The following is a 53,749-nucleotide window of genomic DNA, read 5'->3' on the forward strand; positions in this document are numbered from 1 at the left end:
GGCGGGAGGGGCTTGCGGCTGAGCATCCACGCGTAGCCGATCAGCAGCAGGGCCAGCAACACCAGGACGGTGGCGATGATCTTGGAAAATCGGATCATGGTGACGGGCTCCGGAACAGGGGTCGGTGGTCTCGGGCGGTTCAGCCGCCCGGGCGCCAGACCATCCAGGCGATGGTCGCGACGCCGAGGTAGGCCGCCAGGGGGATCGGACGAGGGCACGCGCCGCCGCCGCCGGGGCGGCCTGACAGCGCCAGGGCCAGGCGCGGCGCCAGCGGCCAGCGCTGCAGAGCGAGCCAGAGCAGGCCGTGCAGGCCGGCCAGCAGGCTGGCAGCGACCCAGATCGGCAGCAGGGGCGGCAGGCCCAGCCACAGGCCCAGGGCGCCCGCGAACTTCACGTCGCCCGCGCCCATGAGCCCGAAGGCATAGAAGCAGAGCAGGCCGCCGAAGGCCGCGGCACCGCCGACCAGGGCCTGCGGCCAGGTCAGGCCGAAGGGCTGCAGGTCCAGGGCCAGGGCCGCCAGGGCCAGCACCATGCCCGCCAGCACCAGCCAGTTGCGCACACGGCGCTGCACACCATCCTGGACGATGGCGGTCAGCAGCCAGAGCAACAGGACCAGTTTCATGGCGGGCGGCCTGGGTGGAGCGGTGGGCCGATCAGGGCGTCGTGGCGCCGGTGGTGGCCACCGTCTTCACGTGCGCAAAGATCGCGTTCAGGGTGCCCTTGACGCCGGTGTCGCTGTTGAACACGGCGAGCAGGATGACGGCCATGAGGCCGGCGATGATCCCGTACTCGATGGCGGTGGCGCCTTCTTCGTCGCGCAGGAATCGGGTGATGTGTGCTTTCATGATGAACTCCTGTAGTGAAAACTGGATTGAGAACTTTGGATCGACTGTCAATTGATCGGCATCGCCGTTCGGTTGGAAATGAGGCCCTTGGTTTTCATCGCCGGTCGTTTGTTCGGCGAAGGGCAGATGGGTCGTTTCGATAATTCAACCTCCTTGCACGAAAGCCAATCGATTGGCACGCCTGAAAAAATCCAACATTCCCTACACGATTCCAGGCGATAACCCGGAGGCGCGCGGTGGTACTGCGTTTCCACCGGGGGTCCGTCTCGGCGGGCCGAACTCCAGACGGATTCACTTCGATCTGGGAATGCTATCGGCGTGGTGATTTGATAATGAAGCGAAGTTAGGGGTTTGCACCGCCTATTAATTGGGTTTGATGCAATCGCCGTGAGTTTTTTCGCGGCTATTGATCGGGCGTTGAGAACTAATTCTGACCGAATGGTTTTATTCGATGCAATGACGATCAGGGCCGTGCCGGTCGCGATGCAAGAATTTGCATTGAAAGCTGCTTGGCATTGCACCGATGGGGCTGGGGAGGCGGCGCGGCGCCGGCACCGTCTGCGGGTAAGCCCGGGTGTCGGCCTGCAGATTGCCTGCCTTAGAATTACGCGTAATTACAGATAATTTTGAGAGAACGCGGTGCTCAACTCCCTGCATGACGAAGTGGCCACGAAGCTGCGCGAGCGCATCTTCGCGGGGGTGCTCGCCCCGGGCAGCTTCGTCGACGAACCCGCGCTTTGCACGGAGCTGGCCATCTCGCGCACCCCCTTGCGCGAAGCCTTGAAGGTCTTGACCGCCGAAGGCCTGGTGCGGCACGAGCCCCGGCGCGGCTGTTTCGTGCGCGAGGTCACCGAGCGCGACCTGGACGAGATCTTTCCCGTCATCGCGCTGCTCGAAGGGCGCTGCGCCTTCGAGGCCGCGAACAACGCGAGCGATGCCGACCTGGCCGCCCTGGAGGTGTTGCACGAGCGGCTCAACCGCAGCGCCCGCGCGTGCCTCATCAACGAGTACTACGAGATCAACTTCGCGATCCACGAGGCCATCATCACCCTGGCCAACAACCGCTGGCTGGCCCAGGTGATCGGCGACCTGCGCAAGATCGTCAAGCTCGCGCGCCTGCAGCAGTTGCACGCGCCGGGGCGGCTGAACCAGAGCCTGTCCGAGCACATGGCCGTGTTCGCGGCGCTCAAGGCGCGCGACGCCGAAGGCGCCGAAGCCGCCATGCGCACCCACCTCACGCGCCAGCGCGTGGCCCTGCGGGAACTGGCCCGCAATCAGACATCGAGGCTTTCGGCATGACCCCACCCGACTGGTTGACGCAAGGCGTCTCCCTGCTGCGCCCGGCCGCCAAGGCCACCGGCCCGCGTTCGACGCAGGAGCGGCTCGATGCCACCTTGCGGCACGACGAAGAGGCCATGTCGCCGCGCATGCTGCGCCAGTCGCTCAAGGCCCTGCAGGCCATCGTCGATCCGATGGTCAGCGAGGTGGAGGGCGGGCGCCGTGCGCAGGCCATGATGGACTGGTACGCCAGCGCCTCGCCGCCGCACCGGCGCGACCTGTGGCTGCTCATGAGCGAGCGCTTCGTGGCCGACCCCCAGCGCGTCAAGAAGGCGCAGGCCCAGTTCGCGGCGGCGGTGGGCACGCCCGACGAGGCCGCGGCCGAGGTGCTGTACCGCCGCGCCACCGTCTCGCCCCGGCGCCGCCTGCTGCAGCGCTTCAGCGCCAACCCCGACGGCGTGCGTTTCCTGGTGGACATCCGCGCCGAGCTGCAGCCGCTGCTGCGCAGCGACAAGCGCCTGTTCGCGCTGGACGTGGAGATGGAGTACATGTTCTCCACCTGGTTCGACGTCGGCTTTCTCGACCTGCGCCGCATCACCTGGGATTCGCCGGCTTCGCTGGTGGAAAAGCTCATCAAGTACGAGGCGGTGCACGACATCCGCAGCTGGGACGACGTGAAGAACCGGCTGGACAGTGACCGCCGCTGCTACGGCTTCTTCCACCCGCGCCTGCCCGAGGAGCCGCTGATCTTCGTGGAAGTGGCGCTGATGAACGAGATCGCCGCCAGCATCACGCCGTTGCTGGACGAGTCGGCCGCGCCGGCTGACCTGGGCAAGGCGACCACCGCCATCTTCTATTCGATCAGCAACACGCAGACCGGCCTCAAGGGCGTGAGCTTCGGCGACTCGCTCATCAAGCGCGTGGTGGAAACGCTCAAGCAGGAGTTCCCGCGCCTCAAGACCTTCGCCACGCTCTCGCCCATTCCGGGCCTGCGCGCCTGGCTCTCGAAGAACGCACCGGCCGATCTTCTGAAGGCCTGGGAGCGGGTGGACGAGCTGGCGGAGAACGCCCCCGAGCGCCGCGCGCTGCTGGGCTGGGCCGCGCGCTACCTCGGCGACGAGTTGAACGAAGGCCGGCCGCTGGACCCGGTGGCCCGCTTCCACCTGGGCAACGGTGCGCGGGTCGAGCGACTGAACTGGGCCGCCGACCCCTCGGCCAAGGGGCTCAAGCAGTCCCACGGCCTGATGGTGAACTACCTCTACGATCTCAAGCGACTGGACAAGCACCGCGCCTCGCTCGCGCAGGGAAAGATCCCGATAGCCGCGGCCATCAAGGACCTCTATCTTTGACGCCGCCATTTCAACCACAGGAGACAACAGCATGACCGAGAGCCTGAATCGACGAGACATCCTTCGCACGGCCGTGGCCGGCGCCGCCCTCTACGCCACGGCGGGCCATGCCCAGTCGACCTGGCCCACCAAGCCGGTGACCCTGATCGTGCCGTTCCCCGCCGGGGGCGGCACCGATGCGTTCGCCCGGCCCATGGCCGCGCAGTTCGCGCGGCTCTCGGGCAAGAGCCTGGTGATCGACAACCGGGGCGGTGCGGGCGGCACGCTGGGCGCCAGCATCGCGGCCAAGGCCGCGCCCGACGGCTACACCCTGTTCATGGGCGCGGTGCACCATGCGATCGCGCCCAGCATGTACCCCAAGCTCGACTACGACATCGACAAGGACCTGGTGCCGCTGATCCTGGTGGCCAGCGTGCCGCAGGTGGTGGTGGTCAACCCCAAGCGCGTGACCTCGGCCAACTTCAAGGAGTTCCTCGCCCTGGCCAAGGCCAACCCGGGCAAGCTCAACTACGCCTCCGCCGGCAGCGGCACCTCGCACCACCTGGCGGGCGAGCTGTTCAAGCAGCAGACCAAGACCTTCATCACCCACATTCCCTACCGCGGCGCCGGCCCGGCGCTCAACGACCTGATCGCCGGCCAGGTGGACGTGATGTTCGACGGCCTGGGTTCGTCGGCCGCGCACATCAAGGGCGGGCGCATCAAGGCACTGATGGTGTCGGGCAAGCAGCGCAGCCCGGCCTTGCCGGACGTGCCCTGCGCGGCCGAGATGGGCCTGCCGGACTACAACGTGACCACCTGGTACGGCGTGTGGGCGCCCAAGGGCACGCCGGCGGACGCGCAGAAAGGCGCGATCGATGAAATCCGCAAGGCCGTGAGCACGGACGAAGCGAAAGCGGTCTGGGCCAACCAGGGCGCGGAATTCGCCAACGTGAGTGGCCCGCAGTTCGATGCCTTCGTCAAGGGCGAAATCCAGAAGTGGGCGCAGGTGGTCAAGGCCTCGGGCGCGACGCTCGAATGACGGGGCGGGTACACCTGACGATGGATCACGCGCTGGCGCGCGTGACGCTGTCCCATCCGGGCAAGTTCAACGCCATGTCGCGCGCGATGTGGCGCGAGCTGAAGTCGGTCTTCACCGGCTTGCAGGCGCGCACCGACCTGCGCGGCGTGATCGTGGCGGGCGAAGGCGGTCACTTCTGCGCCGGGGGCGACATCGCCGAGTACCCGGGCTTTCGCTTCGAGGCCGACCAGCTGCGCGACTTCCACGAGAACGACGTGTGGGGCGGCCTGGGTGCCATGCTGGCCTGCGACCTGCCGCTGCTGGCGCAGATCGAGGGCAACTGCATGGGCGCGGGCGTGGAGATCGCGAGCTGCTGCGACATCCGCGTGGCCGGCAGCGGCGCGCGATTCGGCGCACCCATCGCCCGCCTGGGCTTTCCCATGGCCCCGCGCGAAGCCCAGCTGGTGGCGCGCGAGGCCGGCCTGGCGACCGCGCGAGAGATGCTGCTGGAAGCCGCCGTGCTCGGCGCCGACGAGATGAAGGCGCGCGGGTTCCTGCACGCCGTGTTGCCCGACGCCGAGGTGGCCGCCGATGTGCAGGCCCGCGCGCAACGCGTGGCGCGCCTGGCGCCGCAGGCCGCGCGCCTGAACAAGCAGACCCTGCGAGCGCTGGGTGAGGGCCGGCCGGTGGAGGCGGTCCTCGAGCGCGCCTACGATTACGCCGACCAGGCCGAACACCGCGAAGGCATCGCGGCCTTCCTGGCCAAGCGCCAACCCGTTTTCTGAATCCCTTTTCCTTCGTTGCGTTCCCACACCATGAACCACAACCTGTACGCCGCGCTGCGCGCGGCTTTTCCCGCCGACCTGGACAGCACCGCCGTGGAAACCGTGGGCGGCGCGCACGCCGACCTGCGCTACTCCTGGCGGGACTTGGACCGCGCCAGCGCCATGATGGCCAACCTGCTGGATGCGATGAAGCTGCCCGAAGGCTCGCGCATCGCGGTGCAGGTGGAGAAGTCGGTCGAGGCGCTGATCCTGTACCTGGCGACGCTGCGCGCGGGCCATGTGTTCCTGCCGCTCAACACGGCCTACCAGGCCGGCGAGATCGAGTACTTCATCGGCAACGCCGAGCCCGCCGTGGTGGTGTGCAGCCCGGCCAACTTCGGTTGGGTGTCCAAGATCGCCTTCAAGGCCGGCACGCGCCACGTGTTCACGCTGGGCGACGATCGCAGCGGCAGCCTGCTGGAGCGGGCCGCGCACCACAGCGCCGAGCACACCCCGGCGCACAGCCGCGCCGAAGACCTGGGTGTGATCATCTACACCAGCGGCACCACCGGCCGCAGCAAGGGGGCGATGCTGTCGCACGGCAACATGCTGAGCAACGCGCGCGTGCTGCGCGAGTACTGGGGCTGGAAGCCGGGCGACGTGCTGATCCACACGCTGCCGATCTTCCACGTGCATGGGCTGTTCGTGGCCATCCACGGCGCGCTGATCAACGGCAGTCCCATGTTGTGGCTCAACAAGTTCGAGCCGCGCGCGGTGCTGGAGCTGTTCCCGCGCGCGACGGTGTTCATGGGGGTGCCCACGCTGTATGTGCGCCTGCTGGCCGAGCCGGGCCTGACGAAGCAGCAGGTGGCGCACATGCGCCTGTTCATCTCGGGTTCGGCGCCGTTGCTGATCGAGACCTTCGAGGATTGGAAGTCCCGCACCGGCCACACCATCCTGGAGCGTTACGGCATGAGCGAGACGGTGATGATCACCTCCAACCCGTACGCGGCGGATGCGCGTTTCGGCGGCGCGAGCGAGCGGCGCGGCGGCACGGTGGGTTTTCCCCTGCCGGGCAACGAGTTGCGGGTGGTGGACGAGGACACGAAGTCGGTGCCGGTGGGCGAAATCGGTGCGATCCAGGTGCGCGGGCCCAATGTGTTCAAGGGCTACTGGCGCATGCCGGAGAAGACGGCCGAGGAGTTCACCGCCGACGGCTTCTTCAAGACAGGGGATGTGGGGCGCATCGACGAGCGGGGCTATGTGAGCATCGTGGGGCGCAGCAAGGACCTGATCATTTCCGGGGGCTACAACGTCTACCCGGCCGAGATCGAGGGTTACATCAACGAGATGCCGGGTGTGGCCGAGAGCGCGGTGGTGGGGGTGCCGCACCCGGACTTCGGCGAGGTGGGGGTGGCGGTGGTGATCACCAAGCCGGGGGCTTCGGTGAAGCCCGAGGAGGTGCTCTCTTCCCTCAAGGCGCGGCTGGCCAACTTCAAGATCCCCAAGCGCTGTGTGGTGGTGGCTGAACTGCCGCGCAACACCATGGGGAAGGTGCAGAAAAACCTCTTGCGGGATCAGTACAAGGGCCTGTTCGCCTGACGGTTTTCTCCGGCCACAGCGGTCCTCGGCGACCGGGGTGGCCGGCTCCGCTCATGTCCCCCGAACCGGCTTCGCCGGTTCTCCTCCTTTACTTCGCTGCGCCGGCCACCCCGATCACCGAGGCCCTATAGGCGTGCCCACATGAGTGGGCCTACGTGCTGGCAGGAGACAGGGTCACTGGGCTCTGCGCAGCGGGGTAAAGGAGGAGACCCGGCGAAGCCGGGTCGGGGGACACCCGCGGAGCAGAGCCCAGTGACCCTGTCTCCCGCGAGGTATCACCCCAAAAAACGTCAGCGCAGAACCAACACAGGAATGTGCGAATGCGTCAGCACCTGCTGCGTCTCACTGCCCAGCAGCAAGCGCTTGATACCCCGACGCCCATGCGAAGCCATCACGATCAGATCGCACTTGTTGCGCTTGGCCGCCGCGATGATCGCCTCGGCCACCAGATCGGACTTCACCGTCACCGGCTTGACCTTCACCTCGCGCAACTGCCCGGCCGACTTCACCGCATTCACCGCGACCAAAGCCTCGTCCAGCCATTGCTTCTCGATGCGGGCCACCTCGGCCGCCGCCAACGCCACACCGCCCTCGAAATAGGTTTGCGGGTAACGTGGAATCACCTTGAGCGCCACCACCTCGGCACCGGTCAGATCGGCCAGGTTCAGGCCATGCTCCACCGCTTTCTGCGACAGCTTCGAGCCGTCGGTCGCCACGAGAATTCGCTTGTACATTGTGGATCTCCTTGTGTGGTTGAACTCGGAAGCCCCAGCGTAACAAAGCATGGGCTTCAGGTGTTGACCTATGTCAATGGCCCGAAACACGGCGTGGAATACGCTCACGACATGACTCCGGCAGCCTCAGCACTTGTGGCAAGGCACGTGCCTGCCCCTTCGCCCTCGACGGGCGAGGAGGCACCGCCGCGCGCCGACTGGCTCGGCACGCACCGCGGCGCCCTCACGGTCACCGACGACTTCGCCATCCTCGACGACCCCGTCGAGCAGGAAACCTTCACCCGCAGCCTCGCGCCCGAAGGGGAGGCCGAATCCGTGCTGGTCGTGCAGGGCATGTACTGCGCCGCTTGCGCCGACACCGTCGAATCGGTGCTGCAGAACCTGCCCGGCGTGCAACGCGCCCAGGTCCACGCGGCCACCCGGCGCCTCACCCTGCGCTGGGACCCGGCGCTCACGCACCTCTCCAGCCTGGCCCGCGCGCTGGGCGAGACCGGCTACCGCCTGCTGCCCATGCAGCACGCCCTCTCCGTCAGCGAGCGCCTGCGCGAAACCCGGCAGGCGCTGTGGCGCCTCTTCGTGGCCGGCTTCTGCATGATGCAGGTGATGATGTACGCGTGGCCCGCCTACGTGACGGCGCCCGGCGAGATCCCGCCCGACATCACCCAGCTCCTGCGCTGGGCCAGCTGGGTGATCAGCCTGCCCGTCGTGTTCTTCGCCAGCGGCCCCTTCTTCGCCAGCGCCTGGCGCGATCTGAAGCACGGCCGCGTGGGCATGGACACCCCGGTCTCCATCGGCATCCTCGTGACCTTCATCGCCAGCTCGGCCGCCACTTTCGACCCCAGCGGGCCCTGGGGCGAAGAGGTCTGGTTCGACTCGCTGACCATGTTCGTGTTCTTCCTGCTGGGCGGGCGCTACCTCGAGCACAAGGCGCGCGACCGCACGGCCGGCGCGCTCGACGGCCTCATGAACCGCCTGCCCGAGGTCTGCGAGCGGCAGAAACCCGGCGGCGGCTACGAATCCGTCTCGCTGCGCCGCCTGCGGGTGGGCGACACCGTGCGCGTGCACGCCGGCCAGGCTTTCCCGGCCGACGGCGAATTGCTCGACGACCGCGCCACGGTGGACGAAGCCCTGCTGACCGGCGAGTCGCACCCGGTGTCGCTCCAGGCCGGGCAGGGCGTGGTGGCCGGCAGCTTCAACCTCGGCGGCCCGGTGCGCGTGCGCGTCGACCGCATCGGCCCGGACACGCGCTTCGCCCAGATCGTGAAGCTGATGGAGCGGGCGTCCACCGAGAAGCCCCGCCTGGCCGTGCTGGCCGACCGCATCGCCGCGCCGTTCCTCGTTTTCGTGCTGCTCGCGGCCGTGGGTGCCGGCTTCTACTGGTGGCAGATCGACCACACGCAGGCCCTCGCGGTGGCGGTGGCGGTGCTCATCGTCACCTGCCCGTGCGCGCTGTCGCTGGCCACGCCGGCGGCCATGCTCGCCTCGGCCGGTGCGCTGGCGCGGCGTGGCGTGCTGGTGCGCCGGCTGCAGGCCTTCGAGGCGCTGGCGGGCATCGACGCCGTGGTGTTCGACAAGACCGGCACGCTGACGCACGATCGCCTGGCGCTGCACGAGATCCGCACCCGGGCGGGCCTGGACCGCGCGCAGGCGCTGGCGCTCGCCGGTGCCCTGGCCGAAGGCTCGCTGCACCCGGTGTCGCGCGCGATCTCGCGCGAGACCAAGGAAGCCGGGGTTGATCTCGCGCCGCTGGCCGGCCACACCGAGCGGGCGGGCCAGGGCATGCAGGCCCTGCGCCCCGACGGCAGCTGGGTGCGCCTGGGGTCGGCGGCCTTTTGCGGCATCGATCCCCCGGCCGCCTTGAGCGCCGGGGCGCCGGCCGTTCACCTGGCCGACGCGCAGGGCTGGCTGGCCAGCTTCGAGCTGCAGGAAGGCCTGCGCGACGACGCGGCGGCCGCAGTGGCCGCGCTGCGTTCCCTGGGCGTGCAGACCTGGCTGCTGTCGGGCGACCGCGAGGCGCCCGCGCAGCAGGTGGCCGCGGTGGTGGGCGTGGACCACGTGATCGCGGGCGCCTCGCCCGAGCAGAAGCTGGCCGAGATCACGGCGCTGCAGGCGCGCGGCCTGAAGGTGGCGATGGTGGGCGACGGCCTGAACGACGGCCCGGTGCTCGCGCGCGCCGACACCTCCTTCGCGCTGGGCCATGCGGCGCCGCTGGCGCAGTCGCAGTCGGACTTCATCGTGCAGGGCGGCAAGGTCATGGACGTGGTCCGCACCCTGGGGCAGGCGCGCGCCACGCTGCGCACCGTGCGGCAGAATCTGCTCTGGGCCGGCGCCTACAACGTGGTGTGCGTGCCGCTGGCACTGATGGGCTATATGCCGCCCTGGCTGGCTGGCCTGGGCATGGCGGCCAGCTCGCTGCTGGTGATCGGCAACGCCCTGCGCCTGGCCCGGCAATGAAAGCTTTCGATGGACATCCTCTACCTTCTGATCCCCCTGTCCGTGCTGCTGGTGTTCGGCATCATCGGCGTGTTCTGGTGGGCGCTCCAGGCGGGGCAGTTCGACAACATCGAGCGCGAAGGCGAGCGCATCCTCAAGGGGGATTGAGGGCGCGCTTGACGTAGGTCAAGGCGGGACAGGAACTTCTTGCGCACACTGGCGGCAGTGACATTGGCAAGGAGTATGTGTATGTCCGTGACCAACAGGGCCAGCCAGTCGGCGGTCTACAACGACAAAGTCGTTCGGCAGTTCGCCATCATGACGGTGGTCTGGGGTGTGGTGGGGATGCTGGTGGGCGTGATCATCGCCGCCCAGCTGACCTGGCCGGCGCTCAACCTGGGGATCGAGTGGCTGTCCTACGGCCGCCTGCGGCCCCTGCACACCAACGCGGTGATCTTCGCCTTCGGCGGTTGCGGCCTGTTCGCGGCCAGCTACTACGTGGTGCAGCGCACCTGCCAGGTGAGGCTGTTCGGCGGGCAGCTCGCCGCCTTCTCCTTCTGGGGCTGGCAGGCGGTGATCCTGCTGGCGGTGGTCTCGCTGCCGCTGGGCATGACCTCCGGCAAGGAGTACGCCGAACTGGAGTGGCCGATCGACGTGCTCATCACCCTCGTCTGGGTGGCCTACGCGATCGTGTTCTTCGGCACCATCGGCGTGCGCAAGGTGCGCCACATCTACGTGGCCAACTGGTTCTTCGGCGCCTTCATCCTGGCCGTGGCGGTGCTGCACATCGTCAACAGCGCCGCGCTGCCGGTGGACCTCTTCAAGAGCTACTCGGCCTACGCCGGCGTGCAGGACGCGATGGTGCAGTGGTGGTACGGCCACAACGCCGTGGGCTTCTTCCTCACCGCCGGCTTCCTCGGGATGATGTACTACTTCATCCCCAAGCAGGCGGAGCGCCCGGTGTACTCGTACCGCCTGTCCATCGTGCACTTCTGGGCCCTGATCTTCACCTACATGTGGGCCGGCCCGCACCACCTGCACTACACCGCGCTGCCGGACTGGACGCAATCGGTGGGCATGGTGTTCTCGCTCATCCTGCTCGCGCCCAGCTGGGGCGGCATGATCAACGGCATCATGACGCTCTCGGGCGCCTGGCACAAACTGCGCGACGACCCCATCCTGCGCTTCCTGATCGTCTCGCTCTCGTTCTATGGCATGTCGACCTTCGAGGGTCCGATGATGTCCATCAAGACGGTCAACGCGCTCTCGCACTACACCGACTGGACCATCGGCCACGTGCACTCCGGCGCGCTCGGCTGGGTGGGCCTGGTGACCATGGGCTCCATGTACTACCTGATCCCGCGCCTGTACGGTCAGAAGAAGATGTACTCGGTGCCCGCCATCGAGCTGCACTTCTGGATCGCCACCCTGGGCATCGTGCTCTACATCGCCGCGATGTGGATCGCCGGTGTGATGCAGGGCCTGATGTGGCGCGCCGTCAACCCCGACGGCAGCCTGACCTACACCTTCGTCGAATCGGTCAAGGCCACCTTCCCGTTCTACGTCATCCGCCTGCTCGGTGGCGTGCTGTACCTGGCCGGCATGGGCGTGATGCTCTGGAACACGGTGATGACCGCGCGCAACGGCCGCGTGGAAGACGTCCGCATTCCCGCTCTCAACCCCGCCCACGCCTGAGGAGCCGAACATGGCCGACAACAACAAACCCCAGGGTTTCACCCACGAGCGGATCGAGACCAACAACTTCCTGATGATCGTGCTCATCGTGCTGGTGATCGCGGTTGGCGGGCTGGTCGAGATCGTCCCGCTGTTCTTCCAGAAGTCCACCACCCAGCCGGTGGAGGGCCTCAAGCCCTACAGCGCGCTGCAGATCGCCGGGCGCGACGTGTATGTGCGTGAGGGTTGCTACAACTGCCACTCGCAGATGATCCGCCCCTTCCAGGCCGAGACGCTGCGCTATGGCCACTACTCGGTGGCGGGCGAATTCGTCTACGACCGGCCCTTCCAGTGGGGCAGCAAGCGCACCGGCCCCGACCTGGCCCGCGTGGGCGGCCGCTACAGCGACGAATGGCACCGCATCCACCTGAACAACCCGCGCGACCTCGTGCCCGAGTCCAACATGCCGGCCTACCCCTGGCTGGAGAAGAAGACCGTGAACGAGGCCGGCCTGCCCAAGCGCATGGAAGTGCTGCGCACCCTGGGCGCGCCTTACACCGACGAGGAGATCGCCGCATCGCCCGCCGACGTGAAAGGCAAGACCGAAATGGAAGCCCTCATCGCCTACCTGCAGGTGCTGGGCACCGCGATCAAGTGAGCGCCAAGGAGAACCCGACATGGACATCAATGACCTGCGCAGCGCCGTCACCGTGATCAGCCTGATGACCTTCCTGGGCATCGTGGGCTGGGCCTGGGCCCGGCGCAACCAGTCCCGCTTCGACGAGGCAGCGATGCTGCCGTTCCAGGACGAGGCTCCCACCGACAGCACGAAAGAACCGTCATGAGCGACTTCACCAGCGAATTCTGGAACTGGTACGTGGCCGTGCTGACCGTGGTCAGCATCATCGCCTGCCTGATCCTGCTCTGGATCAGCGGCACCACCAAGGTCAAGGCCACGGCCGACAACACCACCGGCCACGTGTGGGACGGCGACCTGCGCGAGATGAACAACCCGCTGCCCAAGTGGTGGGTCTACCTCTTCATCATCACCTGCGTCTTCTCGATCGCCTACGGCCTGCTGTACCCGACCTTCGGCAAGTACCAGGGCCTGCTGGGCTGGTCGTCCGACGGCCAGCACAAGGCCGAAGTGGCCAAGGTCGAGAAAGCCATCGCACCGATCTACGCGCAGTTCAATGGCATGACGCCGCAACAGCTCGCGGGCGATGCCTCGGCCATGGCCATCGGGGAGCGCCTGTTCATGAACAACTGCGCCCAGTGCCACGGCTCGGACGCGCGCGGCGCGCGCAGCTTCCCCAACCTGACCGACCGCGACTGGCTCTGGGGCGGTGAACCCGATGCGATCAAGGCCACCATCACCAATGGCCGCAACGGCGTCATGCCACCCATGGCCGCCGCCGTGGGCTCGCCGGACGACGTGCGCAACGTCGCCCACTTCGTGCTCAGCCTCTCGGGCAGCCCGCACGACTCGGTGCGCGCCGCGCTGGGCCGCGCCGGCTTTGCCGCCTGTGCCGCCTGCCACGGTGCGGACGGCAAAGGCAACACCGCCATGGGCGCCCCCAACCTGAGCGACAACACCTGGCTGCACGGCTGGGGTGAAGAAGCCGTGGTGCGCGCCATCACCAAGGGCTTCACCAACCAGATGCCGGCGCAGGCCGGCAAGCTCAACGCGGACCAGATCCACGTGCTGAGCGCCTATGTCTGGGGCCTGTCCAACAAGGCCGGTGCCACGGCCACTGCCGGCAACTGATCGATCTGCACTTGTTTCCCAGCCAGCCCACGTGACCATTCCGTCCAGCAAGCCCAGAGCCAGCATTCCCATCGTCCCCGTCGATGACGAGACGATGGTGTCCCTCTACGCGTCGCGCGAGAAGATCCAGCCGCGATCGGTCCAGGGCCTGTTCGCCAACTGGCGCTGGGTCATGGTCTGGATCACGCAACTGGTGTTCTACGGGCTGCCGTGGCTGGAGTGGAACGCGCGCCAGGCCGTGCTGTTCGACCTGGAGGCGCGCCGCTTCTACATTTTCGGGCTGGTGCTCTACCCGCAGGACTTCATCTACCTCACCGGCCTGCTGGTCATCTGCGCCTTCGCGCTGTTCCTGTTCACCGCCGTGGCCGGCCGGCTGTGGTGCGGCTTCGCCTGCCCGCAGACGGTCTACACCGAGATCTTCCTGTGGATCGAGAAGAAGGTGGAGGGCGACCGCTCGGCCCGCCTGCGGCTGGACCAGTCGGCCATGTCAGCGGGCAAGATGGGCAAGCGTTCGCTCAAGCATGCGCTGTGGATCGCCTTCTCGCTCTGGACCGGCTTCACCTTCGTCGGTTACTTCACGCCCATCCGCGAGCTGGGCGCTTTGTCGGTGGCCGCCGCGCTCGGGCCCTGGCAACTGTTCTGGATCTTCTTCTACGGCTTCGCCACCTACGGCAACGCCGGCTTCCTGCGCGAGCAGGTCTGCAAGTACATGTGTCCCTACGCGCGTTTCCAGAGCGCGATGTTCGACCGGGACACCATGATCGTCACCTACGACACGCGGCGCGGCGAGCCGCGCGGCCCGCGCTCGAAGAAGGCGGACCCCAAGGCCCTCGGTCTGGGCTCGTGCGTGGACTGCACGCTGTGCGTGCAGGTGTGTCCCACCGGCATCGACATCCGCAACGGCCTGCAGTCCGACTGCATCGGCTGCGCGGCCTGCATCGACGTGTGCGACGACGTGATGGACAAGGTGGGCTACCCGCGCGGGCTGATCCGCTTCTCCACCGAGAACGGCCTGGACAACGGCTGGAGCACGCGGCAGATGCTGCGGCGCGCCTTGCGGCCCCGGGTGCTGATCTACACCGCGATCCTGGGCGCCATCACCCTGGCCGTGGGTCTGAGCCTGTTCCTGCGCACTCCCTTGAAGGTGGACGTGATCCGCGACCGCGGCGCCCTGGCCCGCATGGTGGAGCAGGGCCGCATCGAGAACGTGTTCCGCCTGCAGATCATGAACGCCACCGAGTCACCGCAGCGCTACGCCATCGGCGTCTCGGGTCTGCCGGGCATCGCGCTGGATTCGAGTGCCGAGGTCGAGGTGCTCTCCACCGAGGTGCGTGCGGTGGCGGTGCGGGTGCAGATCCCACCCGATGCCGCGAGCCCCGGCTCGCACCCGATCCATTTCGACATCCGTGCCATCGGCGACGAATCGATCCACGTCTCCGAAAAGGCGGCCTTCCTCGTGCCGCGCTGATCCGACCCACCTTCCCGAAGGAGCTCTCTCATGAACCCGTCCAGCTCTCCCGCCGTGGCAGCCCCTGTGCCGCCGGTGTCCTGGTGGCGCGTGCCGCACATGTGGCTGGTGGTGGGCGGCCCGCTCGTGGTGGTGGTGGCCAGCCTCATCACCGCCTTCATCGCCGTCAACAACGCCGACCCGGTGCTCGACAAGGCCGTGTTCGAGCGCGACCGCGAAGCCGCCCAGGCTCTGGAAGGGCAGGCCAAGGCGCAAGCCCTGATCAAGCTGCAGCCCGCGCACCAGGCGCGCAACCACGCGGCCTCGCCGGTGGTGCCGAAGGAAGAATGACATGAGTGCCCGCCACTGGATGGCCATTGCCTGGCCGGCTTTCCTGCTCGCGGCGGTGCTGGAGATGATCGTCTTCGCCGTGGTGGACCCCGGTGACCTGCACGGGCTCAGCGGCGAGCCCTTGGGCTGGACGCGCCTGGCGGTCTACACCGTGTCGTTCTTCGTGTTCTGGGCCGTGACGGCTGCGGCGAGCGCGCTCAGCCTGATGCTGGCTATCCGCAGGTCTGGGGATTGACGATCTGGCGCAGGCCGTCGGTGTTCTTGATGTGCACGTAGCGCTGCTTCACATCGATGATGCCGTCCTCCACGAACTTGGAGAAGGTGCGGCTCACCGTTTCGAGCTTCATGCCCAGGTAGCTGCCGATTTCCTCGCGCGTCATGCGCAGCACCAGTTCGGACTGCGAGAAGCCGCGCGCATGCAGGCGCTGCACCAGGTTGAGCAGGAAGGCCGCCAGGCGTTCTTCGGCGCGCATGCTGCCCAGCAGCAGCATCACACCGTGGTCGCGCACGATCTCGCGGCTCATGATCTTGTGCACGTGGTGCTGCAGGGTGGTGAACTCGCGCGAGAGCTCCTCGACCTGGTCGAACGGCATCACGCAGACCTCGGCATCTTCCAGCGCGACCGCATTGCACGAGTGGTGATCGCTCACGATGCCGTCCAAGCCGATGATCTCGCCCGTCATCTGGAAGCCCGTCACCTGGTCGCGGCCGTCGGCTGTGGTCACGCAGGTCTTGAAGAAACCCGAGCGCACCGCATACAGCGACGTGAACTTGTCACCCACATTGAACAGCGAAGTGCCGCGCTTGATGCGGCGGCGCTTCGAGATCACCTTGTCCAGCTTGTCCATCTCGTCGGGATTCAAGCCCATGGGCAGGCACAGTTCGCGCAGGTTGCAACTCGAGCACGCGACTTTGATGGTTTGAGCGTCCATTAGAGAAAAGTCCGGGTTCGCAAAAGGTTACAGCATACCCCCCAATGGTGTCGAACCCCCATAGGCGCAGCGGATCAGTTCACCACCTTTTGACCAGGATCAAGGGAAAACCGATCAGTCTGTCGCACAGTGAAGGCCTTGATGGAGATCCGATCTTGAGCCACGCCATTTCTGAGGAGCTTCTGCGGCGCTTTGACGTGCCGGGGCCGCGCTACACCTCTTACCCCACCGCCGACCGGTTCGTGGAGGCGTTCACCGAGAACGACTACGTGCAGGCCCTGGAGCAGCGCCGCGCGGGTTCCATGGCGCTGCCGCTGTCCCTGTACGTGCACATCCCGTTCTGCGAATCGGTCTGCTACTACTGCGCCTGCAACAAGGTCATCACCAAACACCATTCGCGCGCGGCCGAGTACCTGCACTACCTGGCGCGCGAGGTCGAGCTGCAGGTGGCGCACCTGGGGCCGGGCCACAGCGTCTCGCAACTGCACCTGGGCGGCGGCACGCCCACCTTCCTGTCCGACGCCGAGCTCGAAGCCCTCATGGCCATGCTGCGGCGCCATTTCAAGCTGGTGGCCGGCGGCGAGTACTCGGTGGAGGTGGACCCGCGCACCGTGACCGAAGAGCGCCTGAAGACCCTGGCCCGCCTGGGCTTCAACCGCCTGAGCTTCGGCGTGCAGGACTTCGACCCCGCCGTGCAGAAGGCCGTGCACCGCGTGCAGCCCGCCGAACAGGTGTTCGAGCTCGTCGCCGCGGCGCGGCGCATCGGGTTCGAGTCGGTCAACGTGGACCTGATCTACGGCCTGCCGCTGCAGACCCCCGCGTCCTTTGCGCGCACGCTGGCGCAGGTGAACGAGCTGCGGCCCGACCGCATCGCGCTCTACGCCTACGCGCATCTGCCCTCGCGCTTCAAGCCGCAGCGGCGCATCTCGGCGGGTGACCTGCCCAGCGCGGGCGACAAGCTGGGCATGCTGTCGATGTCGCTCGACGCGCTGATCGACGCCGGCTACGTCTACGTGGGCATGGACCATTTCGCGCTGCCCAACGACGCGCTGGCCGTGGCCAAGCGCCAGGGGCGCCTGCACCGCAACTTCCAGGGCTACAGCACGCAGCCCGACTGCGACCTGATCGCGCTTGGCGTGTCCGCCATCGGGCGCATCGGTGCCACCTACAGCCAGAACGCGAAGACGCTGGAGGAATACCGCGACCTGCTCGACCAGGGCCGGCTGCCCATCGTGCGCGGGCTGGCGCTCACGCGCGACGACCTGCTGCGCCGCGCCGTGATCATGGCGCTCATGTGCCAGGGCGAAGTGCAGTTCGAGTCGATCGAACTCGGGCACCTGATCGACTTCAAGACCTATTTCGCGCGCGAACTCGACGTGCTCGAAGGCCTGGCTGCCGAAGGCCTGGTGCGCCTGAGCCCGGGCGGCATCCAGGTCACCGAGGCTGGGTGGTTCCTGGTGCGCGCCATCGCCATGGTGTTCGACAAGAACCTGCAGGTCGACCTTGACCGCGCGCGCTTCTCGCGCATCATCTGAGGCCATGCAAACCTCCATGGCGATCACGGCGCTCTTCATGGGCCTCGTGGGCGGCCCGCACTGCGTGGCCATGTGCGGCGCGGCCTGCGCCGGCATCGGCCGCGCGGCCGGCGCGCGCAGCACCCAGGCCCTGCTCGGTTTTCAAGTGAGCCGCATGGTGGGCTACGCGCTGTTCGGCGCCTTCGCGGCCGGCTCGGTGCAAGGCCTGGCCTGGCTGGGCACCAACACCGCCGTGCTGCGGCCGGTGTGGACCATGTTCCATGTGGCCGCGCTGCTGCTCGGCGCGGTGCTGCTCTGGCGCGCCAGGCAACCCGCCTGGATCGAGAACCTCGGGCAGCAGGTGTGGCGCCGTGCCCGGCCCGCCATGGTGAAACTGGGGCCGCGCGCACCCATGGTGCTGGGCGTGGCCTGGGCGCTCATGCCCTGCGGCCTGCTGTATTCGGCATTGCTGGTGGCCTCGCTCTCAGCCAACGCGCTGGAAGGCGCGGCCATCATGGCCCTGTTCTCGATCGGCACTTCGGTCTCGCTCACGGCCGGGCCGTGGCTGCTGCTGCGCCTGCGCGGCGCGCGTTCGGGCGGCTGGGGCATCCGCCTGGCCGGGCTCGCCCTGGCGCTCACCTCGGGTTGGGCGCTGTGGATGGGCATCATCCAGCCCACCGGGCTGTGGTGCCTTTGACGGGCCTCTGAGCGCTCAGGCCTTGGGCGCCGCGCGGCCGGGCAGGGTGGCCAGCACCAGGCCGAGCAGGGCGATGCCAAACGCCACACCCTGCAGGAACGTCAACCGCTCGCCCATGAACAGCACACCGATCGCCGCCGCGCTGATCGGCAGCATCACCGTGAACACGCCGGCCTGGGAGGCGGGCACCTTCTTGAGCCCGGTCATCCACAGCCACACCGTCCACACGCTGGCGGCCAGCGCGTAGAACACCAGCAGGCCCCAGACGGGCAGGGCGACCGTGGAGAAATCGAACGTCCACGCCGCCCACAGGCCGAACGGCGTGACCAGCGCGAAACCCCAGAGGTTGATGACGGCCGAGATGCGCTTGGGGCCCAGGCCTTCGGTGAGGTGCTTGCCGATCACCACGTAAGAGGCCTCGCACACCACGGCGGCGAACACCAGCAGGTTGCCCAGCAGCGCCTTGCTGATACCGAACGGGCCGGTGGTGTCGGCCACCACCGCGCCGGCATCCACCTTCTGCAACGAGAACAGCCCGATGCCCAGCGCCGCGCAGGCGATGCCCGCCACGCTGCGCCAGCCGATGCGCTCGCGCAGGAACAGCCAGCTCAGCAGGGCCACCACGGCCGGGATCGACGACATCACCACGCCCGCGGCCACGGCGGTGGTCATGCTCACGCCGAACAGCATGCAGATGGAGAACAGGAAGTTGCCCAGGAACGATTCGAGGAACAGCAGGCCGCGCGTGCGAGGCGACATCGGCGGTTCGTCGGCCGGTTTCTTCAGCCAGTTCCACATCGCCAGGCCGCCGATGCCAAAGCGCAGCCAGGCCAGCAGGAACACGGGGAACACCAGCACCAGCGGCTTGGAGAGGGCCACGTAGCTGCCCACCAGCGACATGCTTAGGGCCAGGCACGCATAGGCCCACCAACGGTTCGGGGAATTCACGGTTTTTGACGTGTGTGCACGAAAGTGGGTCGCATCATGCCTGAAGCGCTGAAGGCCATTTCGGGATGGGAGATGTTTGTTTTGCAATATGAAAACACGAATTGTTGCGATGCAAGAAAATTTCTCAATGCAAGAAAATGATTTCTACATTGAGAAATTTGAATAAAAGAATGTTGAAAAATAACAAGAAATTTTTTCTCTTATATAAGACATAAGAGCTTTCAAAACTCTTCTATAAGACTTAAAGTCTTCTCAACGGCACCGCGTTTGCATGCAAGCCAGCCGCCCCGATCCATCAACCTCACGGAGTATTCAAATGCCGCAATCCCTGACCGAGCAACTGAGCCGCGCCCAACAGATCGAAGCCCTGGAAAAAGACTGGGCGACCAACCCGCGCTGGAAGGGTGTGAAGCGCGGCTACTCCGCCGCCGACGTCGTGCGCCTGCGCGGCAGCATGCAGATCGAGCACACGCTGGCCAAGCGCGGCGCCGAGAAACTGTGGGACAAGGTCAACGGCGGCGCCAAGAAGGGCTATGTCAACGCCTTCGGCGCCATCTCCGCCGGCCAGGCCATGCAGCAGGCCAAGGCTGGCCTGGAAGCCGTGTACCTCTCGGGCTGGCAAGTCGCCGCCGACGGCAACACCTCCGAAACCATGTACCCCGACCAGTCGCTCTACGCCTACGACTCGGTGCCCACCATGGTTCGCCGCATCAACAACACCTTCAAGCGCGCCGACGAAATCCAGTGGGGCCGTGGCATCGAGCCGGGAAGCCCTGAATTCATCGACTACTTCCTGCCCATCGTGGCCGACGCCGAAGCCGGTTTCGGCGGTGTGCTCAACGCCTTCGAGCTGATGAAGAACATGATCGCCGCCGGTGCCGCTGGCGTGCACTTCGAAGACCAGCTGGCCGCCGTGAAGAAGTGCGGCCACATGGGTGGCAAGGTGCTCGTGCCCACGCAAGAGGCTTGCGAGAAGCTGATCGCTGCGCGCTTCGCTGCCGACGTGATGGGTGTCTCCACCATCGTGCTGGCCCGCACCGACGCCGAAGCCGCCAACCTGATCACCAGCGACCACGACGCCAACGACAAGCCCTTCCTGACCGGCGAGCGCACGCAAGAAGGTTTCTACCGCGTCAAGAACGGCCTGGAGCAAGCCATCAGCCGCGGCGTGGCCTATGCCCCGTACGCCGACCTCGTGTGGTGCGAAACCGGCGTGCCCGACATCGGCTTCGCCCGCGAATTCGCGCAAGCCGTGCAAGCCGCTTGCCCCGGCAAGCTGCTGTCGTACAACTGCTCGCCCTCGTTCAACTGGAAGAAGAACCTCAACGACAAGCAGATCGCCTCGTTCCAGGAAGACCTGGCTGCGCTGGGCTACAAGTACCAGTTCATCACGCTGGCCGGCATCCACATCAACTGGTTCAACACCTTCCAGTTCGCCCACGCGTATGCCCGCGGCGAAGGCATGAAGCACTACACGGAAATGGTGCAGGAACCCGAATTCGCCGCACGCGACAAGGGCTACACCTTCGTGTCGCACCAGCAGGAAGTGGGCGCGGGTTACTTCGACGACGTGACCACGGTGATCCAGGGCGGTTCTTCGAGCGTGAAGGCGCTGACGGGATCTACCGAGGAAGAGCAGTTCCACTGAGTTGAATCCCTCGCGAAGAGGAGACAGAAAGAGAAAGCCGCCCTTCGGGGCGGCTTTTTTGTTTCTGGCGGACAGACGGCTTTGCGAGAAAGCGGTGAACTTCCGAGACATGAGCGTTGGGCTAGACTTCGGCTGTCGGCCAGAAGCGGGCTTTCAAGGGCGCGTCGACATGACGCGCCAGCTCCGACGTCGCCATTCCTGCAGCGTGCCTGTTCTGCGGTGTTGGGCGTCCTCAATGCAAGAGCAACTTGGCCGGAGGAGGCAGAACATGGCTAGCGCACTTCCCCAACTCGCTGGGGGCACCTTCTTGAGCGATGGTGGCCTTGAGACAACGCTCGTTTTTCTCGACAAGATTGAATTGCCGCACTTCGCTGCGTTCGTGCTACTGGACGACGAGCTTGGCCACGAGCGATTGAAGAGCTATTACGTTCCGTACCTCGAACTCTGTGGAGAGACGCCCGGGGCTGGCTTCATACTCGAAACACCTACGTGGCGCGCCAGTTCCGATTGGGCCACTCTGCTGGGCATTGATGCCGCGCGCCTGCGAGCACTCAACATCCAGGCGGCGCAGATGATGTGCTCTATGCGTTCGCGCTGGGTGCCACGCCTAAGTGGGCCAATCGTTGTCAGTGGTGTCATCGGTCCGCGGGGAGACGGCTACATTGCTGACGCACCCGACAGCGTGGATGACGCCGCCGACTATCACTACCTGCAGGCTGAGGCGCTTGCCGCTGGCGGGGTCGACATGCTCGCTGCCGTCACAATGACCACCTCGGCCGAGGCTCTGGGCATCTCCATGGCTGCGCAGCGTGTGGGATTGCCCGTCGCTATTTCATTCACGGTTGAGATAGACGGCCGACTACCCAGTGGCGAGGCGCTGGGTGATGCCATTGAAAGAGTGGACGCGTCCGCTCCGCCGGCCTACTTCGCCATCAACTGTGCGCATCCAACGCATTTCGAGAATGCATTGGCTACCAGCGGGCCGTGTATCAGCCGCATCCACGGTGTACGTGCCAACGCCTCGACGAAGAGCCACGCTGAACTTGATGAATCTACCGAACTGGACATCGGCGACCCGACGGACCTTGCTCAACGGTACCGGGGCCTAAAAGGTGTCTTGCCGCAGTTGAACGTTCTGGGCGGCTGCTGCGGGACCGACTGGCGCCACCTTCGCGCTGTGCGGGATGCCTGGGTCAGCTAGGTGTGAAGTCTCAAGAGGTTGTTCATCCATCTCGGATTTGGGAAGCTGTGGTTACCAGGCCAGGCAACTCAAGTCAGGAGAGACGGATGAACAGCCATAAGCATGCGCGATTGACGCCCGCAGGTCGAGCCCTGTTGGTCCAGAGGGTTCTCAACGGAGGGGGGAGCATGGCGGTGGCCACCCAGGCCATGGGCGTGAGCTGCCGCACCAGCTTCAAGTGGCTGGCTGTAGCGCATCGCCCGCGAGTGCGGTCGCAACTTGGCCGCCGTGGCCCGGCACATGGCCCGCCTGGGCTTGAGCCGCTTGAGCGCCTTGCAACCGCGCGTGCCAGTGTGCCGCTATGAACGGGTCAGCCCTAGCGAGTTGCCGCGCCCGAACGACCGCGCGCGAAGAACTGGCGCGATTTTCCTGACCAATTTCTCCCACTTAAGTTCTGCCTTTTGGGCAAGCTAGCGCTCGTGCCTGCGTATGCGCCAAGCGGCATGGTCCATCCAGAAGAAACATGAACATCAGTCAAACATCTGTCACAAACACCACTGCTACGGCAAGCAGCGCCACAAGCGCAACGACCCAACAGCAGGCAACCCAAGCCGCATCGGCCATTGACCCCACCACGGCGGCCTTGAAGAAGGCCGATGCGCGCGTGCAGAAGCTGCTCGACAGCACGACTGCGAGCATCTCGGGTCTTGGAAAATTCAAGGCTGCGGTCGCCAATACTCAGACAACAGCCAAAGCGCTGAGTGCGCTCAAGGACACCAGCGCCGTCGCAGACGTCAAAAAGGCGCTGGATGGCTTTGCCTCGAGCTTCAACACCGTCGTTGCGGAAACCAAATCTCTGACGGCGGACGCCAGTGGCACCGCGCGCATCAGCAGGGCCATGAATCGGGCCGTGAATGCGGACCTGTCCAAATTGGGGGACCTCCGCGCGATGGGCTTCACCAATGGCACTGATGGTTCATTGAAGATTGATTCTGCCAAGCTGGAGGCGGCATACAAAGCCGACCCGAAGGGTGTTCAGGAAACCTTGGCCAAGCTTGGGAAGCTGGCTGAGAAGACGGCGGAGAAAGAGCTTTCAGGAGATGGACGAATCGCGGGCGCCATGGACAAGCTCAAGGGCCAGGCCAACAACTTCATGTTGCAGCAGAGCGCCATCCTGAAGGTGTCGCAGACGTTTTCGCAACAGAACATTGGGGGCGGCTACTTCGCGTCCCTCATGTCTGCATACAACACCAACTATTGATCGGCTGCTGGCTTTCCGGCGCGAGACAGGTGCGTCGCTGCCGGGTGAGCCACGTCGGGTGAGCAGCTTTGCCCCCGGAGGTCAGTTCTACCTGATGAGGACAAACAATGCCCGCCGGAGCCCGAAAGTCTGTCGAGGGGCACGCGGGGAAACTAGATGGAGTGCAGGCGTATTCCGGCCTTGCTGAACAATTGGTCCGACGCGTTGAGCAGTTGATCCAGCGTTCATGGTCACAAGTATCTGAACTCGTGCTGTGCATTGGCGGCAAGGGAGTTCGGAGACTAGACTTTCGGTAATGGCCATGAGCGGAAGTTGCATGCCAGAATTTTCAAGAGTCTGGAGGACGAAAGTGGACATTGCCGTTCGACCGCTGAGTGAGAGCGACAAAATTCGTCTTGCCGTGGCTGCCTCCAACCCTTGGGTAAGTCGGCACCGAGGCACTTGCAGCGACTTCCTGCGTTGGCCACATTCACTGCACAGTGGGAAGGTCTGCGTTGCGCAAGACCATGACCATCTGATCGTCCAGGTCCCTCACCATCCAACCGTTGATGGAGGTCCGCAGTACCTTGTGCTGATGGATGGTGCTCTTGCGGGACTGCTGTGGCGACCAACGGCCTATGCCTTCACGTTCGTGGCCCCCCATCTTTGGCGGCGTCTTGATGAGATTCGTGCGTTCGCGTGGAAAGCACTGCAGATGCCGGACCTGCATTGGGGCGGTCTACCTCATGAAGCCATGCCGGTGTTCGAGCGTGTTCGCCCAGACCTCGTGACAGAACCCGAAGAAGACGACCAGTTCTTGCGGGGGCTTGACCCAAACTATCCTCCTCGCACGAAACTCTGACCCGCTTTGGGCCCGGTCCAGCCTGAGCCAGGATGACGTCCATTGGCCAGAGGCCGACATCCGAAAATGAACACGGGCACAGATCACGTTGCCCCGGTTTCCATAGCCCGCCCCGTTGGGAGGAGGGTGGGTGCGGTAGCTCCACGGACTCCCGGCCACACAGCGCTACAGGCCTATGTTCGAGATCCCCTATGACCAGCAGAATCAACACCTTCCAGTTCGCCCACGCGTATGCCCGCGGCGAAGGCATGAAGCACTACACGGAAATGGTGCCGGAACCCGAATTCGCCGCACGCGAGAAGGGCTACACCTTCGTGTCGCACCAGCAGGAAGTGGGCGCGGGTTACTTCGACGACGTGACCACGGTGATCCAGGGCGGTTCGTCCAGCGTGAAGGCGCTGACGGGTTCGACCGAGGAAGAGCAGTTCCACTGAGTTGAATCCCTCGCGAAGAGGAGACAGAAAGAGAAAGCCGCCCTTCGGGGCGGCTTTTTTTGTTTGACGATGACTCCAGCCCGGTACTTCGCTGGACTGCGCCGTAGCTCGATGAAGCAGGTTTATCAAGGACTTACGCGCGTCCATCATATGCCGGTGCTTTCTGAAACTTGACCCGGTTTTCCCTCGCGCCGCTCCTATCTGGCTCTTGGAATTCGGGTCGTTCCAAGGAGTCATCATGGCGAAGATCAAGCTCACCAAGACCGCCGTAGAGTCGGCGCAACCCCAGGCCAAGGACATCGAACTACGGGATACCGTGGTGCCGGGTTTCCTCTGCAAGATTACCCCGAAGGGCCGTCGGGTGTTCATGCTCCAGTACCGCACGAACTCCGGGCAGCCCCGCAAGCCCTCGCTGGGCCTGTTCGGGGAACTGACCGTGGAGCAGGCCCGCGTCATGGCGCAGGACTGGCTGGCCGAGGTTCGCCGAGGCGGCGACCCCGGCGGCGCCAAGGCCGAGGCGCGCAAGGCGCCCACGGTCGAAGCGCTGTGCAAGAAGTTCATGGAGGACTACTCCAAGAAGCGCAACAAGCCGAGCACGCAGCGCGGCTATCAGGCCGTCATCGACCGCTGCATCGTCCCGCTGATCGGCCGCAAGAAGGTGCAGGACGTGAAGCGGCCCGACATTGCCGGGCTGATGGAGAAACTGGCCTACAAGCCCGCCGAGGCGAACAACGCCTTCGGCGTGCTGCGCAAGATGTTCAACCTGGCCGAAGTGTGGGGCTACCGCCCGGACGGCACGAACCCGTGCCGCCACGTCCCGATGTACCCGCCCGGCGAGGAAACCCGGCTCATCGTGGACGACGAACTGGCGCTGATCTTCCGCCAGTTGGAGAAGCTGGAGGCGGAAGGACTGGAGAACTACGTCATCCCGCTGGCGATTCGCCTGCAATTCGAGTTCGCCGGCCGCCGCTCCGAAATCTGCATGCTTGAATGGGATTGGGTCGATCTGGAGAACCGGCGCGTGGTCTGGCCCGACAGCAAGACCGGCGGCCTCTCCAAGCCCATGAGCGCGGAAGCCTATCGACTGTTCTCGACGGCACCGCGCCGAGAAGGTTGCCCCTACGTCCTGCCTTCGCCCAACGACCCGACCAAGCACCTGACCTTTGGCGAGCACTATGGCGGATGGTGCCGGGTGCTCAAGGCAGCCGGCGTCCCACACGTCGGCACGCACGGCATCCGCCACCGCTCCACGACCGACATTGCCAATTCGGGAGTGCCGACCAAGGTAGGCATGAAGCTGACGGGCCACAAGACCGTGGCGATGTTCATGCACTACGTCCACACCGAGGACAAGCCGGTGCGGGATGCTGCCGAACTGGTGGCGAGTCGGCGGCAGGCCATCACGGGCGCGCGGCGCCCTGCGGAGGCCACGGCATGAGCAAGAGGACGCTTTCGGTGGCGCCCCCCGCTGCCTTGGCGGCCGACTATCCCCGTTCCGCAATTTCCGAGACAGTGTCTGGGAAATTCGGCCTCGCCGAGCTGGCCAAGGTCTTCACGCTGCCGTGGTCGGCCTATGCGCTGCTGATTTCGGTCAAGGATGCCCGCGGATCGGTGGCCGGCATCCCGTCCAGTCGGCTCCGATTGTCGTGCCGGCGTCACGACAATCGGGCGGGCCATCCCTTCTATCTAGGTGCTACACCGGAGACTGGAAAAGTATGCCCGTTTCGGGTATAGTTTGGAGGTCGAAATGACGGTCATCCTCAAGCGCAAGGACTTTGCACGCTGGCAGTCGGGCGAGAAGCTGTCCGATGCCGCGTTGTGCAAGGCGGTTCAGGAGATGGAAAGCGGTCTGATCGACGCGGACTTGGGCGGCTCCCTCTACAAGAAGCGGGTGGCCCGCCCCGGTGGTGGTAAAAGCGGCGGCTACCGCACACTGGTATCGGCCAGGATCGGCAGCCGCTACGTGTTCCTGCATGGGTTCCCGAAGAACGACAAGGCGAACATCACGCAGGACGAGAAGAAGGCGCTGCAATTCGCCGGCAAAGCGTTCTTGCAACTGTCCGGGGAAACGTTATCGAAGGCGTTGCAGTCGGGCGTGTTATTGGAGGTGCATTGTGAGCAAGATCATTGAATCCCTGCGTGACGACCTGGCCACGCTTCATGAAGTGGGTGCGATCAGCAAGGTGACGATGCGCGAGTTCGACGCGATCTGCCCGCCGCCAGTGCGGGAGTTTGGCGCCGAGGACATTAGGCGCCTACGGGAGACGCTGAAATTCAGCCAGCCGGTGTTCGCGCATCACCTGCACACCTCGGCCTCGACCGTGCGCAAGTGGGAGCAAGGTGAAACCCGACCCGCTGGCCCGGCGCTGAAGCTGCTCAACATCATCGCCGACAAGGGGCTCCGGGCGATCCTTTGATTGATCTGCGTTTTCTGCCATAACCACCTAATTTCAGTTACGATCTTTTACGCTATCAAAACGTCGATGGAGGTGACAGATGGCAGAGAAAAGGAACGTGTTTATCAGCCATGTCCATAAGGACGATCATGGGCTCCAAAAGCTCAAAGATCTGCTGGCTCCGAAAGGGATGGATGTAAGGGACTCCTCCATCCATACAGGAAAGTTCAACAACGCCACGGATGAGCATTACATCAAGACGCAGATTCTGGCCCCAGCGATAAACTGGGCGGGCGTATTTATTTGCTACGTCTCACCCCAGACGAAAGATAGCGACTGGGTGACCTGGGAAATCGAATATGCAGCCAAGCAAGGCAAACGTATTGTTGGCATCTGGGAGCATGGTGAGAAGGAATGCGACATTCCTGAGGCACTGAAAGAATACGCCGATGCCTTGGTCGGCTGGAATGGTGACTCAATCATTGATGCGATCAACGGAAAAGATACATGGGAAAAACCCGACGGTGGCGCCTGTGATCCGGTTCCTCTGAAAAGGCATCCCTGCTGATGGCACGTGTCCACTCCTACGTGGTGCGGTACGACAGTGGTTTCGCACCCAATCCCTTTTACGAATACTGCACGCTTGCAACCTGCAAGCCAAATATCCGCAAGGGCGCTGACATCGGTGATTGGGTGGTAGGCAGTGGCAGCAATGATCGAAGTGTTCGGCGAGGCGGGTATCTGGTTTATGCGATGCAAGTCACCGAAACGATGACATTTGATGAATATGGGGCAGATCCACGGTTTGAATCTAAAAAGCCCTATCGCAACGGTAGTCGGAAGCAAAGTTGCGGGGACAATATCTACTTCAGAGCCGCACCAGCGGCCGTCTGGCAGCAACGAGATTCCTTTCACTCTCGCCCCGATGGTTCACTTAATCCTGATCACGTCACTCGCGACACGGGTGTAAACAGGGTTCTCATCAGCAATGACTTCGTGTACTTCGGAGGAGAGGGGCCGGAGTTCCCGGAAGAGCTAAAAGACCAGCAAGGCCGGTCTCTATGCAAAACAGGAATAGGTCTAACTACTTTTGACGATCCAAAACTGATTGCGAACCTAGAGCAATGGGTTCGTAGCTTTGGGCTGAATGGATATCAGGGCGCTCCATTCGAATGGCTGACGCTTCGGAGGTAACCGATGCACAAGGAAGGTTCTCTGCTGCTTTCGGACTACGCTTCGGAAATTGCAGCTACGGATGTACTCAGTCCAACCGATTTCAATCCTGTCCTTCAAGGGCTTTATGGGGAAGTCGGTGGAATAATGTCTACTGTCAAAAAACATGTCCGGGAAAAATCTGCGTACCCTGGTTTCAGAAGGGCGGCGGAAGAAGAATTCGGTGATACGCTTTGGTATTTGGCTGCGATCTGCCGGCGCATGCAAGCTCCACTTGAAGATATCTTTGCCGAGGCGGCGAATCACGGGAACTTCAAGAACATAGGGGCAGCAAGCGACATAGCCGAAGGTGCATTCGCTTACATCGCCATGCCTGTGGCGGCCCCTGCGTCGTTGGACATTACCTTGGTACGCTTGGGGCAGGCGGCCGCAGCTCTGCTGGGAAGTGGGCCTGCGCGCAATGACGTGGTCACCTTCGCGCGAGCCTATCTCGATGCAATCCATGCCGCAGAGTTGGCGTTCTCGGACGTAGCGCGGGGGAACCTCCGGAAAGCTAGGGGTGCATTCTTGGAGCCACAGGCGGTTGACCTGATTGGCCTTGATTTCGATAGCGAGTTTGGAATAGAAGAGCAGCTCCCTAGAGAGTTCAAGATCCGAGTCAATCAACGCGGTAGCGGCAAAAGCTATCTCCAATGGAATGGCGTATTCATAGGTGATCCCCTGACCGACAACATCGCTGACCGAGATGGCTACCGATTTCATGATGTTTTCCATTTTGCATATGCAGCCATCTTGCATTGGTCACCTGTAATACGGGCATTGATCAAGCACAAGCGAAAGAGCCAGTCCAAATATGATGAAGAGCAAGACAGCGGCCGGGCAATCGTCGTTGAGGAAGGGCTTACGGCATGGATTTTCTCTAGAGCCAAGGAATTAAACTATTTTGAGAATCAAGAAAAGGTTTCCCTTGGGATTCTCAAAACCATTGAAGAGTTTGTGAGTGGCTATGAGGTTGAGAAGTGCCCGCTAAAGCTTTGGGAAAAAGCCATCATGGACGGATATTCCGTATTCCGTCAAATCAAGAAAAATCAAGGCGGCTGGATCATCGGCAACCGAAAAGAACGCACCCTACAATATATGCCGCTTGAGTCTTAAGAATGAAAATCCACCCCTTTGTTGAATCAGTTTCCTCGCTGCAATTTGAGGACTGCTTCAATCCTTATTCTGATCGCTGTGAAGTTCATGATCGTCGAGACGCGCCCCGCCGCCGCGCCGCCGCACTTTCCGCATTATTGCGTCGCGCTTCAGAGGAGCCTGTAGATGCGATTTGGATCGGTCGAGATTTGGGGTATCGCGGAGGCCGCCGAACTGGGTTGGCCCTGACTGACGATGTTCACATGAGCCAACATGCCAAACGTTGGAATGTCGATCTGGCTCCAGAACGGCCCACAGTCGGCAATGCCGTAGCCGAGCGAACCGCTGCGGTTATATGGGGAATGCTAGAGCACATTGATGCTCGCATCTTTCTCTGGAATGTTTTCCCACTTCACCCTCATGAATCAGGGGATCCGTTCACCAACCGGCAACACAACGCCCGTGAAAGGCGAGCCGGCGAAGAGCTACTACAACAGCTCATCGTTCTGCTTCGTCCCTCGCGCATCGTCGCCATCGGCAACGATGCTGCCGCAGCCGCTCATCGAATCACGGATAGCGTGCCTGTTATCTGCGTGAGGCATCCGAGCTATGGCGGACAGACGCAGTTTCAAGGGCAAATCTCTGAACTGTATGGACATCCAATGAAGACTGGATCGCTGTTCTGACGAATTGCTCCAGCATTTTAGCGAGCGGATACCGCCCCTTCTATCCAACTCGCCAGGTTTTCACTGATGCAGCGACTGAAAGAGGCTCTGACGCTGGTGGAGGTGCGCACACTGGATCACGTCGTTGTGGCCGGGCAGGAAACAACTTCATTTGCAGAGCGAGGGCTATTGTGAACCGAGGGGGCTGCACAGGCGGCCCCATTTTTTTATTCGCTCCATCAAGCTTACTGAACGCAGTTACTGCAAAATTTCCCGGCTAATCCACAGGCAGAAGCTTTCGACGAAATAAGCTGGAATAGGTTCGGTCGCGTGAAAAAATTGGATCATATTCTCCCTGTTGATAAATTATTTTGGCGGCGGCCCCTGTTGTTGAAAGCGGGAGCACTGTAGCTTTGGGATGGTGTTCGACGAACAATTTATGCTCCTCATAGATCCCCTCCATGCCGCCGACGAACACCGCTGCGCTGAAACGGCGGCTTTCGATCATTGCTTGCCTCATGGCCGTCAAACTGGCTTCTCTGTTGCCATCAACCGCTGGCACCATATGCACGTCGACGAACTCCGCTAGCTCAGGAGGCAATCGACCCTCAAAAAGCTTACTTTGGTAAATCGCCACCCTGTTGCGGTCAAGGTTTGCCTCGCGGGAAAAGAGAGCCAATAGCGGCGTTATCGCCGGATGGCCGCCGCACGTGATTCGTCCAATCGGCAACACTACTTCAACCAAAGCCTTGATTGCTTCCCGTATAGCAAGAACATCGGCGGTGTCGAAAAATACCCGATTGCGATCAGGCAAAGGCACGCTGGCAGATAGAAATATATCTATCATGCGGTGAGCTCCTTCAGAAGTTGTGGCGCCTTCGACATTTGCACGGCCCGGATCGGCAAATACGAGTCAAGCCAATCTAGGTGAGAGAGCCACGTTCTCAGTACACCTCTATTGTCGTAAATCACCCATATTTCTCTCGTCTCAACAGTGGGGTTGGTAATGGCTTCGAACACTTCGTTGATGCGATCAGCGGTTGGTATTCCCACTGCCGGTACGATCGCCAGCGTTCGATTGGACTCGGTTTTGAGAGAAATCCAGCCTTCAATCTGAACACTTGGATCAAGTCCCTCGTCGCGGGCGGCGTCGCAAAAGTTATCGACCAAATATCGGTGGCGGGCGGCAATTGCTGGTGCGCGTAGCCGTTCGACCTCGTCGCAAATTCTCGTCACCAATCCCTTCGTGGCCCAACGCCCCCGCATTGGAATAAATCCAAAGAAGTCCCGACGCCTAAGCTTCATGAAGTGGCTGAAGGACGATGCAGGGTCTTCCTTTTGCCCCGGCCATAGTAGGTGCAAGATTTGCACATTGGTCGCGTTTGCGCGCGCCAATTCTTCAGCCGTCCAACGACCTTCTCTGAAGCCAGGTGTGTCGATCAGCACCACGACATCGGAATCCGACATCCTGTGCCAGAGTTGTGATTGGAAATCTGCGGCTGGAGGCACTGACCTCACGTCGATGAAAACGTCAAAGCCACGAGCATCGAGCGCATCGTACAACCGATCGGCCAGCGGCTGAGACCCTGTTCGTTTGTAACTGATGAAAAGTCGTCGCTCACGTCGCAACAGCCTAAATGTCTCAAGGACTAGCGTAACGAGGCGGGTGATGCCTTCATCGTTGGTGCCCAATACAATAGCATTGACATGTCTGAGCTGCGGCGGAATTTCTGCATGAACCTGGGACAAATCCGAAACGACCGGAGCGATAACGATCGAGTCATCAATCAACTCCGTCACAAGTGCGGTATCGGCAGTGCTTTCCGACGAGCCGAAAAATACTGCCATCACCGGCGATTTTAAGCTGCGGTTAGAGGCGTTGGCATCGCTGAGAAACGTAATTGCGTTGCTCGGAATCCCGAGCCCCTGAAGCGCCAGATCAACGCTACGGCGGAGGCGAGTGTCATGCCCATGGACCGCACCCAGCAGGATAAGCTGGTAGGGTGATCTCATGCTTGAGTTCTCGCTCATCGGCCAGCCATTCCCGCAGCAGTTTCAATCCATCCGCCAATATTTTTCCTGCCATCCTGGCCTATGAAATCGTAACTCAGGCAGTGATTTGACAGTTGGACTACGCTATTCGTTTTTGGTGCTGTGAACCACAGATCACCCTCAGGAATCGCAAGCGTGTAATCTGCGTAGGCCACCCACTTTCCGTCCTTCCACTCGGCGAGATATATGCCGCGATCGGTTCTATAAAGTCCCATCTGCGCCAATGGATCAGCACCCTTTGTAGATGTCGCTTTGTCTTTATTCTGGACACCGTGAATGAAAACGGTTAGCAAGCCGTTTCCCTTGATAACACTGCGAGCAATTTCGTAGCGCACCCATCGCCGTGACCATGTATGGGTTCCAGCAAGGACACAAGTTACCGAAGTATTCTCCAACCCCTTGCGGAGAAAAGTCTTTAGTGCATCGTCACTCTCTTTTTTCGATGCCTCAAACACGCTGCTGTCAAAGAAGCCCCGGCTTTCCTCATCGGATTCCTTCACAACCCAACTGTTGCGGACATTCCAGGCGCGCCATACATCAGGCTCATAGTGAAAAGAAAAGAATGTTCTGCGTGGCATTTTGACTCCATCTATTACACTAAACCCAGGCAAATTTGGATGTAGGTGACCCGCATCCTCCACAGCAAACGACACCTCGCAGGATGCAATTCAGATATTGCCGGTTCATCGTGCCTTTATAGCGTCGCTGACCCAAGTTTCAATATTCGACTTGATGTAGTCATACACATTGGTGCTGGTGGTGTATGGCGGATCGTAGACTTTACCCGTGACAGCTTCTCCATCAACGGTGAGGCCTGTAAACGGATTAGATCCTTTCGACGACTGATTTCCGTCTGAGTCTTTCAGATTGTGGACATGGATGGCGAGTACACCCAGCCCGTCCTTCCAGGCTTTCTTTATCTCGTGTTTGACCCAGCGGCGGCTGGCAGTCTTCTCGCCCACAAGTACGACAAGGCATTCTTTGCCTTTCATGTTGTCGGCGATCCATTTTTTGATGGCATCATCGCCTGCTTTCTTGATTTCTTCCCATTTGTTCGAATCCAGTAGAGGCTGTTTTTCGATAGCTCCGATTTGCCGAACTTGCGACACGCGCCAACTATCCTGTTTATAGTGAAAGCTCAGAAAGCATTTATTCGCCATGACTTATCTCCATTTGTCGTTGGTGCTTCGATGAAGCAAATCTCGAATTGAGGATTGCGATAGTTATTTAACTGAAGTCGTAATTAATCGCTGGCTTGAAATACTTTCTTGTAAATTTCCTTACAAATGATAGCTGAAAGTGTGCGCCTGCGTCTCCGCTTCGCGGACCGCGCTGCTCCAGGTTCGCTATTCGCTCATCCCTGACGGGACTGGCATTCGCCAGCCTTCCACATCCCTGACGCCTCCGGCCCGGCTTCCAGCTTCGGGCCTGCGCGCTTCGCTTGCGTGCGGTCAGCACAAAGGGATGGCCGTTGCCTTGTCCAGCCGTCTCCCCTGACTTCATCACCTTACCCGCGACCGTAGCCCGCTCCCGTGTGCCGTCAAGGCGCGCAGGGCCGTGTCCTCGGCTGCGCCTGCGGGCCGCACCAACCCTGCGCTTGTCTCCTTGACGGCCCCCGTCCGCGCGCTCCTTTGGCCGCGGGCGATGAACTCAGGAAAGACGGTGGCAACAGGGCCAACCGGGTTCCTCGTGCCGACCGCACCGAACAGCCGAAAGGCTGGGCTCCGAATCTAGGAATCCGGTGTGCGGTTTGAACAGCAAACCCTTTTCGTCAGGAGAAATGCAATGCAACTCGCATCCCGATTCGCTTCCCGTTCCCCGTCGCTGCGCAGCGATTACCCGCTGTCCGATGACCAAATCCGCCGTGTGGCCCCGTCCATCTTCGCGGACGCGCCGCACGAAAGCCGTTCCGAACGGTACGCCTATATCCCCACCGCCGCCGTGCTGGCGGAACTACGCAAGGAAGGGTTTGAACCCTTCATGGCAGCGCAAACCCGCGTGCGCCACGACGACCGCCGCGACTACACCAAACACATGCTGCGCCTGCGCCACGCCAGCCAGATCAACGGCGCGGAGGCTAACGAAATCGTGCTGCTGAACTCGCATGACGGCACGAGCAGCTATCAGATGCTGGCCGGAATGTTCCGGTTCGTGTGCAGCAATGGCCTTGTCTGCGGCGACACGGTGGCGGACGTGCGCGTGCCCCACAAAGGCGACGTGGCCGGTTCCGTCATCGAAGGCGCTTACGAAGTCTTGCGCGGCTTCGACCGCGTGCAGGAATCCCGCGATTCCATGCGCGCCATCACCTTGAACGATGGCGAATCCGAAGTGTTCGCCCGCGCCGCGCTGGCCCTCAAGTACGACGACCCCGACAAGCCCGCGCCCATCACGGAATCGCAAATCCTGATGCCGCGCCGCTTTGATGACCGCCGCCCGGACTTGTGGAGCGTGTTCAACCGCACGCAAGAGAACCTGACCCAAGGCGGCCTGCGCGGGCGCAGCGCCAACGGACGCCGCCAGCAAACCCGCCCGGTACAGGGCATCGACCAGAACATCCGCCTCAACCGTGCGCTTTGGCTGCTGGCCGATGGCATGCGCCAGTTGAAAGCCTGAACCCCCACGCGGCAGGGGCAGGCAGCAGCCCTTGCCGCTTCTCTCGCTGCTGCATCCCTAACCGCAAGGAGTTATCACCATGAACGCCGTTACCCAAACCGAAACCCGCGCCATCGAAACTGCCGCGCCGCTGGAAGTGGCCGACCCGAGCAAGAACCTGATTTTGGTTCCACTCTCGCAGTTGCTGCCGCGCCGCTCCAAGCGCAACGCACGCAAGACCCCGCGCCTGTCCATTCCCGAACTGGCCGCGAGCATCGCCCGCATCGGCCTGCTGCAAAATCTCGTCGTCATCCTCGCCGCCGATGGCGAGCAGTACGAAGTGGTGGCCGGCGACCGCCGACTGACCGCGTTGAAGCTGCTGGCGAAGAAGAAGCGCATCCCTGCCGACTACGAAGTGGCGTGCCTGCTGGTGCCCGATGCTTCGGCCCGTACCGTCAGCCTCGCGGAAAACCTGCTGCGCGAGCAGATGCACCCGGCCGACCAGTTCGAGGCGTTCGCCGCACTGGTCAAGGAAGGCCGCCCCATCGAAGACATTGCCGCCGACTTCGGCGTGACCCCGCTGGTGGTGCAGCGCCGTCTCAAACTCGCCAACGTCTCGCCGCGCCTGCTGGCCGACTACCGCGCCGGAGCCGTCACCCTGGAACAGTTGATGGCCCTGACCATCACCGACGACCACGCCGCGCAGGAAAGCGCGTTCTACGGTGCGCCAGAATGGCAGCGTGGCGCGTCCGCGCTGCGCGAACGCCTGACCGAACGCGAAATCGACGCCACGCATCCGCTGGTGCGCTTCGCCGGGCTGGACGCCTACACGGCGGCGGGCGGCGGCATCCGCCGCGACCTGTTCGCGGAAGGCGATGCCGGAACCTACCTGACCGACGCCACGCTGCTGGAAACGCTGGTGCGCGGCAAGCTGGATGCGCTGGCTGGGGACGTGCGCGCCGAGGGTTGGGCGTGGGTCGAAGCCGTGCCGCACATGAGCTACGCCGAGCGGCAGGCGTTCCAGAACGCACCGCGCCAGCGCCGCGAACCGAGCGCCCGCGAAGCCCGCCGCATCGCCTCGCTGCAAACCCGCCTCGACAAGATCGACACCGAACTGGAAGAAGCCTACGACGCCGAGGACGAGGACAAGACCGAAGCGCTGGAACCGCGCCGCGAACAGGTTGCCGGGGAACTGCAAGCCGTGGAGGAAGCCTTGCAGGGCTACGCCCCGGATGTGCGCGCCGTGGCCGGCGCCATCGTCACCCTCGACCGCAGCGGCGAAGCCGTGATTCATCGCGGGCTGCTGCGCGAGGCAGAAGCCAAGGCGCTGCGCACGCTGGAACGCTTGCGGCAGGGTTTCGGCAGCGCGGAAGGCGAGGCCGGGAACGACGACGAAGGCGAGGACACCGAGCAGCCCAAGGCCGCGAGCCTGTCCGACCGGCTGGCGCAGCGGTTGAGCGCGCACCGCACCGCCGCGCTGCAAATCGAAGTCGCCCGGCATCCGCAAGTCGCGCTGGCCGCGCTGGTGCATGGCATGGTGCAGAGCGTCTTGCAGGACAACCACTACGGCCACGACTTGCCGCTGGGCGTGAGCCTGAAAGTGCAAGACCGGCTGGAAGGCATGGCCCCCGACTGGCCCGAGTCGCCCGCCGCCGTCGCCCAGCGCGAGTTGCAGCAGGTCGCGGGCGAAGCGCTGCCGCAGGACAGCGCCGAACTGTTCGTCGCGCTGCTGGCGATGGAGCAAGGCGAACTGGTGCGGCTGCTGGCGGTATGCGTAGCGGCGACCGTGGACGTGGTGACGCCTCGCGCCACTGCGCACCAGCCGGGCGCGGAACTGGCGCAGGCTGTGGGGCTGGACATGGCCGCATGGTGGCAGCCCACCGCAGACGGGTATTTCCAGCATGTGCCGAAGGCCGCGATTCTGGAAGCCGTGGGCGAGTTCGCACCGTCGCACGCTGCACGGCTGGCGAAGTTGAAGAAGGCCGACATTGCCAGCGAAGCGGAACGGCTGGCCGATGGTACGGGCTGGATGCCCGCCATCTTCCGCACCGAAAGCCCGCAACAGGACGCGCAGGCCGTGGCAGTGGATGCGGGCGCCGAAGCGCCGGAGGAAGTCGCCGCCGTGGCGGATGAGCTGCCGCAGGCCGAGGCACTGGCCGCGTGATCCTGCACCGCAGATAGCGCCCCGGTTCCGGCCGGGGCGCTTCACGCCAAGGATTCCTATCATGAGCCGCAACACCACGGACCGCCCGCGCATGGCGGCGATCTATGCCCCCGGTACGGTACGCGCCCGCCGCTGGCACGGCGATGGCGACGTGCGCGGCTACCGTCCGCCGCGTGGCTGGACGGCCCGCGCCGACCTGACCGACCTACATCCCATTACCGGCCACACCTTGCCGCGTGCCGCGTGGTGGATTGTCGAAACCAAGGAATAACGAGCAGCACCGGCCCCAAGCCGTTCCGCCTTGGGGCCGGTGGTCAAAAATCCGGGGCGTCGGTGGCCGCGCCCGGTTCCAACGTCGAAGTCAAAATCGCCCCGTTGCCGCCTTCGTCCAGGCGGCAAGGGGGCGGACGTGCAAGTGCCTTGCACGCGACACGTCCATCGGTGCCCGCTGGCGCGGGCAAGGTTTCGATGGCGCCCCGCCGCAATGGGCGGGGCTTGTAGGGCTACGCCCCGGCTTGCTGCGGCAGGTTGTGCGATAGCGTGCCGTCCCCGACGCTGGCGATTCGCGCCTGTACGTCACGAAGGGCGATTCACCGACACGCCACCCGGCCTCGCTATGGAGCATCCACACCACGCCTCAAGCATGTGGTCGCGCGCTGCGGCAGGGGCGCTCTGGCCTTGTCGTCGGGGCTTTGACCTGGTTCGCGTCAGGGCGCAAGCCGGTGCAGCCGTCACGCGGGGATGCCGAGTCGGCCATGTCTCCTTTCGGGGGCGGGCGGCCCGTGCGTCCTTGGCTTGTCGTGAATCCTGGCGAGGGAACGGCTACGCCTTGGGCTTCATGGCCGCAACCTTCCAGCGAAAACAATTTCCCCGCCGCTGCGCGGCTTCCTCGCGCGGCAAATTCTTTTCGCTTCCAGGTTCTCCACGGTGTTGCGACCGCTGCGCGGTGCGGCCAGCCCATCCCCCGCCGGCCGGATCACAACAAGGACGCACTGGCGCGACCTTGTTCAACCCGAAAGGAGAAACATCATGGCTAACATCGGCACCTTCACCGCAGAGAAAGACGGCTTCACCGGCCAGCTCCGCACCCTGACCCTGAACGTCAAGGTCAAGCTGGTTCCCAACGACAAGGGCGACAGCGAGAACGCCCCCGACTTCCACCTTCAGGCGGCCGGCCACGAGATCGGCGCGGCGTGGAAGAAGACCAGTGAGGCCGGGCGCGAGTACCTGTCCGTGAGCATCGACGACCCTTCGTTCCCGGCGACGGTCTATGCCCGCCTGATCGAGAACGAGGACGGCACGCACGACCTGATCTGGTCGCGCAGCAAGCCCAAGGCAGCCTGACGGCCGCCCACCGCGCCCCGTCCATTGCGGCGGGGCGCCGTGCTGCTGGCGCAGCACGTCACGCACGCGCCTACGGCGTGTCGCGTTCCTTCAACACCGCCTCCAGCTCCTGGCGCACCTGCGCCAGAAGCTGATCGGCCCTGCGCGTGCTGTCGCCGGCATAGGCCAGCGTCAGCAACGTGAGCGGATGCACGTCCATGACCTCGCACAGCTCGGTCAGCTTGTGCATGGTCGGGCTCTTCAGGTCGCGCTCCAGCAAACTCAGGTAGGTACGGCTGGACACGTCGGAGAACGCTTCCTGGCTCAAGCCGCGCGCTTTCCTGACCGTCCGTATTGCTGTCGCCAATGAGTCTTTCGCCGCCACCTATGGTTTTCCTTAGAAAACCAAGATGACAGCCGATTGCGCACTATAGGGCTACAAACTATAGTGCGCATTTGGTGTCGTTGATTTCCGTATTCGTGCCTTTGCAGAAATCCGCATGGGCGGATTCCGACAGAATCTGGGAACCGCATCTGTGTCTTTCCTGGCCTGCGCAATTCCGCTTCCGCGTTTCCGTGCATGTACGGATTCGATGGCTTGCGCCTTCGTGCTTTCCCGCCAAAGCACGCATCCGCTTCGGCGGTTCCGCGCTTCGGTGGAAAATCGTATCCGTGCATCCTCGGATGCGTGGGGATTCGGGCCATGACCCAGCCGCTCGTCACCGCTGAACAGCGGGCGCAACTGCTCGCCGTCGGCGCGGCACGCGCCGCTGGCCGAAGCATCGACCCAATGCCGGCGGTGCGACTGTTCACCCCCGACGCGCACGCCACCTGGCTGCTGGCCGCGCTCGACCCGGCCGATGGCGATACGGCATGGGGGCTGATCGACCTGGGAATAGGCATGCCCGGCCTGGGCCATGTGAAGCTGTCCGATCTGGCGTCCATCGTCGGGCCGCACAAGCAACCTGTGATGCGCGATCGCTACTTCCAGCCCGTGCGGCGGCTGTCGGAGTACCTGCGGCTGGCCGAGGAAAACGGTTCGATCACCGACTGAGCAGTCCCAGCCAACGACGGCGCATTCTGACTATTTCAGTCTTACCCAAGACCTGATTGGTCTGAATCCGCACTCTTGCACCGAAGCGGTGCGCTTCTGATGCAAACAGTCATGATCTATGGCGCGGGCTGCTGCACGGTGCTCCATGCTGCGCACCATTTTTGTGGCGCGCAACCGTCGCATTCAGACGATTTCCGCAATGCCCTGGAGCCAATCGGTCTTGACACCGCAGTTACAGAGTACCCCGATTTCGATGACGACTTGATGGCGACTCGATAGCTCCCGCACAGCGGAATCCGTGGCGACGTTCCTGCTGAATGACAGGAGGCTGCGTCATGGCTGACCCGAGCGCCGAACACTGGTATCCGACCGCCGCGTATCTCTACATGCTGCACCTCGACGGCCCCGCGCTGGCGTGGGAATACCTGCGTCGCCACCCCGACTACCGCCGCGACTGGCTGCGCCGCCGCCGCCGGCCAGAGGCCGCCGCGCGCTGGGGACTGCGCCTGCTGGAAGATCCCGCCCTGGATGCGCGCGACGCGCACCCGGCCTGGTTCCCCGATCACGATGCGGTAGTGCAGCTCTACCCGGACGCCGACCCGCCGCCCGACGCGGTGGCTTTCGCGTTCTGGTGCCTTCCCGGCCAGAAGCACCTGATCCACGACGGCAAGCGCCTGGTGCTGCTGACACGCTGGCTGGGCTGCTGCCTGCGGCTGGTGATCGCTCCCGGCCTGGCCGACGGCATGGCTTACGCCTATGCCATTCGCGCCTGCGCCGCATCCTGCGGACGCTATCAGGCGCTGGCGGCCGAACTGGACAAGCTGGCCGCCGCTGGCGATGCAGCGCCAGCGGGAACGGCACGGTCGCGGCCGGCACCCGCTGCGCTGCTGGAGTTGAACACGCTCCAGGCGCTCGACGGCACCCTCGCGGGCGCGTCCCTGCGCGACGTGGCCGAAGGGCTGTTCGGCGTCGATGCTGTCGCCGCCGACTGGTACGCCGATAGCGCCTTGCGCGCCCGCGTGCGGCGACTGGTGCACCGGGGCGATGCGCTGATGCGCGGCGGCTATCGCCGCCTGGCACAGCTTCCGCCCGTTGCACAGGGACGCGCTGCATCCCCTGCAAAACGTCCCTGAGCAGGAAGCCTTGCTTTCTTGAAAGTGCCTCTATCCGGCCGCGTGGTGTGGCCGGGCTTGATGGAGGTACATCCCATGCGACCCGCTCCCTTGCGGCCTGCCGCCGCTGCTGTCGCTGCGCCCGTGCAGCCCCAACGCTACCTGACCAACGACGAAGCCGCCGAATACCTGCGTCTGTCGCCGCGCACGCTGGAGAAACAGCGCGTGATCGGCGGCGGCCCGAAGTTCCGCAAGTTCGGCCGCCGCGTCATGTACGCGGTGGCCGACCTCGATGCCTGGGCCGACCAGCGCAGCTACGAGGCCACGTCCGACCCGGAATATGCCGAGCGTCACGCGGGCGACTACCGTGATGGCCGCTGATCGTCGGCTCGCCGGTGGCCATCGTCATGTCCAGCCCATCGCTGCCGTCGGGGCAGCGATCGCAGCAGCGGGAACAGCTCGACCTGTTCCGCGCGCTGCCGGGCGACGGCATGGCGCCGCGCGACAGCCAGGACTTGATGGCCTTTCCGTTCTTCTCGCTGGCGAAGTCGCGGCGCACGGCGCCGATCGACTTCCGCAGCGGGAACATCACCATCCGCGTGGAAGGCACGGCCGAGCACGGCATCGCCACGATATGGGATGCCGACGTGTTGATTTGGGCGGCCTCGCAGATCGTGGAGGCGCGCGACGCAGGCATTCGCCCGTCGCGCTGGATACACGCCACGCCCTACGAAATCCTGCGCTTCATCGGGCGCGGCACGTCCTTGAACGACTACCAGCGCCTGAAAGCCGCGCTCGACCGGCTGCAATCGACCAGCGTGGCGACTTCCATCCGCGAAACCACCGGGAGGCGCTTGCACCGCTTTTCGTGGGTGAACGAATGGCGCGAGCTGGCCGACGCCAGCGGCACGCCGCTGGGCATCGAGCTGATCCTGCCGGACTGGTTCTATGCCGGCGTGCTCGATGCCGCCCTGGTGTTGACCATCGACCCGGCCTATTTCCGCTTGAAAGGTGGCATCGAACGCTGGCTGTATCGCCTGGTGCGCAAGCACGGCGGGCGGCAGGAACACGGCTGGCAATTCGACTTCCGGCATCTGCACCGCAAGTCCGGCAGCGCGGCGCGCTTCTCGGACTTCGCCTACGACCTGCGCGTGCTGGTCGCGCGGCAGTCGCTGCCCGGCTACGTCCTGGGCATCGAGTCGATGCCGGACGAGAAGCTGGAACTGCTGACCTTCCGGCCCGTGCCGTTCACGGCACGGGGATAACTGCGGGAAAAGCTGTGGACGGCCTCGTGCTATCAGGAGTGCCGGGTATCGTGCTATCGGGAGTACGCCTATCGTGCTATCAGGAGTACGAAAACGCCGCAAAGCCAGTAACGGCGCGGGTTTGCGACCCCTCTAACTTACCTAACTATAAATCTCTAACTTTTAGTAGAAACGCGTCGTTTCGGTGGACAACCACGAAACGGCACGGCCAGGCCGGCTTTCCAGCAGGGAGGGCCGCGCCATGATCTTCGCGTTTCTCAACCAGAAAGGCGGCGTCGGCAAGACCACACTCGCTACCCACATCGCGGGCGAGCTGGCGATGCGCGGGCTGCACGTCATCCTGCTGGACGCCGACCCGCAGGGTTCTTCGCTGGACTGGACGCAGCGCAGAAGCCAGCAGGGCTTGCCACGGCTGTTCAGCGCCGTGGGCCTCGCCCGCGAAACGCTGCATCAGGAAGCGCCGGAGCTGGCCCGCCGCGCCGATCACATCATCATCGACGGCCCGCCGCGCATCGCCGCCCTGGCGCGTTCCGCGCTGCTGGCGGCCGAGCGCGTGCTGATTCCCGTGCAGCCCAGCCCGTATGACCTTTGGGCCAGCGCCGAGATGGTGGCGCTGATCCGCGAGGCGCAGGTCTTTCGGCCTGCGCTGCGCGCGGCCTTCGTCATCAATCGGCGCGTCAGCACCACCGTGATCGGGCGCGAAGCGCGCCAGGCGCTTGCTGACCAGCCGCTTCCTGCGCTGCGCGCGGAAGTGCATCAGCGCATCGTGTTCGCCGACAGCGTGGCCGCTGGCCGGCTTGCACGCGAGACGGCACCGGACAGCGCCGCCACCCGCGAAATCACCGCACTGGCGGACGAACTGCTGCGGTGGCCGACATGACAGCGAAGCCGCCACCGAACAGCAAACGCACGGCCAAGCGCGTCGGCATCGGCGCGCGTCCGCCCGCGAATCCGCACGCCGAGGCGTGGATTCGCCAGGGCGACGCCGATGCGCTGAACAAGGGCGACCTCTACACGGCACGCCTGACCCTCGACATCACGCCCGCCATGCGGGCGCGCATCAAGGTTTCCGCCTTCACGCAAGGCGTGACCGTAGCCGACCTGCTGCGCGGCCTGCTGGAGCGGGAGTTTCCAGAACACCGCAGGGAGAACACGCCATGACTGCATCCGCTTCGTCTGCTCCCGCGCCTGTTGCCTTCGCGGCTACGGCTGAGCTCGCAGTACCTTTCGACCAGCCTGCCGGCGCGCCGCTGACGCGCGTGGCGCTGGCCTACATCGAACCGCGCTTCAAGCTCTACCTGCGCTTCGGTGAACCTGCGCGCACGCACCAGCTCGACCGCTGGCGTCGCTGCGCGGTGTTCCTGCCAGGCGCCATGTTGTGCCTTATCCGCTGGCAGGCCAACGACTACGGCACCGTTCGCTGGCAGCTCATGGTGATGCAGGCTTGTACGCCGCTCGATGCGGCACAGCGCATCCCCGGCGTGCAGCCCGGCGCACGCCTGCTGCTGCACGCCGAGGGCGAGAACCAGGTGCGCGCCGTGCTGGAGCGCATCGACGCCATCGAGGCGCTGGACATCGCCCCCGCCGCTGTCTCGCCCGCGTACTGGCGCACGCTCGCCAACCGGCTCGCTGCCCGCCTGCCGCTGCCCGAATACACCGCCGAGCGGCACGCCGCCTGGCTGACCGCGAGGGCACTGCCATGACCGCCGTTTCCACTGCCGGCACCGCGCCGCGTCCTCGCTCGCGCCTGCGCGCTCGTATCGTGCTGACGGGTCTGTCCGCCTGCGGCCTCGCTGCGCTGGCCTGGGCGTCCTTCGTGCATCCGCTGCCGCGCCTGATCTACAACCCATCCGACAGCGTGGCGGTCGGCTGGTATCGCGTCGATCCGCTGGGCGACGGCACCGACTCGCTGCCGCGTTCTTTCTCCGTCGGCAGCATCGTCCTGACCACGCTGCCGCCAGACGCCGCCGCGCTGGCCGCGCAGCGCGGCTACCTGCCGGCGCGCGTGCCGCTGCTCAAGCGCGTGGGCGCAGTCGCGCCGCAGGAGGTGTGCATCACTGGCCGCATCGTCCGCATCGACGGCGTGCCTGCGGCCGCCGTGCTGCCTGCCGACCGCTGGGGCCGGCCGCTGCCATCCTGGCAGCAATGCCGTCGCCTTGAACCCGGCGAACTGTTCCTGCTCAGTGTGACCAACCCGGCGTCGTTCGATAGCAGGTACTTCGGGCCGATCAATGCGGGCGCCGTGATCGGCATCGCGCATCCGGTCTGGCTGGAATCTCGCCCATGATGGCCTTCGATTCGCTGCACGTCGCCGTGCATCTCATCGTGCCATCGGGCGTGTCGTTCTGCTGCTCGTCGCCGTGTCGTCGCGCATGCAGTGCGGGTGCATTCGCACCGCACTTCGCGCTGCCTTCGGCGCAGCCGTCCAACGTGCAGGCGTCTTGCCTCGAACGCGCCCGGCCTGTGGCCGTCGCCGCGTTCGCCGGCGCGCTGGCCGCTCGCGCAGCAGCGCCGCCGGGCCGCCGCTGCCCGGAGCGCCAGCGAGGGGCAAAGGCGGAAGGCAAGACAAAAGGACGCGGCACCGGGCCGCGTCGAAAGCCAGTCTGCACATGGGGGTGGCGCGGCACGCAGCGGCTTCGCCACCGTGCCGCTTGGGGCGCGAGGCCCGCGCCAATGCAGGCATGTCCGCGTGCTTCGCACGACCGGACACGCCAGAGCTTGCAGGGAGCGCAGCCATGACCGACCGCCGCGACGATGATTTCCGCATCCGCCCCAGCGCCCCAAAGAACCGGGGCCAGGGCTTCGTCTCCAAGGTGCTCAAGCAGGCAGGCAAGGCCAGCAGCGGCAAGTCCACTGTGCGCCGTCTTGGCACTGCGAGCGGCACCGGGAGGGGCACCGGCCAGCGGCCCGGCTCGCGCCTGGGGCGCGGCCACACGGCGGCGCGCTTCGCCGGAGCGAAGCTCACGCCCATGTCGCGGCGCGTGACCATCAAGACGCTGCTGGTCAACCAGCGCCAAGCCAGCCCGCAGTCGCTCGCCAAGCACCTGCGCTACATCGAGCGCGACGGTGTGGGCCGCGATGGCGAGCCGGGCCAAGCCTATGGGCCGCAGACCGATGCTGCCGACCTCGACGCCTTCAAGGAACACTGCGCCGACGACCGACACCATTTCCGCTTCATCCTCTCGCCCGAGGATGGCGCGGAACTGGAAGACCTGCGCACCTACACGCGGCACCTCATGGGCCGCATGGAGGCCGACCTGGGCACGGGCCTCGATTGGGTGGCCGTCACTCACTGGAACACCGACAACCCGCACACGCACATCGTCGTGCGCGGGCGCGATGACACCGGCAAAGACCTCATCATCGCGGGCGACTACATCGCCGATGGCTTCCGCCATCGCGCCGCCGAACTGGCGACCGAATGGCTGGGGCCGCGCACCGAACTGGAGATCCAGCAGACTTTGCAGCGCGAGGTCGAGCAAGAGCGATGGACGAGCCTCGACCGCACGCTGCAACGTGAGGCCGGCGATGATGGCCGAGTGCATGTCGAACGCCTCAACGAACCGCGGTTGCAACGTCAGCGCCTGCTGCTGATCGGCCGCCTGCAACGCTTGCAGCGCCTTGGCCTGGCCGACGAGCTGCGGCCGGGCACCTTGGCCTTCCATGCCGACGCCGAGAAGACCTTGCGTGCCCTGGGCGAGCGTGGCGACATCATCCGCACCATGCAGCGGGCCATGCGTGGCGAGCCGCGCGAGTTGGCGGTGTTCGAGCCGGGGGACGATGGCCGAACCATCGTCGGTCGCGTGGCCGCGAAGGGGCTGGCCGACGAGCTGCGCGACCGGGGCTATCTGGTCATCGACGGCGTGGACGGCAAAGCCCATTACGTCGCGCTCAATGCCCGCGACGAACTGGCGAACTATCCGACCGGCGCGGTGGTGGAGGTGAAGGGATCGGCTGACGTGCGCGCTGCCGACAAGAACATCACCGCACTGGCGAGCGGCGGCCTATACCGCACCGACCATCACCTGGCCGTTGCGCAGGGTCAAGCCGTGCCCGGCCGCGATCCGCAGGAAGTCGTCGCGGCCCACGTCCGCCGGCTGGAAGCCCTGCGCCGCGCAGGCATCGTGGAGCGCGTGGCCGAGGGGCTATGGAAGGTGCCGGACGACCTGGCCGAACAGGGCCGCCGCTATGACGCACAGCGCCTGGGCGGCGTGGCCGTGGAACTGAAATCGCACCTGCCCATCGAGCGGCAGGCCCGCGTGATCGGAGCCACCTGGCTCGACCAGCAACTGATCGCTGGTGGCTCGGGCTTGGGCGACCTGGGTTTTGGTGGCGAGGCCAGACAGGCGATGCAGCAACGCGCCGACTTTCTGGCCGAACAGGGGCTGGCCGAGCGGCACGGGCAGCGTGTGATCCTCGCGCGCAACCTGCTGGGCACGCTGCGCAACCAGGACCTGGCGCAGGTCGCCAAAGACATTGCGGCCGACACCGGCTTAGAGCATCGCCCGGTGGCCGACGGGCAGCGCGTGGCTGGCATCTACCGGCGCTCCGTCATGCTCGCCAGTGGGCGCTACGCGATGCTCGATGACGGCATGGGGTTCTCACTGGTGCCGTGGAAACCCGTGATCGAACAACGCTTGGGGCAGCAACTTGCCGCCACGGTGCGCGGCGGCGGGGTGTCGTGGGAGATTGGGCGGCAGCGTGGGCCGTCAATCAGCTAGTGCTAACCCATGTATTTCGCTTTGTTTGAAAGCCTCGGTCAATTCCGAGCGAGCGGACTGCCAATGTGACTTCAACTCACGTATCGCGTTGCATCCATGTTCAGTCAGAATAATCTCGACAACTCTGCGGTCATGCGTGCGATCCATGCGCTCTTGTGCTGCTCTTTGGAGCATGCCCTTGTTTTCAAGACGGTCCAATAGCCTTGTCACAGAGGCTGAGTCGACTGCCAGACTGCGGGCCAAAGTGCTAGGCGTACATGCTGGAGTGGCTGAAATATGGTGTAGCGCCATCACCTGCACAGCGGTCAAACCGAACGGAGCAGCCACGCGATTCAGCACTTGATTCCTTGCTGTGCAAAGCCGCGTGATGGCCGTAGAAAGCTCCATCACCCGAAGGGCGTCGTCTGATTTCTCCGTGCCGATTGACCCATTCGGCATCATGACCGGGAACGCTTATTGGGCGAGTCCTCGCCGCAACCATAGGCACGCATGAATGTCATTACGGCTGCATTCGCCCACTGGTCAATCTGCGCCGAGGAAGGCGCGGCATCCGGATGAGTCAGGCACTGAAGCTGGGGTTCACCCCGAACCAGGTTGATGAACAGACTGGCGGCCGTCTCGCGGCCAATCTCGCCAAGATCGACCTCGCCGGATGCTGCCGCATTGGCCAGTTGTTCGGCCACCATCGCCGTCATGACCTGCGGGCCGGCCAGATAGAACGTCCGTGCGAGCTGGGGAAAGCGTGGGCCTTCGGCGATCACGACGCGGAAGACAGCCAGCCCGCCCGGAGACAGCACGATGTTCAAGTAGGCCCGAGCCAACAGGGTCAACGTTTCTCGCAGCTTCCCCGGGCGGAACTCGATGCCCTGCACCGTGTTCGTGAACGCTGCACATTCGGCTTCGATTACCGCGGTGAAGAGTGCTTCCTTGTTCGCGTAGTGCGCGTAAACCGTGGACTTGGACACGCCAGCCTCGCGCTGGATCATGTCGGTTGTTGCCGCGCTGAACCCATGGGTCAGGAAGACGTTTCGCGCAGCGCGCAGAACGGTGAGAGCCTTGGCGTTCAGCTCGCCGCTGCTCGGCGGCGGGGCGGTCATGACTTGGTTGGTTCGTCGCATCTGCTTGGGTCGGAAGTTTTGACACGGTGGCCAGGATTCTATATAGTACCAAACCGCTCGGTACGCATCAACCTAACCATTCGTCTCACAGGCATCTGCACCTAAGCAGGTTTCTTGTGAGCCGTCGGCTTAACTTTTATCGTAAATCACACCGAGCGGTTCGGTACTATTCGCGCATTGGATAAACCTTCATGACGTCACAACCGCTGCTCTCACAACTGCTGCGACAAGCAGGCACGGCGCTCTGCACGATCTCACTGGTCGGCTGTGCGGTGGGTCCTGACTTCGTGAAACCCGACGACAGGCTTGCAGCCGTTCAACTGTCGCCCAGGGCGGATTACGCGCAGGCTCAGGAAACATCCGCTGCGAACTTCCCATCGTCATGGTGGACGCTGTTCAACGATGACGTGTTAGCGGATCTGCAAGCCCGTGCGCAGGCGGGCAACCTGAACCTGCAGATCGCTTCCGAGCGCATTGAGCAAAGCCGGGCGCAGTTGGGGATTGCTTCCTCGCTGCTGCTGCCCAGCGTGGGCGCATCGGCAGGCTATTCCCGCGAGGCCCTCAGCGAGCACGGCAAGTTTGCCGCGTTGGGTGCACCGACGAGCGCGAGCGATTTCTGGCAGTTGGGATTCGACGCCAGTTGGGAACTCGATCTGTGGGGCCGCGCGCGGCGATCGCGCGAAGGCGCCGCAGCCGCCTTCGAGGCCACTGTGTATGAGCGCGAGGCGGCACGGGTGGCCTTGTCCGCCGAAGTGGCCCGCACCTACCTCCAATTGCGAGGAACGCAGGCGCAACTGGACATCACCCGGCAGAACCTGGAGGTCGCCGATCGCACCCTGCGCCTTGCCGAAAGCCGTGAGCGCAACGGTGTCGCCACGCGCTTTGAAACCGCTTCGGCGCGCGCGCAACTGGCAACGGTGGAGGCGCTGGTGCCAGAACTGGTCCAGCGCCGCAACACGCTGATGAACGCCTTGGCACTGCTGCAGGGGGAGGAGCCGCGCGCCCTCGATGCGCAGTTGCTTGAGGCGATGCCCTTGCCTTCGCTTCCTTCCAATGTGCCGGTGGGCCTGCCCTCCGAATTGGCGCACAGGCGGCCGGACATACAGCGCGCCGAAGCCCAGCTCCATGCCGCGACGGCGGCCATCGGCGTCGCCAAGGCCGATTTCTACCCGCGGATCGGCTTGCGGGGAAGAGTCGGCGTCGAGGCCTTCGAGTTCAACGACCTCGACAGTTGGGATTCCCGGTTCTTCTCCGTTGGCCCGACAGTCTATCTCCCGATCTTTCAGGGCGGTCGTTTGAAGCAGCGCCTGGCGCTGAACGAGGCACGGCAAAGAACAGCCGCCATTGCCTATCGGCAGACGGTGCTGCAAGCCTGGCATGAAGTGGACAACGCCCTGGACGCCTGGGCAGCCCAGCAGCACCGACATGCCGAATTGCTGGTTTCGTATGAACAGAACAAGCAGGCGCTGCATGCTGCCGAGCGCGGCTATCAGGAAGGCGCTGCCGACTACCTGAATGTCCTGGCCGCGCAGCGTGGCGTCCTTGCCAGCCAGACCAGCCTCAATGCCAGCGCCACCAACGCCGCGCTCACCCTGGTCAATCTCTACAAGTCGCTGGGCGGTGGCTGGGACCCTGACGCACTCACATCCGACCGGCAGGCCGGCGGCGATGCGCCCCTGACGACCACTGCGTCGTCTGCCACCTCGCCATCAAAGGCCGGCCAATGAGTGCCGCAGCGTTGCAGCCGACAGCGGCGCCACCCGCACCCGCTGCTGCGGTAGCCCCTCCGAAGCGGGCGATCGCCGGGCTGGTCGGCATCCTCATCGCGGCCATGATGGCCGGACTGAACAACCGCGTGGGCGCGTTGGCGCTGGCGGACGTGCGTGGCGCGCTGGGCTTCGGCCTGGACGACGCCTCCTGGCTCACGACCGTCTATAGCGCCGGCGAAGTGATCGCCATGCCGTTTGCGGCATGGTTCGCCATCACGCTCTCAGTGCGCCGCTTCGAGCTGTGGATGATCGGCGCATGCACCTTGCTGGCGGTGTGCATTCCCTTCATCCATGACCTCGATCTGCTGCTGGCCATGCGCTTCCTGCAAGGCATCGCCAGCGGCACGATGATTCCCGTGCTGATGATGGCGGCGTTGAAGTTCCTGCCACCCCACATACGGCTGCACGGACTGGCGCTGTATGCACTGACGGCCACCTTCGCCCCCAACCTCTCGATCTGGCTGGCGGGGCAATGGACGGATGGCCTGTTCGATTGGCGCTGGGTGTACTGGCAAATCCTTCCGCTCGCGGCCATTGCCGCCTTGTTGATCGGATGGGGCCTGCCGAAAGACCCGATCCAGACAGACCGCTTCCCGCAGGCCAACTGGCCGGGCATGGCTTTCGGCATGCCGGCATTTGCCCTGATTACCGTCGCCCTGGATCAGGGCGTGCGGCTGGACTGGTTCAACTCCCCCCTCATCGTCGTCTCATTGGTGGCCGGGCTGACGCTGCTGGCGGCCTATCTGCTGACGGAGTGGTATCACCCGGCGCCGTTCATCAAATTGCAGATGCTCAGCCGCCGCAACCTGGCGTTGGGCTTCACCTTGTTCATCTGCCTTCTGGTCGTGCTGACCTCTGGCGTGATGTTGCCGATGACCTATCTCGGGCCGCTCCAAAGCTACCGACCGCTTCAGATGGCACCAATCGGGCTCATCGTCGCGCTGCCTCAACTGGTCCTGGGTTCCGTGGTGGCGCTGTTCCTGTACCGGAAATGGGTCGATGCCCGATTCGTGTTCGCGGGCGGCCTGCTGCTGATCGCCCTGGCGTGCTTCTTTGGTGCGCAATTGACTTCCGATTGGAACCGCGACCAGTTCGTTATGACGCAGACGCTGCAAGCCTTTGGCCAGCCCATGGCTGTCGTCTCGATGCTGTTCCTGTGTACCAGCGTCGTACATCCCAGCGAAGGCCCGTATGTGTCGGGGAACATCAACACGCTGCGCGCCCTGGGGTCGGTACTCGGGGGCGCGGTGGTTGGGCAACTCGTGACCGTGAGACAGCGGTTCCACGCGGAAATGCTGCTGGACCACGCTGCGTTGGTAGGCAACTCCGTCCCGCTTGCTCCGGAGCCCGCTCAACTGATGGGAATCATCGGCCAGCAGGCGCTGGTGCTGTCAGTCGCGGATGCCTATCGCGTACTCGGCGTTCTGGCGCTGGTGATGGTCCCCTTCGTATTGCGGCTGACCTGCATTCCCGCCCCCGACTTGCAGGCCGCTGCTCCTCAATCCAAACCTTTGCCCCAAGGATAGTTTCACCATGGCCATGCCGAAGAAAGCCAAGATTACCAGTGCCGTGCTGCTGCTCGCAGTCGCAGTGGGCTGTGTCATTTATCTGAATCGTCCCGAGTCCAGCGCATCGACCCAATCTACGGACGATGCCTACGTCCAAGCCGATTTCACCCTCGTCGCGCCGCAGGTGTCCGGCGTGATCGGAAAGGTACTGGTCGAAGAAAACCAGCCAGTGAAGGCTGGGGATTTGCTCGTCGCCATCGACGACCGGGATTTCATCGTTGCGGTGAACACGGCAAAGGCACAGGTCGCCGCTGCCGAGGCCAGTGTCGAGGGGCTTGCCGCGCGTGTGGTGCAGCAGGAAACCGCGATACGTCAGGCGCAGGCGGCCGTTGCGGTGGACGATGCAGAACTCAAATTGGCAGAGGCCAACCAGAAACGCTACCGGAACCTGGCCTCCGATGGATCAGGTTCGATCCAGGCACAGCAACAGGCCGAGGCGCAGTTGGCCATTCGGCTGGCCAGCCGGGACAAGAATCGCGCGGGCCTGCAAGCGGCGCGGCAGCAGACGGACATCCTGAAAGCCGATCTTGAAAAGGCCAAGGCTGCGCTTTCTCAAGCGCAAGCCGCACAGGCCGCAGCGGAGTTGAAGCTCTCCTATACCCAAATCACGGCGCCCATCAGTGGCGTGATCGGCCAGAAGTCAGTGCGCGTCGGATCGTTCGTGAATGCCGGCAAACCATTGGCGGCCGTCGTTCCGCTGGATGCGGTCTACATCACGGCCAACTTCCGCGAAACGCAGTTGGCGCGCGTGCGGCCTGGGCAGCCGGTGGACATCAAGGTGGATGCCTTGCCGGGTACCGAGTTGAAGGGAACCGTGGAGAGCCTGGGGCCGGCCAGTGGCGTCAGCTATTCGGCCGTCGCGCCACACAACGCCACGGGCAACTTCACCAAGATCGTCCAGCGCCTGCCTGTGCGTATTCGCATCGACTCCGACCAGCCTGATGCGGCGAATCTGCGCGTCGGTATGTCCGTAACGCCGAAGATCCGCATCGGCGACTAGGTCATCACTCCAACATGAGGAGCCACACAAATGAGGCAATACCTTTATCGCGTAACTCTGGAGCAATTGACGGATTCACATGGCGTCCCCAGTGAACGCAAGCCTCTGCAGTTTAAGGTTGGGAATCATGACGACATCATCTCTGTCGTGACGTGGATTCGCAGCAGAGGTGATTTCAGCAGCCAGGCAGATGCGGCGGCATTTGCGGTTGGCCTGAAGCTGTTTGGCGGAGCCATCCTGGCGAACAAAGACAACCCGCTTCTATTTTCATTCCTGCCGCAGCTATATCAGTTTGTCAAGGATTTGAAAGCAGGATCAACCGACAGCCAAAGAAAAGACTGATTGTTCTCTTTGCGAAATGGGATGTGAATCGCCATGGAGCTTCGTCACCTTCGATACTTCCTGGCCGTGGCCGAAGAACTCCGTTTCGCTCGTGCGGCGGAGAAGCTGCATATTGAACAATCGCCGCTGTCGCGGGCCATCAAGGAACTGGAGGAAGAACTCGGTGTGGCGCTGTTTGCCCGTACCACGCGCAGTACGCGGCTAACCCATGCCGGAACATTGTTCTTGGAGCATGTGCGTCGCGTGTTTGCCGCCTTGGAACAAGCGCGTGATAGCGTGAAAGCGGCAGCTAATGGCTTTCATGGACAATTGCGAGTGGCCTTGTCGGATGGCATTACACCGTCGCGCTTGCCGACCTTGTTGGCGTTATGTCGTCAGGAAGAACCCGAGGTCGAAATCCGCTTCTTCGAGGTGCCGCTGTCGCAGCAGATTAAAGGGTTGCACGATGATCTATACGACGTGGGGTTTGCTCAGTCCGACGAGGTGGGCGATGGCATCGTCGCGTTGCCAGCTTGGAGTGATGCGCTAATGGTGGCGGTCCCCGCTCGCCATCCTCTACTGGCCCACAAGCGTATCCCCTTGGACGAACTGCTGCGCTATCCGCTGGTTTTGTGCGATCCGCAAGTGTGTGAAGGCCATGCCAAACACGTGGAACGAGTGCTGCGTCGTGCTGACATGGAACCGTTGATCGCAGAGCGAGTTGCCACATGCGATCTGATGATGGCGCTGGTATCAGCCGGCTTCGCGCTCGGGCTGGCGGGCGCTGCGCATATTTCCGCCAGCCGTGAACCGGGAGTGGTAGCGCGGCCACTTGCGTCGCGTGTACCTCCGCTGACGACTTACTTGCTTCGTCTTGACGGTGATCCGTCCGACGAACTTGCACGGTTCATCGAACGGGTACAGACAATTGAAACGCCGGAGACTCCCAGGCCCATCCGAGGCCGCAGTTCTGATCCACCGGAGGAATTGATGCCATGAAGAAAATCATTCCGTTCTTGCTCGTGACCGCCTTGTCTGCTTGCGGCCAATCCGAGGCACCTCAGAAGGCCGCCGATTCGGAGACGAATATTCCGACGGTGGAAGAGCTGGCGGCCAACCCTGACCAGCTTAAAGGACTGCGCCAACAGTGCAAGACCGATCGCCCCAAGCTGGGCGACATGCTGTGCAACCGGGTGGCCGAAGCCACGCGCAAGCGATTCTATGGCGACGGCGAAACGCCCTATACACCGCCGAAAGAGTCGCCAAAGTTCTGATTGTTGGCCGCTCGCCGATTCGCCTTCACTTTTTTTTCGACACGCCGCAATGCGCTCGCGCTTGCGGCGTTTTTCTTTGGTTCGCCGTCGCACTCATTCTGTCTTTTTGCTCGACCTTTCTTCTGAAAACGGTCTTTGACCGGCACTGACCCGGCACCGATCCTGACGCCTGCGGCACGCCTTTGTGCCGCTCTTTCCATGAGGAATCAGCTCAGGAGAAATCGGAGGCCAGGTCATGCAAGGGACGAACGTGCTGTTCGGTCAGATCGCCGTGGTATTCGGCATCGTGATCGCCGGCGTGTGGGGCGCCACACAATGGACAGCAGCGGCCCTTGGCTACCAACTACGCCT

At 63.9% G+C, this 53,749-nt stretch carries 60 protein-coding genes and 3 pseudogenes (1 of these 63 cut by a window edge); 51 read left to right on the forward strand and 12 right to left on the reverse strand.

Annotated elements, in window-relative coordinates; all coding sequences use genetic code 11:
- Positions 1–139 precede the first annotated feature (139 nt).
- Together AC07ZS_RS04735 and AC07ZS_RS04740 are read right to left on the reverse strand one after the other, a co-directional pair.
- The gene (locus tag AC07ZS_RS04735; protein ID WP_494797481.1) at positions 140–622 is read right to left on the reverse strand and encodes an A24 family peptidase; all 483 of its coding nucleotides are present in this window, start codon (positions 620–622) and stop codon (positions 140–142) included.
- A 31-nt stretch (positions 623–653) separates the two neighbouring features.
- Entirely contained in the window at positions 654–845 is a 192-nt protein-coding gene (locus AC07ZS_RS04740; protein ID WP_494797482.1) for a Flp family type IVb pilin, read from the reverse strand.
- A 639-nt stretch (positions 846–1,484) separates the two neighbouring features.
- Between AC07ZS_RS04740 and AC07ZS_RS04745 the strand changes: the two genes are divergently transcribed.
- Genes AC07ZS_RS04745 through AC07ZS_RS04765 form a run of 5 tightly spaced genes read left to right on the forward strand, consistent with a single transcriptional unit; the run spans position 1,485 to position 6,835 of the window.
- Positions 1,485–2,144 (forward strand): GntR family transcriptional regulator, encoded by a 660-nt coding sequence (locus AC07ZS_RS04745; RefSeq protein ID WP_494797483.1) that lies wholly within the window; start codon positions 1,485–1,487, stop codon positions 2,142–2,144.
- Positions 2,141–3,472: a malonyl-CoA decarboxylase domain-containing protein gene (locus AC07ZS_RS04750; protein ID WP_494797484.1), complete on the forward strand. Its 1,332-nt coding sequence runs from the start codon at positions 2,141–2,143 to the stop codon at positions 3,470–3,472. Before AC07ZS_RS04745 ends, AC07ZS_RS04750 begins: the two co-directional genes overlap by 4 nt.
- 31 nt (positions 3,473–3,503) lie before the next feature.
- Complete coding sequence (locus AC07ZS_RS04755; RefSeq protein ID WP_494797485.1) at positions 3,504–4,490, forward strand: Bug family tripartite tricarboxylate transporter substrate binding protein; 987 nt, start codon at positions 3,504–3,506, stop codon at positions 4,488–4,490.
- Positions 4,487–5,254 carry an enoyl-CoA hydratase/isomerase family protein gene (locus AC07ZS_RS04760; RefSeq protein ID WP_494797486.1) on the forward strand — a complete coding sequence of 256 codons (768 nt, stop codon included), beginning with the start codon at positions 4,487–4,489 and terminating at the stop codon, positions 5,252–5,254. Before AC07ZS_RS04755 ends, AC07ZS_RS04760 begins: the two co-directional genes overlap by 4 nt.
- A 30-nt stretch (positions 5,255–5,284) precedes the next feature.
- A complete protein-coding gene (locus AC07ZS_RS04765; protein ID WP_494797487.1) occupies positions 5,285–6,835 on the forward strand; it encodes a malonate--CoA ligase in 1,551 nt (516 codons plus the stop codon).
- Between the two features lie 290 nt (positions 6,836–7,125).
- On the opposite strand, the gene AC07ZS_RS04770 is transcribed toward AC07ZS_RS04765, so the two are convergent.
- Positions 7,126–7,569, reverse strand: a complete 444-nt coding sequence (locus tag AC07ZS_RS04770; RefSeq protein WP_494797488.1) for a universal stress protein — start codon at positions 7,567–7,569, stop codon at positions 7,126–7,128.
- A gap of 147 nt (positions 7,570–7,716) precedes the next feature.
- Here AC07ZS_RS04770 and AC07ZS_RS04775 point away from each other — a divergent pair, with 147 nt between their 5' ends.
- The 9 genes from AC07ZS_RS04775 (at position 7,717) to AC07ZS_RS04815 (ending at position 15,477) form a co-directional block, all read left to right on the forward strand.
- A complete protein-coding gene (locus AC07ZS_RS04775; protein WP_494797489.1) occupies positions 7,717–10,023 on the forward strand; it encodes a heavy metal translocating P-type ATPase in 2,307 nt (768 codons plus the stop codon).
- 9 nt (positions 10,024–10,032) lie between these two features.
- Positions 10,033–10,170: a cbb3-type cytochrome oxidase assembly protein CcoS gene (ccoS, locus tag AC07ZS_RS04780; RefSeq protein ID WP_204735344.1), complete on the forward strand. Its 138-nt coding sequence runs from the start codon at positions 10,033–10,035 to the stop codon at positions 10,168–10,170.
- Between the two features lie 81 nt (positions 10,171–10,251).
- Positions 10,252–11,697: a cytochrome-c oxidase, cbb3-type subunit I gene (ccoN, locus tag AC07ZS_RS04785; RefSeq protein WP_494797490.1), complete on the forward strand. Its 1,446-nt coding sequence runs from the start codon at positions 10,252–10,254 to the stop codon at positions 11,695–11,697.
- A gap of 10 nt (positions 11,698–11,707) precedes the next feature.
- Positions 11,708–12,334, forward strand: a complete 627-nt coding sequence (gene ccoO / locus AC07ZS_RS04790; RefSeq protein ID WP_494797491.1) for a cytochrome-c oxidase, cbb3-type subunit II — start codon at positions 11,708–11,710, stop codon at positions 12,332–12,334.
- Positions 12,335–12,353: 19 nt separating this feature from the next.
- Positions 12,354–12,521: a cbb3-type cytochrome oxidase subunit 3 gene (locus tag AC07ZS_RS04795; protein ID WP_494797492.1), complete on the forward strand. Its 168-nt coding sequence runs from the start codon at positions 12,354–12,356 to the stop codon at positions 12,519–12,521.
- A complete protein-coding gene (gene ccoP, locus AC07ZS_RS04800) occupies positions 12,518–13,444 on the forward strand; it encodes a cytochrome-c oxidase, cbb3-type subunit III (RefSeq protein ID WP_494797493.1) in 927 nt (308 codons plus the stop codon). Before AC07ZS_RS04795 ends, ccoP begins: the two co-directional genes overlap by 4 nt.
- A 94-nt stretch (positions 13,445–13,538) precedes the next feature.
- A complete protein-coding gene (ccoG, locus tag AC07ZS_RS04805; protein WP_494797571.1) occupies positions 13,539–14,912 on the forward strand; it encodes a cytochrome c oxidase accessory protein CcoG in 1,374 nt (457 codons plus the stop codon).
- A 30-nt stretch (positions 14,913–14,942) separates the two neighbouring features.
- On the forward strand, positions 14,943–15,242 hold the full coding sequence (locus AC07ZS_RS04810; RefSeq protein ID WP_494797494.1) for a FixH family protein: 300 nt from the start codon (positions 14,943–14,945) through the stop codon (positions 15,240–15,242).
- 1 nt (position 15,243) lies between these two features.
- Positions 15,244–15,477 (forward strand): hypothetical protein, encoded by a 234-nt coding sequence (locus AC07ZS_RS04815; protein ID WP_494797495.1) that lies wholly within the window; start codon positions 15,244–15,246, stop codon positions 15,475–15,477.
- On the opposite strand, the gene fnr is transcribed toward AC07ZS_RS04815, so the two are convergent.
- Positions 15,455–16,174: a fumarate/nitrate reduction transcriptional regulator Fnr gene (fnr, locus tag AC07ZS_RS04820; RefSeq protein ID WP_494797496.1), complete on the reverse strand. Its 720-nt coding sequence runs from the start codon at positions 16,172–16,174 to the stop codon at positions 15,455–15,457. The two genes, AC07ZS_RS04815 and fnr, sit on opposite strands and share 23 nt — an antisense overlap.
- Before the next feature lie 155 nt (positions 16,175–16,329).
- On the opposite strand from fnr, the gene hemN reads away from it, so the two are divergent.
- Positions 16,330–17,709, forward strand: a complete 1,380-nt coding sequence (hemN, locus tag AC07ZS_RS04825; protein ID WP_494797497.1) for an oxygen-independent coproporphyrinogen III oxidase — start codon at positions 16,330–16,332, stop codon at positions 17,707–17,709.
- A 4-nt stretch (positions 17,710–17,713) separates the two neighbouring features.
- The gene (locus AC07ZS_RS04830) at positions 17,714–18,385 is read left to right on the forward strand and encodes a sulfite exporter TauE/SafE family protein (RefSeq protein ID WP_494797498.1); all 672 of its coding nucleotides are present in this window, start codon (positions 17,714–17,716) and stop codon (positions 18,383–18,385) included.
- Positions 18,386–18,400: 15 nt separating this feature from the next.
- Here AC07ZS_RS04830 and AC07ZS_RS04835 read toward each other — a convergent pair whose 3' ends face one another.
- A complete protein-coding gene (locus AC07ZS_RS04835; RefSeq protein WP_494797499.1) occupies positions 18,401–19,333 on the reverse strand; it encodes a DMT family transporter in 933 nt (310 codons plus the stop codon).
- Positions 19,334–19,649: 316 nt separating this feature from the next.
- On the opposite strand from AC07ZS_RS04835, the gene aceA reads away from it, so the two are divergent.
- The 15 genes and pseudogenes from aceA to AC07ZS_RS04910 all read left to right on the forward strand — a co-directional run.
- The gene (gene aceA, locus AC07ZS_RS04840) at positions 19,650–20,981 is read left to right on the forward strand and encodes an isocitrate lyase (protein WP_382325238.1); all 1,332 of its coding nucleotides are present in this window, start codon (positions 19,650–19,652) and stop codon (positions 20,979–20,981) included.
- A 268-nt stretch (positions 20,982–21,249) separates the two neighbouring features.
- Positions 21,250–22,182 carry a homocysteine S-methyltransferase family protein gene (locus AC07ZS_RS04845; RefSeq protein WP_494797500.1) on the forward strand — a complete coding sequence of 311 codons (933 nt, stop codon included), beginning with the start codon at positions 21,250–21,252 and terminating at the stop codon, positions 22,180–22,182.
- An 86-nt stretch (positions 22,183–22,268) separates the two neighbouring features.
- A pseudogene (locus AC07ZS_RS04850) lies at positions 22,269–22,548 on the forward strand (leucine zipper domain-containing protein); the annotation flags it as partial.
- Between the two features lie 136 nt (positions 22,549–22,684).
- Positions 22,685–23,422, forward strand: a complete 738-nt coding sequence (locus AC07ZS_RS04855) for a hypothetical protein (RefSeq protein ID WP_494797501.1) — start codon at positions 22,685–22,687, stop codon at positions 23,420–23,422.
- A 349-nt stretch (positions 23,423–23,771) separates the two neighbouring features.
- Positions 23,772–24,263, forward strand: coding sequence for a hypothetical protein (locus tag AC07ZS_RS04860; RefSeq protein WP_494797502.1), 492 nt, complete (start codon positions 23,772–23,774; stop codon positions 24,261–24,263).
- Positions 24,264–24,469: 206 nt separating this feature from the next.
- Positions 24,470–24,697: pseudogene (locus AC07ZS_RS04865) on the forward strand (isocitrate lyase); the annotation flags it as partial.
- Between the two features lie 238 nt (positions 24,698–24,935).
- Positions 24,936–26,135, forward strand: a complete 1,200-nt coding sequence (locus AC07ZS_RS04870) for a tyrosine-type recombinase/integrase (RefSeq protein WP_028240170.1) — start codon at positions 24,936–24,938, stop codon at positions 26,133–26,135.
- Complete coding sequence (locus AC07ZS_RS04875) at positions 26,132–26,431, forward strand: hypothetical protein (protein ID WP_033045758.1); 300 nt, start codon at positions 26,132–26,134, stop codon at positions 26,429–26,431. Before AC07ZS_RS04870 ends, AC07ZS_RS04875 begins: the two co-directional genes overlap by 4 nt.
- Positions 26,432–26,444: 13 nt before the next feature.
- Positions 26,445–26,828 carry a type II toxin-antitoxin system RelE/ParE family toxin gene (locus tag AC07ZS_RS04880; RefSeq protein ID WP_028240169.1) on the forward strand — a complete coding sequence of 128 codons (384 nt, stop codon included), beginning with the start codon at positions 26,445–26,447 and terminating at the stop codon, positions 26,826–26,828.
- Complete coding sequence (locus tag AC07ZS_RS04885) at positions 26,812–27,114, forward strand: helix-turn-helix domain-containing protein (protein ID WP_028240168.1); 303 nt, start codon at positions 26,812–26,814, stop codon at positions 27,112–27,114. Before AC07ZS_RS04880 ends, AC07ZS_RS04885 begins: the two co-directional genes overlap by 17 nt.
- Before the next feature lie 79 nt (positions 27,115–27,193).
- Entirely contained in the window at positions 27,194–27,661 is a 468-nt protein-coding gene (locus tag AC07ZS_RS04890) for a TIR domain-containing protein (RefSeq protein WP_028240167.1), read from the forward strand.
- Complete coding sequence (locus AC07ZS_RS04895; protein WP_033045760.1) at positions 27,661–28,287, forward strand: Nmad2 family putative nucleotide modification protein; 627 nt, start codon at positions 27,661–27,663, stop codon at positions 28,285–28,287. Before AC07ZS_RS04890 ends, AC07ZS_RS04895 begins: the two co-directional genes overlap by 1 nt.
- A 3-nt stretch (positions 28,288–28,290) precedes the next feature.
- Positions 28,291–29,421: a nucleoside triphosphate pyrophosphohydrolase family protein gene (locus AC07ZS_RS04900; RefSeq protein ID WP_028240166.1), complete on the forward strand. Its 1,131-nt coding sequence runs from the start codon at positions 28,291–28,293 to the stop codon at positions 29,419–29,421.
- A 2-nt stretch (positions 29,422–29,423) separates the two neighbouring features.
- Positions 29,424–30,086 (forward strand): uracil-DNA glycosylase, encoded by a 663-nt coding sequence (locus AC07ZS_RS04905; protein ID WP_071534888.1) that lies wholly within the window; start codon positions 29,424–29,426, stop codon positions 30,084–30,086.
- 60 nt (positions 30,087–30,146) lie between these two features.
- Positions 30,147–30,260, forward strand: a pseudogene (locus AC07ZS_RS04910) (JAB domain-containing protein); the annotation flags it as partial.
- An 82-nt stretch (positions 30,261–30,342) separates the two neighbouring features.
- Here the strand turns inward: AC07ZS_RS04910 and thcA are convergent.
- The 4 genes from thcA to AC07ZS_RS04930 form a co-directional block, all read right to left on the reverse strand.
- Entirely contained in the window at positions 30,343–30,912 is a 570-nt protein-coding gene (thcA, locus tag AC07ZS_RS04915) for a Thoeris type III anti-phage system protein ThcA (protein WP_033041349.1), read from the reverse strand.
- Positions 30,909–32,078 (reverse strand): Thoeris type III anti-phage system protein ThcB4, encoded by a 1,170-nt coding sequence (thcB4, locus tag AC07ZS_RS04920; RefSeq protein WP_158407679.1) that lies wholly within the window; start codon positions 32,076–32,078, stop codon positions 30,909–30,911. The genes thcA and thcB4 overlap by 4 nt, the downstream gene beginning before the upstream one ends.
- Before the next feature lie 14 nt (positions 32,079–32,092).
- The gene (locus tag AC07ZS_RS04925; RefSeq protein WP_033041352.1) at positions 32,093–32,695 is read right to left on the reverse strand and encodes a TIR domain-containing protein; all 603 of its coding nucleotides are present in this window, start codon (positions 32,693–32,695) and stop codon (positions 32,093–32,095) included.
- A gap of 105 nt (positions 32,696–32,800) precedes the next feature.
- Entirely contained in the window at positions 32,801–33,277 is a 477-nt protein-coding gene (locus AC07ZS_RS04930) for a TIR domain-containing protein (protein WP_033041353.1), read from the reverse strand.
- A 625-nt stretch (positions 33,278–33,902) separates the two neighbouring features.
- On the opposite strand from AC07ZS_RS04930, the gene AC07ZS_RS04935 reads away from it, so the two are divergent.
- From AC07ZS_RS04935 to AC07ZS_RS04950, 4 genes are all read left to right on the forward strand, one after another.
- Positions 33,903–34,730 (forward strand): DUF932 domain-containing protein, encoded by an 828-nt coding sequence (locus AC07ZS_RS04935; RefSeq protein ID WP_028240164.1) that lies wholly within the window; start codon positions 33,903–33,905, stop codon positions 34,728–34,730.
- A 79-nt stretch (positions 34,731–34,809) separates the two neighbouring features.
- Entirely contained in the window at positions 34,810–36,873 is a 2,064-nt protein-coding gene (locus tag AC07ZS_RS04940) for a ParB/RepB/Spo0J family partition protein (protein WP_028240163.1), read from the forward strand.
- A 61-nt stretch (positions 36,874–36,934) separates the two neighbouring features.
- Positions 36,935–37,144 (forward strand): hypothetical protein, encoded by a 210-nt coding sequence (locus AC07ZS_RS04945; RefSeq protein WP_028240162.1) that lies wholly within the window; start codon positions 36,935–36,937, stop codon positions 37,142–37,144.
- Positions 37,145–37,902: 758 nt separating this feature from the next.
- Positions 37,903–38,217: a DUF736 domain-containing protein gene (locus AC07ZS_RS04950; protein ID WP_014646114.1), complete on the forward strand. Its 315-nt coding sequence runs from the start codon at positions 37,903–37,905 to the stop codon at positions 38,215–38,217.
- A gap of 70 nt (positions 38,218–38,287) precedes the next feature.
- Here AC07ZS_RS04950 and AC07ZS_RS04955 read toward each other — a convergent pair whose 3' ends face one another.
- Positions 38,288–38,581, reverse strand: a complete 294-nt coding sequence (locus AC07ZS_RS04955) for a helix-turn-helix domain-containing protein (RefSeq protein ID WP_015476703.1) — start codon at positions 38,579–38,581, stop codon at positions 38,288–38,290.
- A 318-nt stretch (positions 38,582–38,899) separates the two neighbouring features.
- Between AC07ZS_RS04955 and AC07ZS_RS04960 the strand changes: the two genes are divergently transcribed.
- The 9 genes from AC07ZS_RS04960 to AC07ZS_RS05000 all read left to right on the forward strand — a co-directional run bounded on the left by AC07ZS_RS04960 (position 38,900) and on the right by AC07ZS_RS05000 (position 46,348).
- Positions 38,900–39,250 (forward strand): DUF2958 domain-containing protein, encoded by a 351-nt coding sequence (locus AC07ZS_RS04960; protein ID WP_015476702.1) that lies wholly within the window; start codon positions 38,900–38,902, stop codon positions 39,248–39,250.
- Between the two features lie 335 nt (positions 39,251–39,585).
- On the forward strand, positions 39,586–40,383 hold the full coding sequence (locus AC07ZS_RS04965; RefSeq protein ID WP_028240160.1) for a DUF2285 domain-containing protein: 798 nt from the start codon (positions 39,586–39,588) through the stop codon (positions 40,381–40,383).
- 75 nt (positions 40,384–40,458) lie between these two features.
- Entirely contained in the window at positions 40,459–40,743 is a 285-nt protein-coding gene (locus AC07ZS_RS04970; protein WP_026069907.1) for a helix-turn-helix transcriptional regulator, read from the forward strand.
- A gap of 26 nt (positions 40,744–40,769) precedes the next feature.
- Positions 40,770–41,627 carry a replication initiator protein A gene (locus AC07ZS_RS04975; RefSeq protein ID WP_156867395.1) on the forward strand — a complete coding sequence of 286 codons (858 nt, stop codon included), beginning with the start codon at positions 40,770–40,772 and terminating at the stop codon, positions 41,625–41,627.
- A 241-nt stretch (positions 41,628–41,868) separates the two neighbouring features.
- Positions 41,869–42,507 carry a ParA family partition ATPase gene (gene parA, locus AC07ZS_RS04980; protein ID WP_068681381.1) on the forward strand — a complete coding sequence of 213 codons (639 nt, stop codon included), beginning with the start codon at positions 41,869–41,871 and terminating at the stop codon, positions 42,505–42,507.
- Positions 42,504–42,788: a hypothetical protein gene (locus AC07ZS_RS04985; RefSeq protein ID WP_043373393.1), complete on the forward strand. Its 285-nt coding sequence runs from the start codon at positions 42,504–42,506 to the stop codon at positions 42,786–42,788. The genes parA and AC07ZS_RS04985 overlap by 4 nt, the downstream gene beginning before the upstream one ends.
- Entirely contained in the window at positions 42,785–43,330 is a 546-nt protein-coding gene (locus tag AC07ZS_RS04990) for a DUF2840 domain-containing protein (protein WP_043373725.1), read from the forward strand. Before AC07ZS_RS04985 ends, AC07ZS_RS04990 begins: the two co-directional genes overlap by 4 nt.
- Positions 43,327–43,914, forward strand: a complete 588-nt coding sequence (locus tag AC07ZS_RS04995; RefSeq protein WP_068681399.1) for a S26 family signal peptidase — start codon at positions 43,327–43,329, stop codon at positions 43,912–43,914. The genes AC07ZS_RS04990 and AC07ZS_RS04995 overlap by 4 nt, the downstream gene beginning before the upstream one ends.
- 448 nt (positions 43,915–44,362) lie before the next feature.
- Positions 44,363–46,348: a relaxase/mobilization nuclease and DUF3363 domain-containing protein gene (locus tag AC07ZS_RS05000; RefSeq protein ID WP_043373731.1), complete on the forward strand. Its 1,986-nt coding sequence runs from the start codon at positions 44,363–44,365 to the stop codon at positions 46,346–46,348.
- On the opposite strand, the gene AC07ZS_RS05005 is transcribed toward AC07ZS_RS05000, so the two are convergent.
- Together AC07ZS_RS05005 and AC07ZS_RS05010 are read right to left on the reverse strand one after the other, a co-directional pair.
- A complete protein-coding gene (locus tag AC07ZS_RS05005) occupies positions 46,337–46,789 on the reverse strand; it encodes a MarR family winged helix-turn-helix transcriptional regulator (protein WP_197026306.1) in 453 nt (150 codons plus the stop codon). The two genes, AC07ZS_RS05000 and AC07ZS_RS05005, sit on opposite strands and share 12 nt — an antisense overlap.
- Positions 46,786–47,445 carry a TetR/AcrR family transcriptional regulator gene (locus tag AC07ZS_RS05010; protein ID WP_005304557.1) on the reverse strand — a complete coding sequence of 220 codons (660 nt, stop codon included), beginning with the start codon at positions 47,443–47,445 and terminating at the stop codon, positions 46,786–46,788. The genes AC07ZS_RS05005 and AC07ZS_RS05010 overlap by 4 nt, the downstream gene beginning before the upstream one ends.
- Before the next feature lie 212 nt (positions 47,446–47,657).
- Here AC07ZS_RS05010 and AC07ZS_RS05015 point away from each other — a divergent pair, with 212 nt between their 5' ends.
- The 7 genes from AC07ZS_RS05015 to AC07ZS_RS05045 all read left to right on the forward strand — a co-directional run.
- Positions 47,658–49,193, forward strand: a complete 1,536-nt coding sequence (locus AC07ZS_RS05015) for an efflux transporter outer membrane subunit (protein ID WP_005304555.1) — start codon at positions 47,658–47,660, stop codon at positions 49,191–49,193.
- Entirely contained in the window at positions 49,190–50,761 is a 1,572-nt protein-coding gene (locus AC07ZS_RS05020; RefSeq protein WP_005304552.1) for an MFS transporter, read from the forward strand. The genes AC07ZS_RS05015 and AC07ZS_RS05020 overlap by 4 nt, the downstream gene beginning before the upstream one ends.
- A 7-nt stretch (positions 50,762–50,768) precedes the next feature.
- Entirely contained in the window at positions 50,769–51,803 is a 1,035-nt protein-coding gene (locus AC07ZS_RS05025; RefSeq protein ID WP_005304549.1) for an HlyD family secretion protein, read from the forward strand.
- A gap of 30 nt (positions 51,804–51,833) precedes the next feature.
- The gene (locus AC07ZS_RS05030) at positions 51,834–52,145 is read left to right on the forward strand and encodes a DUF3861 domain-containing protein (protein ID WP_005304546.1); all 312 of its coding nucleotides are present in this window, start codon (positions 51,834–51,836) and stop codon (positions 52,143–52,145) included.
- Between the two features lie 33 nt (positions 52,146–52,178).
- A complete protein-coding gene (locus AC07ZS_RS05035; protein WP_005304543.1) occupies positions 52,179–53,123 on the forward strand; it encodes a LysR family transcriptional regulator in 945 nt (314 codons plus the stop codon).
- A complete protein-coding gene (locus AC07ZS_RS05040) occupies positions 53,120–53,398 on the forward strand; it encodes an EexN family lipoprotein (RefSeq protein WP_005304541.1) in 279 nt (92 codons plus the stop codon). The genes AC07ZS_RS05035 and AC07ZS_RS05040 overlap by 4 nt, the downstream gene beginning before the upstream one ends.
- Before the next feature lie 235 nt (positions 53,399–53,633).
- Positions 53,634–53,749 carry the 5' portion of a conjugal transfer protein TraG gene (locus AC07ZS_RS05045; protein ID WP_043373736.1) on the forward strand. 1,885 nt of this gene lie beyond the right edge of the window, so 116 of the gene's 2,001 nt are visible here — the first part of the coding sequence; the start codon lies at positions 53,634–53,636; its stop codon lies beyond the right edge, outside the window.

Source organism: Hydrogenophaga sp. GW456-12-10-14-TSB4 (genome assembly GCF_059424305.1).

Excerpts from the sequence above, each read along its gene's own strand:
- AC07ZS_RS04765 (WP_494797487.1), top strand. The coding sequence starts at position 5,285 with ATGAACCACAACCTGTACGCCGCGCTGCGCGCGGCTTTTCCCGCCGAC.
- aceA (WP_382325238.1), top strand. The coding sequence starts at position 19,650 with ATGCCGCAATCCCTGACCGAGCAACTGAGCCGCGCCCAACAGATCGAA.
- thcA (WP_033041349.1), bottom strand. The coding sequence starts at position 30,912 with ATGATAGATATATTTCTATCTGCCAGCGTGCCTTTGCCTGATCGCAAT.
- ccoN (WP_494797490.1), top strand. The coding sequence starts at position 10,252 with ATGTCCGTGACCAACAGGGCCAGCCAGTCGGCGGTCTACAACGACAAA.
- thcB4 (WP_158407679.1), bottom strand. The coding sequence starts at position 32,078 with ATGAGATCACCCTACCAGCTTATCCTGCTGGGTGCGGTCCATGGGCAT.
- AC07ZS_RS04925 (WP_033041352.1), bottom strand. The coding sequence starts at position 32,695 with ATGCCACGCAGAACATTCTTTTCTTTTCACTATGAGCCTGATGTATGG.
- ccoP (WP_494797493.1), top strand. The coding sequence starts at position 12,518 with ATGAGCGACTTCACCAGCGAATTCTGGAACTGGTACGTGGCCGTGCTG.
- AC07ZS_RS04935 (WP_028240164.1), top strand. The coding sequence starts at position 33,903 with ATGCAACTCGCATCCCGATTCGCTTCCCGTTCCCCGTCGCTGCGCAGC.
- AC07ZS_RS05035 (WP_005304543.1), top strand. The coding sequence starts at position 52,179 with ATGGAGCTTCGTCACCTTCGATACTTCCTGGCCGTGGCCGAAGAACTC.
- AC07ZS_RS04815 (WP_494797495.1), top strand. The coding sequence starts at position 15,244 with ATGAGTGCCCGCCACTGGATGGCCATTGCCTGGCCGGCTTTCCTGCTC.
- AC07ZS_RS04870 (WP_028240170.1), top strand. The coding sequence starts at position 24,936 with ATGGCGAAGATCAAGCTCACCAAGACCGCCGTAGAGTCGGCGCAACCC.
- AC07ZS_RS04770 (WP_494797488.1), bottom strand. The coding sequence starts at position 7,569 with ATGTACAAGCGAATTCTCGTGGCGACCGACGGCTCGAAGCTGTCGCAG.
- AC07ZS_RS05010 (WP_005304557.1), bottom strand. The coding sequence starts at position 47,445 with ATGACCGCCCCGCCGCCGAGCAGCGGCGAGCTGAACGCCAAGGCTCTC.
- AC07ZS_RS04795 (WP_494797492.1), top strand. The coding sequence starts at position 12,354 with ATGGACATCAATGACCTGCGCAGCGCCGTCACCGTGATCAGCCTGATG.
- AC07ZS_RS04810 (WP_494797494.1), top strand. The coding sequence starts at position 14,943 with ATGAACCCGTCCAGCTCTCCCGCCGTGGCAGCCCCTGTGCCGCCGGTG.
- AC07ZS_RS04975 (WP_156867395.1), top strand. The coding sequence starts at position 40,770 with ATGTCCAGCCCATCGCTGCCGTCGGGGCAGCGATCGCAGCAGCGGGAA.
- AC07ZS_RS04905 (WP_071534888.1), top strand. The coding sequence starts at position 29,424 with ATGAAAATCCACCCCTTTGTTGAATCAGTTTCCTCGCTGCAATTTGAG.
- AC07ZS_RS04735 (WP_494797481.1), bottom strand. The coding sequence starts at position 622 with ATGAAACTGGTCCTGTTGCTCTGGCTGCTGACCGCCATCGTCCAGGAT.
- AC07ZS_RS04895 (WP_033045760.1), top strand. The coding sequence starts at position 27,661 with ATGGCACGTGTCCACTCCTACGTGGTGCGGTACGACAGTGGTTTCGCA.
- AC07ZS_RS05040 (WP_005304541.1), top strand. The coding sequence starts at position 53,120 with ATGAAGAAAATCATTCCGTTCTTGCTCGTGACCGCCTTGTCTGCTTGC.
- AC07ZS_RS04995 (WP_068681399.1), top strand. The coding sequence starts at position 43,327 with ATGACCGCCGTTTCCACTGCCGGCACCGCGCCGCGTCCTCGCTCGCGC.
- AC07ZS_RS04740 (WP_494797482.1), bottom strand. The coding sequence starts at position 845 with ATGAAAGCACACATCACCCGATTCCTGCGCGACGAAGAAGGCGCCACC.
- AC07ZS_RS04760 (WP_494797486.1), top strand. The coding sequence starts at position 4,487 with ATGACGGGGCGGGTACACCTGACGATGGATCACGCGCTGGCGCGCGTG.
- AC07ZS_RS04945 (WP_028240162.1), top strand. The coding sequence starts at position 36,935 with ATGAGCCGCAACACCACGGACCGCCCGCGCATGGCGGCGATCTATGCC.
- AC07ZS_RS04900 (WP_028240166.1), top strand. The coding sequence starts at position 28,291 with ATGCACAAGGAAGGTTCTCTGCTGCTTTCGGACTACGCTTCGGAAATT.
- AC07ZS_RS04985 (WP_043373393.1), top strand. The coding sequence starts at position 42,504 with ATGACAGCGAAGCCGCCACCGAACAGCAAACGCACGGCCAAGCGCGTC.
- AC07ZS_RS05005 (WP_197026306.1), bottom strand. The coding sequence starts at position 46,789 with ATGATGCCGAATGGGTCAATCGGCACGGAGAAATCAGACGACGCCCTT.
- fnr (WP_494797496.1), bottom strand. The coding sequence starts at position 16,174 with ATGGACGCTCAAACCATCAAAGTCGCGTGCTCGAGTTGCAACCTGCGC.
- AC07ZS_RS05000 (WP_043373731.1), top strand. The coding sequence starts at position 44,363 with ATGACCGACCGCCGCGACGATGATTTCCGCATCCGCCCCAGCGCCCCA.
- AC07ZS_RS04990 (WP_043373725.1), top strand. The coding sequence starts at position 42,785 with ATGACTGCATCCGCTTCGTCTGCTCCCGCGCCTGTTGCCTTCGCGGCT.
- AC07ZS_RS04750 (WP_494797484.1), top strand. The coding sequence starts at position 2,141 with ATGACCCCACCCGACTGGTTGACGCAAGGCGTCTCCCTGCTGCGCCCG.
- AC07ZS_RS05025 (WP_005304549.1), top strand. The coding sequence starts at position 50,769 with ATGGCCATGCCGAAGAAAGCCAAGATTACCAGTGCCGTGCTGCTGCTC.
- parA (WP_068681381.1), top strand. The coding sequence starts at position 41,869 with ATGATCTTCGCGTTTCTCAACCAGAAAGGCGGCGTCGGCAAGACCACA.
- AC07ZS_RS04960 (WP_015476702.1), top strand. The coding sequence starts at position 38,900 with ATGACCCAGCCGCTCGTCACCGCTGAACAGCGGGCGCAACTGCTCGCC.
- AC07ZS_RS05015 (WP_005304555.1), top strand. The coding sequence starts at position 47,658 with ATGACGTCACAACCGCTGCTCTCACAACTGCTGCGACAAGCAGGCACG.
- AC07ZS_RS04940 (WP_028240163.1), top strand. The coding sequence starts at position 34,810 with ATGAACGCCGTTACCCAAACCGAAACCCGCGCCATCGAAACTGCCGCG.
- AC07ZS_RS04950 (WP_014646114.1), top strand. The coding sequence starts at position 37,903 with ATGGCTAACATCGGCACCTTCACCGCAGAGAAAGACGGCTTCACCGGC.
- ccoO (WP_494797491.1), top strand. The coding sequence starts at position 11,708 with ATGGCCGACAACAACAAACCCCAGGGTTTCACCCACGAGCGGATCGAG.
- AC07ZS_RS04845 (WP_494797500.1), top strand. The coding sequence starts at position 21,250 with ATGGCTAGCGCACTTCCCCAACTCGCTGGGGGCACCTTCTTGAGCGAT.
- AC07ZS_RS04875 (WP_033045758.1), top strand. The coding sequence starts at position 26,132 with ATGAGCAAGAGGACGCTTTCGGTGGCGCCCCCCGCTGCCTTGGCGGCC.
- AC07ZS_RS04855 (WP_494797501.1), top strand. The coding sequence starts at position 22,685 with ATGAACATCAGTCAAACATCTGTCACAAACACCACTGCTACGGCAAGC.
- AC07ZS_RS04830 (WP_494797498.1), top strand. The coding sequence starts at position 17,714 with ATGCAAACCTCCATGGCGATCACGGCGCTCTTCATGGGCCTCGTGGGC.
- ccoG (WP_494797571.1), top strand. The coding sequence starts at position 13,539 with ATGGTGTCCCTCTACGCGTCGCGCGAGAAGATCCAGCCGCGATCGGTC.
- AC07ZS_RS04970 (WP_026069907.1), top strand. The coding sequence starts at position 40,459 with ATGCGACCCGCTCCCTTGCGGCCTGCCGCCGCTGCTGTCGCTGCGCCC.
- AC07ZS_RS04930 (WP_033041353.1), bottom strand. The coding sequence starts at position 33,277 with ATGGCGAATAAATGCTTTCTGAGCTTTCACTATAAACAGGATAGTTGG.
- AC07ZS_RS05030 (WP_005304546.1), top strand. The coding sequence starts at position 51,834 with ATGAGGCAATACCTTTATCGCGTAACTCTGGAGCAATTGACGGATTCA.
- AC07ZS_RS05020 (WP_005304552.1), top strand. The coding sequence starts at position 49,190 with ATGAGTGCCGCAGCGTTGCAGCCGACAGCGGCGCCACCCGCACCCGCT.
- AC07ZS_RS04890 (WP_028240167.1), top strand. The coding sequence starts at position 27,194 with ATGGCAGAGAAAAGGAACGTGTTTATCAGCCATGTCCATAAGGACGAT.
- AC07ZS_RS04755 (WP_494797485.1), top strand. The coding sequence starts at position 3,504 with ATGACCGAGAGCCTGAATCGACGAGACATCCTTCGCACGGCCGTGGCC.
- AC07ZS_RS04965 (WP_028240160.1), top strand. The coding sequence starts at position 39,586 with ATGGCTGACCCGAGCGCCGAACACTGGTATCCGACCGCCGCGTATCTC.
- ccoS (WP_204735344.1), top strand. The coding sequence starts at position 10,033 with ATGGACATCCTCTACCTTCTGATCCCCCTGTCCGTGCTGCTGGTGTTC.
- AC07ZS_RS04880 (WP_028240169.1), top strand. The coding sequence starts at position 26,445 with ATGACGGTCATCCTCAAGCGCAAGGACTTTGCACGCTGGCAGTCGGGC.